The following is a 57671-nucleotide window of genomic DNA, read 5'->3' on the forward strand; positions in this document are numbered from 1 at the left end:
GTTGCCGCCGGGTGCCAGGACTTTCGATGACAGCTGATAGGGACACGGCCAGTTTTAAACTAGGTCTCTTTGTAACGTGGGTGCTTGCAACGAAGGTCATGACACCAGCGACTGGAACAACGCCATACCCATCTCGTTTTCTAGGAGCTCATCATGTCTCCGGAGCATTCCATCGACATATTCCTTGGGTTAGACGTCGGCAAATCTGAACACCACGCCTGCGCCTTAGACCGTGATGGCAACAAGGTCTTCGACAAACCGTTGCCTCAACTCGAATCCGAACTAGCAGGCGTTTTTCACCAGCTTCAGAAGCTTGGCACCGTGCTCGTGATCGTCGACCAACCCAACACCATCGGCGCACTACCGATTGCTGTAGCCCGGGACTGCGGTTGCGAAGTCGGATACCTGCCAGGTCTTGCGATGCGCAAAGCTGCAGATCTCTATCCGGGACGTGCAAAAACAGACAAACGCGACGCATTCATCATCGCCGACACCGCCCGCACAATGCCCCACACGCTACGTGCCGTCGACCGCAATGATGAGGTACTCTCCGCCCTAAAGATGCTGTCCGGCTTCGATGATGACATCGCCCGCGATTGCACTCGCACTGTCAATCGGCTTCGCAGTGTCCTCACCCAGATCTACCCCAGCCTGGAACGAGTTTTTGCTGGTAGCACCCTGACTCGCACGCCGATCCTGGAATTATTGATCCATTACAAGGGACCGCAGGGGCTAAAAAGAGCCGGATACCAACGAGTGTTGAACTGGATGATCAAGCGCACACGTAAAGACCCCACCCCGCTGGTAGACGACATTTTTACAGCGCTGAAAGCTCAAACAGTCACCGTGCCTGGAAGCGATGCCGCCGAGTTAGTAATTCCTCAACTGGCTGCAAACATCCAGGCCCTCAAAGAGCAACGAAACACCATTGCTGAGCAGGTTGAAGAGATGCTCGCTGATTTCCCTCTTTGTGAGGTCTTGATGAGTATGCCCGGAGTCGGCATCAAGACCGCAGCGCAGATCCTTCTTGCGATCGGTGATGGCTCCGACTTCGCTAGTGCTGGCCACTTAGCTGCTTATGCTGGAATAGCACCCGTGACTAGACGATCCGGTTCGTCGATCAGAGGTGAATTCCCGGCACGGTCAGGCAATAAACGACTGAAAAACGCCTTGTTCTACTCCGCATTCGCAGTTATCCGCAGCCACGAACCGTCACGGCGGTATTACGAACGCAAACGCGCTGAAGGAAAACGCCACAACGCAGCAGTCATCTGCCTGGCACGACGCCGATGCAATGTCATCTACGCGATGCTGAAAAACAAGGAGTTCTTCCGCGAAATCCCGCCACGCCCCGTCGCCGCATAAAGCCCCAAAGACGAAGCCGACCAGCACACGCTGGCCGGCTCCTAGGCACGCCTAAGAAACTACTCCCAAGACTGTGCTCGTCAACATCGGTCTGGCACTTGACAAAAACATAGGGACACCCCCCCTGCGGGGTGACGTTCTGCGGCAGCTGCTCGCGGCAGGTGCGGATGACGGATTGGGCAGCAAGCAGGCCGTCCTCGGTCACGCGCTGGGCAAGCTCGCCCTCCAAGCCCGCGAAATCCGGGTGGGTCATCTCCACCTCGGCACCGACTTTGAGCATGAGCGCATGACGGTAAATACCGGCGAGATCCACGAGGGTGATTTCGATTCTGCTTGTACAGGCTGGCGTGGCGCAGCCCTGTTGACAATTCACTTGAGATTTATCAGGGCTGCCGATTTTTGTGAACCACGCCTCCTCCGAAGGGGCGTGTGAGCGCAGGTTGCTTTTAGCATGTTCGGTACACCGCGTGGTATGGCGAAAGACCCCGCGAACTACCAGCCGCGGGTGGCCACTCGGTCCCAGAGTTCGTTGCTTGCTAGCTCACCGACGCCCGCTGGTGAGGTGCCAACGAATACATCTCGTGCGTCAGAATCATCAGCGAGGATGTAGCGGAACCACGCGGTGGCGTAACCGTCCCCGAACTCTAGAACGTCCTTATGATCCGCGCCCAGGCGGCGGGCAATGACTGTCGGTCCACCAGCTGATTGAAAGCTCTTCTCCAGGTCTGACCACGGGCTAACAAGCCAGCGGTCCGAACGGCCATCACTCGCCATCAAGAACAACGGTGCCTCTACGTTCGCGGTGGTGTAGTCCCAGTCATTGGACTTTGCCACTTTGTGGGAGGCCGGGCTCGCCGCATACACGGCTGCTACCTCCGTGTGGGCCGCAGCGTTGATGGCACCCGCACCACCCTGTGAGTGTCCGAAAATGCCGACCCGTGATCGGTCCACACGGGAATCCAGTTCCGGCAAATGCTCGATCAAGTTCACGACATTCTCCCCTGTTCCAGTTTGGGGAGTCTCATCGCCGACAACCACGAAGCCCCAACTAGCCAGGTGTTCCGCCACGGGCAGGTAACTGCTCAGCGGCGTGTTCGTGCCATTAGCCATGACTACCGCCGGAAATGGTCCCGCGCCCGTCGGTGCCACAACGGTCACGTCACCGTCACGACGCACGTCGATTTCGTGCGGTCCCTCGCCCGCAAACGATGCTTCCAACGGACCACCCGTCTCAGCGCTGTATCCGGCAGCCACGCCGTCATCACCGGTCACGCTGTCTGCGTCTACCCACTGCATGAATCCCACAAACCCGACAGACACCACCACAATCACGGCCACCACGGCAATCATGCCAACCACAAGCTTTTTCATTCTCTATATTGTGTTTCCCACGAGAGCGAAAGGCACTAGCGCTAGCACTACTTTTTCCTGTACACAGTGCATGACCTGGCACTACCTATAGAAAGACGATACGGCGAATCAAAGTGCGGGCGCTCCCCGTCCCACGACGGTAGAGTTGTGGCCATTTAGCCCACCTGCCCCACCACTTACTCGGAGCTTTCTCATGTCCAACTTTTCTGCACGCCAGCTCAAGCGCTTCATGGGGTTCTGGCCGCCCTTCTTGGGCACCGGCATAAGGATCAAGGAATTCGCCGATGATGGAACCCGCGTCGTTGTCAGCCACAGGACAAACATGCTGACCAAGAACGCCATGGGCGTTGCCTTCGGTGGCACGCTCTCCGCCATGACGAATCCCTTCTTCATGCTCGCTTCCATGCACCGTTTGGGCAAGGAGTACCGGATCTAGGACGCCGCTGGTGAGATTAAGTACTTGAAACCCGGCCGCGGCACGGTCACCGCTGACATGCGCATCCCCGAGGAGACCTACGCGCTCATCGAAGAAAAGACGGCCAACGGCGAGAAGTACCTACATTGGTTCGACGTGGACATCCTTGATGAGGAGGGGAATGTCGTCGCCCATGTGCGCCGCCAGGTGTACTACCGGCGCAAGCAGAAATAAACAGCGAGTGCGAAGGGCTGTGCGTGATTGCAGACGCTGGCTAGTGCAACTGAATTACCGGTGGTATTTTCCCGAAATTCTTGCGCCGCGTTTACCTGGTATTTTGAAACCATTTTGAGCACACCGGGAAGATTTGTGTTGTAGAAGGCCTCGCGCCCCACTATTCTGGCAGGTACAGCGTCAACCCGAGAAGGATAAAGCTGGGTTCCCGAATGGGAGTAGGGCTTCGGCCTGAGAATTCCTTTGCTCCGAGGGTTGGCGTTTTTACTTTGTTTTCACCTTGGACTGCAAGACATCAATACACGTCCCTGGCTCTTTTTCGAGTTGTGCAACGATAAACTCGATTGCTCGCTGAGAGTATGTCCAGGATGAATTGGGTTCTCCAGCGGTGCTGCGATCGTGTGCGTACCTGTCATCCTCTTTAAATTGGAATACCTTATTGAAGAGATTGAAGTGCCATCGGTTGAATAACTTTTCCTCGCCTCGGAAGTAAATAGTGGTTTTCGACTTTCTTAACCGATTTCGCACCTCTTTTACTGCATTACCAACTGTGTAAGGGTAATAGGAGGCAGCGTCTCGGATGTCTTTAACGATGGTGATGCCGGCTTCCGCGTCTTTGTCGACATACACGTTAAGATCGGCATCCTTCGCTTTCTTGACGATGCGCAGGTTTGTCTCATAGATGACGGCAGCGGCACCCCCTTCCCCGGTTCCTGCCGCGTCGGCGGCTAGCTGACTCATCTTGAGAAGCTTCTCTGCGACATGAGGCTCGTACTTCGTCCGAATCACGTCGGGGTCAATTGCACCGCGGCGCACGGCCAACGTCAAGTGATTCTCCGGTATTAAATCGCTAACGGATTCGCCATGAAGTTCGAGGAGCTTATCTGCATAGTTCATGACAGATTTTTGCAGAAACGGTCCGATGAAAATCTCATATTCATCAGTGATGAAGTGGGTATTGACATTGCGGAAGCGAATGATTTCCGCCATGTTGACGCGCAGTGGGTCCTTATCATTCGTAAAAATCTTCTTGAGACAGTCTGCTAGAGCAATTGTCTTTCCAGATTCGTCCGAGTAATAGATCGACTCGATTCCCCGCTCTCGAATCAGGTAGGCCTTGAGCATTAACTCCCATGCGTTGCAGAGGAAAATTGAACAGGTCTCCGCGTGGTATTTCAACGTTGGCCTGTTGTACAGCTCCACTGCAAGAGCAAAAGCTTCCTTACTCTTCTCTAGGAGCCGCTCAATGATCTCTTCCTGTCCCTTATCCACGAGGAACCATTCTAATTTCTGCTCCCGATCCACCTCTTCGGCGTTCTCAGTCTGTGCCCTGTCTACACTCGGTAATAGCACGGATAGTCTGGGACGACTTAGCCAGTTACGATAGGAAAATACCCCAGCTGGAACACTGTTCTAGCTGGGGCTTAATGGAGCCGCCTGCGAGAATCGAACTCGCGACCTTCTCATTACGAGTGAGACGCTCTACCGACTGAGCTAAGGCGGCACGCACATTGCGCCGAGCTTTCAAGCAAGCAGAAATAACCCTGCACAAAATGTACAAGCGGTAATACTACTGCACTGCACCCATCGCTACCAAAATGGGGCCTGCAGTCCGCTAAATTAGGCGCTTCTGCCGGCTTACCTGCGACCAACCTGCCCTGCGATCTGCAATTTAGCCATTAATTCATCCATCAAGACCGTCAACTTCACTGCAGTCACGAGCATGCCGCGCACCTCGGTGACAGCATCGATGGAGGCCAATATCGCCTCCGGCGGAAGACGTCGGGCTAGCTCTGCGGCTGTCCGACGACGGTCTGGATTTATGAGGTAGACGGAGCCATCCCCAAACTCGGAATCAGCACCGGAATCTGAAACAGAAGCGTCAAAAGCAGACCCAGCACGTTCCGCCCCAAACGCCAGCACCAGGGCGTCACGGTAAAGCCCCATAATGTCGGTCAACGACAGGTCAATCAGATCTGACTCCGCGCGCCTGCGCCGCCGCTTCTGATTATCCTCCAGCTCCTTGATCACGCCCTTAGAGCCGCGCAGCGCCGCCTGCGCCCCCTTGCCAGACGCACCTACACCCAACGAGCGCTCGAGATTCTCCAGCTCCTCAGCCTCTAGTGGCTCCATCCGCCGCTTCACCTCGCCAGCCACTTCGTTGGCTAACTCTCGTGCTGCCAAATACGACTTTGCCGGGTCGAACACGGCCTCTACGAAATCCAGGGCCTTACCCCGCCAGGCACGCGAGCCCTCATCGGAGACAAAGCCACGCGCACGCCCAATGTGACCATTGGACACTGTCGCGGCCCAGATCGCTTGCTCGTCGGTAAGCTCTGGCCGCTCGGCGCGCAGGAGGTTTGTGACGTCGTCGATATGCGGCGTCGGCACATAGACATGGCGGCAGCGCGAACGGAGCGTAACGGAGAAATCCTCCGCGTTCGTCGTTGGTGCGCACATGATGATGACGGTGCGCAGAGGCGGCTCTTCCACCACCTTGAGCAGCGCATTTGAGGCGGATTCGTTGAGCCGGTCGGCGTCTTCGATGATTAGCACGCGGCAATCCGCCGTCGTGGGCATCTTGTAGGCCCAGGGCCGCAGCTCATCCCTCACCGTCGCCACCGAAATGATGGTGCCCTCCGGGCGCACGATCTTGATATCGCCATGCGTTCCCGCCAGCGCCGTCCGGCAGCCCTCGCACTCGCCACAACCGGGGCTGTCATGCCGCGTGCACAGCAGCGCCGCCGCAAACGCCGTCGCCGTCACCGACCGCCCCGACCCCGCAGGTCCCGTGAACAGCCAGGCGTGCGTCATGTCCGAGTCGCGTGGCACATCGCTTAACGACGACCCCGCGTCCCCACCTTCCGGCGAAACCTCCGCCCCATCGCCTGCCAGCGGTTGACCATTGGCAAAGCGATAATGCGCAGCGCGCACAGCAGCCTGCAACCGCTGGCGAACCCCACCGGTTTCGGGCATACGAGAAAACACGCTGCGCTCTGTCATGGGCTCTGTCATGGCCCCAACTCTAGCGCGCCCCACGGGACTCTTGTGAGGTAACTACTCCCTGCAATCCGGGGTTGCCACTAAGGTAGTAATCATGCAACGGCTCTGGCGAAATCTGAAATGGCTAAGCGGGACAATGTGGCCTGCTTATGCCTCATTTATCTTCGTCTGCAACCTTGTCGGAGCCATGATTGTCGGCTTGTTCCTCGGCATGCTGTTGCCACTGAACCAAGAAACTCACCTGCCGCGGTTGGCTAATGGGGTCATCTATGCCCTGGCTGGTTACCTGGTTCTAGCAATTATTGCGGGAATCGGCACTACCTGGATTCTGTTCAAACCGCTGGTGAAATGGCAGCGTCATCCGGATATGCACGATCCGCGGCGGGTGCGATATCTGGTCATGCGCGTGCCTGTCTATCAGGCACTTTTGGGTACCGTCATCTGGTCTCTGGGCGTGATTGTCTTCAGTGGAGTTGCGTTCGCCTATGACAGCAAGATTGGCATGATGGTGCTGCTCACCTCGGTGCTCGGTGGCGCCATGGTGGCACTGTTGACCTATCTAATTGCGGAGCGCATGGTGCGTCCGGTTGCCGTGGAGGCGCTGGCGCGTAGGGCTCCGGATTCTTCGCTGGAGCCGCCGATTGGCCACCGCCTGCGCCAGACGTGGGTGTTGACCAGCGGTGTTCCAGTGGTAGCAATCCTGCTTGTGCTGATAGGTCAGCGCCGTGGCCTATTCACAGATGACGCGGCAGATTTGCTGCCCACCATCACCGCGCTGGCAATTCTGGCTCTGATTACCGGCTATTTCGGCACGATGTTGGCCACCATGTCCATCGTCGACCCGATTCGTGATCTCACGGGCGCGATTAACAAGGTCCGCCAGGGCCAGGTGGATACGCGCGTGCCTATTTACGACGGCTCCGAGATGGGCGTCCTCCAGGCGGGTTTCAATGAAATGATGCGTGGCCTGCAGGAGCGTCAGCGGGTCCGTGACCTCTTCGGCCGCTATGTCGGGTCTGAGGTCGCCCGTAAGGCTCTGGAAGAAAAGCCGACTTTGGGCGGCGAGAATCGCCTCGTCGCGGTGCTGTTTGTGGACGTGATTGGTTCGACCAACTTCGCGGAGAAGAACTCACCAGAAGTCGTTGTCCGTGAGCTCAATGCGTTTTTCGACCACGTTGTTGACTGTGTGCACCGCAATAAGGGCATTATCAACAAGTTCCAGGGTGACGCGGCTCTGGCCGTCTTCGGTGCTCCTCTGCCCCTCGATGACACTGCTGGACACGCCCTCACAGCCGCCCGTGAACTGCGCGAGGAACTGCTCGACCTCCAACTCACCGCAGGTATCGGCGTCTCCGCCGGGCACGTCGTCGCCGGCCACATCGGTGCCCGCGACCGCTTTGAGTACACGGTCATTGGTGACGCGGTTAACCAGGCTGCCCGTCTGACCGAGCTGGCCAAGGACACCCCGGGCCGCGTGCTGGCCACGGCTTCCACTATTCGCCTGGCCAACGAGGACGAGCAGGCTCGCTGGACCACCCTGAAGTCCGTGGAGTTGCGCGGTCGTACGCACATGACGCAGCTTGCGCGCCCGGTGCGCCCGACGCTTGCCGACGAGGCCTAGGGGGCAGCGGACTCGTCGGTCTCGCCAACCTGCGTACCCTCCCGCAAATCCTTTACGTTGGAGGAATGACTGACAGCCGCCCCAGTTCTAGCCCCAACCCCAGACCTCGCATGCTCGTCCCCGACGCTGCGCGCGGGTTCGCTCTCCTCGGCATCGCGATCGCGAACATTGCCACCGCCTGGCTGGTTGCAGATCCCGAACTGCCCGCAGCATTCTTCGGCGGCGTCATAAGCGACAGCATCGCCGACAAGGCCACCGTGCTGTTTACCGCAGTGACCGCGCATAACCGCGGGCTGCCGATGTTCGCAACGCTGCTCGGCTTCGGTGTGGGACTCATCGTCCGCAGTTTGGCCAGGAGGAACTTTCCACGGTCGCGGGCGCGGGTGGTCGTCGTAAAGCGTTATGCGTTCCTGGGGCTGTTCGGCGTTGCGCACATGCTGTTTCTGTTCTTTGGCGACATCATGTTTCTCTATGGCATCTGCGGCATCATCCTCGGGCTACTTATGGGCCTCAGCAACAAGGTGCTGACGATTCTCGCGTGGATTGCGCTGACGATCAACGCTGCACTGAGCCTGCTGTTTTTGGGATTCGTAATTGCGATGCCCGACGCCGAGTTCGTCGGCTCCGACATGAGCCAGTTCGTCAACGGCGGTGCGATTGAAACAAGTTACCTGGATATGCTCGCCGCGAATCTGCAGGTCCTGACAATGAGCATCACTACCCTGCCACTGCAGCTGTTCCTCTACCTGCCGGTGATGATGATTGGCTTCGTGTGGGCTCGCAAGGGCGTGCTTGACGACGTTGACGCGCACCGCCCCCTGCTTATTCGGTGGCTCGTGGTGGCTGTGGTCGTGGCTTTCGGCATCGGCATCCCTATGGGGTTGGCAGCGATTGGTGTTCTTCCAGCCGGACAGCACATGGCCTTCTTGGTAATTAATAACTTTGCCGGAGTGTTCGCCGGTCCTGGCATCCTAGCCGGGCTGGCGTTAGCACTGCAGCCGCTCCAACGACGCCTGAACGAGGGCGCCGCTGTACCTGGTTGGCTGGTGCCGATTGTGGCGCTCGGCAAGCGTTCGATGACGGGCTACCTGATGCAGTCGGTCATCTTCTTTGTGCTGGTATACCCGTTTATGCTGGACATCCCGCGCGACATGGGCGCGTTCGTGCAAACTCTCATTGCTGTGGGCGTCTGGTTGGTGACATTGTTCGCCGCGTGGGCGATGGAGCGTCGCGGCATGCAGGGGCCGTTCGAAAAGGTGCATCGCCGGCTGTCGTACGGGCCGACGATGCGGGCGGAGTTGGCCGGGGTCGGTGGCCCCAAACCGGCTCCGCAGGATGCGCCGGGTGCGCCGGATGCGGCGGGCTCGCCAGGTACGGCGGGCGCTTAAGACCTACTTGCCCTACTTGCCCCGGCGCGTCGCCTTCACCACTCGCTTGGTGGTGCGCTTGACCGCCTTCCTGGTGGTCTTCTTCGCAGCCTTCTTCGTGGTCTTGCGAGTCGACTTCTTCGCCGCCTTCTTTGTGCCACCATCGGCGGCTTCCTTCGCACGACGCTCAGACAGCAGTTCGCAGGCGCGGGCATCGGTCAGTGTCTCAGGTGTATCACCCTTGCGCAGCGAGGCATTGGTAACGCCATCGGTGACGTAGGGCCCAAAGCGGCCATCCTTCACCGACATCGGGCGACCGGAGACATCGTTGTCACCCAACTGCTTCAGCGGTGGCTTCGCAGCAGCGCGACCGCGTCGCTTCGGCTCAGCGTAGATACGACGCGCCTCGTCCAAAGTCACGGTGAAGATCTGCTCTTCGTTGGCCAGTGAACGCGAGTCGGTGCCCTTCTTCAGGTACGGACCGTAACGGCCATTCTGAGCGGTAATAACCTCGTTATCGACCGGATCGACACCGACCTCGCGCGGCAGGCTCATCAGCTTCAGAGCCTCTTCCAGCGTGACAGTCGACGGCTCCATGGAGGAAAACAGCGAGGCCGTCTTCGGCTTCAGAGTTTCCTCGATGATTTCCGCGGTGCGCTTTTCCTTCTGCTTGGCGGCGGTCTTGGTTTCCCAGTTCTTCTTCCGCTTGCCCTCGGCAGCGCGCTGAGCGTCCTCTTCGGCGCGCTCAGCTGCGATAATCTCCTCAGCCTTGGCTACGACACCTTCGCGCTCTTCGTCTGTGACCAGCTCGGTGACGTAGGGGCCGTAGCGGCCATCACGAGCGACAATCATGCGACCATTGGCCGGGTTAATGCCCAGCTCACGTCCGCCCTGCGGCATCGCCAGCAGCTTCTCGGCAGCGGCCAGATCCAGCTCGTCCGGAGTCATGGCCTCCGGGATGTTGGCGCGCTGCACCTCGTCGGCACCGTTTTCACCGGCCCCCGGGCGCGTACGCTCCAGGTACGGCCCATAGCGGCCAACGCGAACGATGATCGGGTTGCCCTCGGCATCGTCGAAAAGGTGGAGCGAATTGACCTTCCGAGCATCAATCGATTCCAAGTTCACATCGATGATGCTCTTCAGACCACCGTGGGTCGCAATAGCGTCGGCTCCCTTGTGGCGGTGATCCTTGTCATCGCCGAAGTAGAAACCGGTCAGCCAGGTCGTGCGATCCTTATTGCCCGCAGCAATGCCGTCGAGCTCATCCTCCAGCTCGGAGGTGAAGTCGTAGTTGACCAGATCGGAGAACGCTTCCTCCATCAGCCCCACCACGGCAAAGGCCACCCACGAGGGCACCAGAGCGTTGCCGCGGGAGTAGACGTAGCCGCGATCCTGAATGGTCTTGATAATCGACGCGTAGGTCGACGGACGCCCAATTCCCAGGTCCTCCATCTTCTTCACCAAGCTGGCTTCAGTGAAGCGCGCAGGCGGGTTGGTGGAGTGACTGTCGGCACTGAAGTCCGTGGCCGTCAGGCCCTGGCCTTCTGTCAACTGTGGCAGACGCTTCTCGGCGTTGTCGGCGACCTTGCGACCGTCGGAAAGCGCGGAGACCTCGACGTATGCCTTGAGGAAGCCCGGGAAACGAATCGTGCGTCCGGTGGAGGCGAACTCGACGGCGTGCGTGTCGGTAGCACCGGCGATGGTGACCTTCATGGACGTGCCGCGTGCGTCGGCCATCTGCGAGGCGACGGTGCGCTGCCAGATTAGTTCGTAGAGTTTGAACTCCTCGGCATCCAGCGAGCCAGCCAGCTGACCTGGCGTTGCGAACGTCTCACCAGCCGGGCGAATTGCCTCGTGCGCTTCCTGCGAGTTCTTCACCTTGCGCGAGTACTGGCGCGGCGCATCGGCGACGTATTCCGAGCCGTAAAGCTCCAACGCCTGCTTACGCGCGGCGTCGATGCCGGCCTTGGACAGCGTCGTGGAGTCGGTACGCATGTAGGTAATGTGACCGTTTTCGTACAGACGCTGCGCCACACGCATCGTGCGCTCAGAGGTGTAATGCAGCTTGCGGCCCGCCTCCTGCTGCAGCGTAGACGTCATGAACGGCGGGTACGGGCGGCGCGTGTACGGCTTCTCCTCCACCGACGCGACCTTGAGCTCAGAGCCCACGAGGTCCGCCGCCAGAGTTTCGGCGAGCTGCTTATCGACGACCCGAATGCCCTCAGACTTCTTCAGCTGGCCACGGTCATCGAAGTCGCGGCCCTGCGCTACGCGCTGACCATCAACGCTGGTCAGGGTTGCGACGAATTCCTTCGGCTGGTTGGCATCGGAGGAAGCCGAACCGGTGTCCAGAGTTGCGGCGACGTCCCAGTACTCAGCGGAGATAAACGCCATGCGCTCGCGCTCACGCTCGACGATGACGCGCGTTGCCACCGACTGCACACGGCCTGCCGACAGGCGCGGCATGACCTTCTTCCACAGCACCGGGGAGACCTCGTAGCCGTAGAGGCGGTCGAGGATACGGCGACCTTCCTGGGCATCAACCAGGTTCTGATCCAGCTCACGAGTGTTGGCCGCGGCCTCCAAGATGGCCTGCTTGGTGATCTCATGGAACACCATGCGGCGCACCGGCACCTTGGGCTTGAGAACCTCCAGCAAGTGCCAGGCAATAGCCTCGCCCTCACGGTCGGGGTCCGTTGCGAGATAGAGTTCGTCGACTTCCTTGAGCTTGGCCTTCAGGTCAGCGACTTTCTTCTTCTTATCAGCGCTGACGACATACAACGGAGCGAATCCGTTGTCGACATTCACGCCCAGACGAGCCCAGGGCTCCTTCTTGTAACGAGCCGGAACGTCGGCTGCGCCACGGGGCAAGTCGCGAATGTGGCCCACCGACGCCTCCACGATGTAATCATCGCCGAGATACGGCTGAATCTTGCGAGCTTTCGTCGCCGACTCGACAATTACAAGGCGCTTGAGGCCGTCTGAATTCGCCATAGAAGTTTTTCTATCCTGCAACGTTGAATGTTTTTGACTGTTTAGATTCTTGTTTTCGTTTAAATCTTGGGGTTCTTGGCCGGACTCTGGCTGGGCTTCAGCTGTGAGAGGCCCGCAATCGGTTCCAACCGGTTCCGATCAGTGCAAATCAGTTCCCGGCCGCGTTCTCCCCGGAAGATTATCTGGAAAGAATATGAAGAATATAAGGAATACCGTACACACAATCTAGTTTGTCGCGTGGATTCCTCAAGTATCGGGCGGATTTTGGGTGTGACTGAAGGGGCTGCTGTGGGGGATCCCCGGTGGCCGGCAGTTGCCGACCCGACGACTGCTGTGCGGCTAGCCATGATTATCCCAGTGGCTGTCAGTGGCTGGCCGCAGCGGGCGCAGCGGGCGCAGCCGCCGCAGCGGCCGCGTGATCGCGGGCTGCAAATGTGAAACTGTATGAGTTTATGACACTTTCAAGCCATTTTTCGGGCCATTTTTGTCATAAACGTAGTCAGTAACTCGGAACGAACCACTGCCCTCCAGAAATACAAAAATCCCACGCAGAAATCACTTTCCACGTGGGAGAATCAAGGCTCACCCCATGAACACAACATGGACCTTGAAAAGCCAAAAATTCCGCGCGCCAAACCAGACAATAACCCAGTTCAACCCGGAAACGGTTGACTTACAGAGGCTTCACGTCCAGAGCCTGCGGACCCTTCTGGCCCTCACCAATCTCAAACTCGACTGCCTGGTTCTCTTCCAGCGTCTTGAAACCAGTGCCCTGGATCTCGGAGTAGTGAACGAACACGTCGTTGCCACCGTCAGCTGGGGCGATAAACCCGAAGCCCTTCTCCGAGTTGAACCACTTCACAGTACCCTGTGCCATTACAAAACTTCCCAACTTCAGGATTCGATAAAACAAGTATTCGCCACGCACATCCGGCCACACACGATGGGGTAAACACGGCCAAAGCACCCTTTCGCCTCGTGCGGGTTTTTCAGGGTGCCCTTTGGCGGGCGATACACTCAAAAAGTCTGCCACGTTTGGGGCGCGAGCGCCGATTAGGAACAGCTTCTTGCCACCCCCGTAAACCCGTGTTCGGAGTCCGGAGAAACTGGGGTGTCGAATAGCGAGAATGTGGCTGATAGGAAGCGTCGTCAAGCATATGAAGTGCGCGTTTACAGGAAAGGGTGGTGTCGGTGGAGTCGTTTGGGCGGGAGCTGCTGGGGCCGGTTATTCGTGCGCATCCGCGGGCGACAGTGACGCACATTGCGGACCTTCCTGCGCGCGCTGGCGTGACTGCGCCTTGGCCTGAGTGGGTGCCAAGTTGGCTAAGAGAAGTGCTGGTAGATCGCGGAATTGAAAACCTGTGGACTCATCAGGCGACAACCGCGAACCTCGCCCGCGAGGGCGTGCACTGCGTCGTCGCGACGGGCACGGCGTCGGGTAAATCGCTCGGCTACCTGCTGCCCGTGCTCACAGAACTGTCCGCCACCCCCGCGGCCACCGCGCTGTACCTCTCTCCGACCAAGGCGCTGGGCGCCGATCAGCTGGACACTGCACGCGCGATGGCACCGGCGTCACTGAGTTCGCTGATTTCGCTTTACGACGGCGACACCCCACAAGACGCCCGGCGCGCCATCCGCGACCACGCCCGTTGGGTGTTTACCAACCCCGATATGCTGCATGTTTCGGTGCTCGGCAACCATGTTCGGTGGACGCGGATGCTGCGCAACCTGCGCTATATCGTCGTCGACGAATGCCATGCCTATCGAGGCGTGTTCGGCGCCAACGTCTCTCAGATTTTGCGTCGCCTCCTGCGGCTATCCCGCGAGTACGGTGCCTCGCCGACCGTGATTTTTGCCTCTGCGACGACCAACGACCCCGCTGACCAGGCTCGTCGCCTCATCGGCGAGCCTGTCGAGGCCATCACCGAAGACGGCGCCCCGGTCGGCGAGCGAACGATCGCCCTGTGGGAACCCGGCCTGCTCCCCGACCTCCAAGGCGAGAACGGCGCACCCGTGCGCCGCCCCGCCCCGACCGAGGCCGCGGATATCATGGCCGACCTGCTTGTCGAGGGCGCCCGCACCCTGACCTTCACCCGTTCGCGAAGCAGTGCTGAGAAGGTAGCGCTCGGCGTGCGCGAGCGCCTGGAGAAGCGCCACCGCAGCGATATCGCCGAGCGCATCGAGTCTTACCGCGCCGGCTACCTGGCCGAAGAGCGCCGCGACATCGAGCGCATGCTCGATGACGGCACCCTGCTAGGTGTGGCCACCACCAATGCATTGGAGCTGGGCATTGACGTCGGTGGCCTCGACGCGGTGGTGCAGGCCGGTTTCCCGGGCACGGTCGCTTCATTCTGGCAGCAGGCCGGCCGCGCGGGTCGTCGTGGTCAGGGCGCACTGGTGGTGTTGGTGGCTCGCGATGACCCCATGGACACGTACTTGGTCCACAACCCGTCCGCACTGCTGGGCAGGCCGGTGGAAAAGACCGTCTTCGATCCCCGCAACCCACATGTGGTGTGGTCACATCTCTACTGCGCGGCTGTGGAGAAACCCGTAACCACCAGTCAGCTTCAAGCGTGGGGAACCATGCCCGTAGCCGAAGACATGGTGTCCGCAGGCTGGTTGCGCAAGCGCACCTGGGAAGGACAAGAGCCCGTCTACTACCCAACCGACCGCGATGAAGGGCCGCGTATTGCCACTGCTCACGATGCCGTGAACGTCCGTGGCGGCGATGGCCAGGAAGTAGCTATCGTCGACCAGACCGATGGCCGACTGCTTGGCACCATCGATCTTGGCCGTGCGATGCAGCAGGTTCACGACGGTGCCGTCTACTTGCACCGCGGCGAGTCCTACCTTGTCGACCAGCTGGACTTCGACAGCCTCGTCGCCCTGGTCCACCCCGAGCAGCCGCGCTATTCCACCAGCTCACGCATGGACACCACCATCCGCATCCTCGATGTTGACGATATGCGCCACTACCAGGGCCTACAGGTCGCTTCCTGCCAGGTCGAGGTCTTTCACCAGGTCACCTCCTATCTTCGTCGCCTGGATACCGGCGAGATTCTCGACAGTGTTGAACTTGACTACCCTCCGCAACGTTTGGTCACGCGCGCCGTGGCCTACACAATGCCCGAGTCCACCCTGCGCTCCTGGGGCGTGGGCTCCGACATCGCGCCGGGGGCTCTTCACGCAGCCGAGCACGCGGCTATCGGCATGCTGCCACTGATTGCCACCTGCGACCGCTGGGACATCGGCGGTGTTTCCACGGTCATGCACGCCGATACCCAGCAGCCCACCGTTTTTGTGTACGACGGGCACCCTGGTGGTGCGGGGTTTGCCGACCGTGGCTACGAGGCCTTCGCTCAGTGGATTCGCGCAACCCGCGATGCCGTCGCCGCCTGCGAGTGCGAATCCGGCTGCCCATCGTGCATCCAGTCGCCCAAGTGCGGCAATGGCAACGATCCGCTGGACAAGGCCGGCGCAATCAAGGTGCTCAGTGGGGTGTCGCGCGCGCTTAACGACGGCCAGTAGCAGCATCCTCCACCGCTACCGGCCCTGCCCTGGACGTGGCTTTTCTCTCCTTTCGTTCGACGCTGACCTGCACGTCCTCCCCATCAATCTCACAGGTCACAAGGAGTGCGTGGTTAGCTTTTGCGATTGACCCCGCAGCTTTGCAGGCATCGTCGCTCTCTTGCGCAGCCACAGCGCCGGCCACCGCGGCCAGATCCGCTGCTACCGCTGCCTGCCGCGCCTGCACCACCCTCACCCCGGCCGTAACTCCGACCAAAGTCAGAACGACGAAAGCGGCGATGAACAGTGCGGCTGCGACTGTGGTGGAACCTTCTTCTTCGCGGAGAAGGCGGGCTGTCACGTTTCTCATGACGATGCCGCTCTCTCCCGCAGTGCAACCGCGCGTGCTTCCAGCGAAAATGGCCCCGCTGAGCGCCGAATGGTCACGCGCACGGTACCGGAGGTTTCCGATATCGCGACCTGCCCATCTGCGTCGGCGCGAAGCTCGGCTGCTGTCTCCGCATCGCCCCGTGCCTCAGCCCGTGCGATGGCTCCGGCTGCGTCGGTAAGCCCTAGGTACATTGCGATGGTGACCAGCCCGGACAGAGCCGTGGCCATGACCGTGACCAGTGCCGCGAGACCGAAAGCGGTTTCTACCGTGGTTTGGCCTTCGTCGCCGACGCACAGGCGATGAAGCGTAGAGCGGATGCGGCTAGACATCGGTGTTGAGCGCCCTTTCGATGATGTCGGTGAGCGCCTGGGTGATATCGCCGCCGGTCACGACGGTGTAGAGCAGGGCTCCGAAAGCTGCGGCCGCAATAGTTCCGAGAGCATATTCCACGGTTGACATGCCGTTTTCCTCAGTTGCCAGAGCGTGCAGACGCTTGTGCAAATACGAGCGCAGCTGGGACTGCGCAGCGGTCAGCGGATTGGTTGAAGAGTTGGTTGGAAGGTTGGTCGGATGGTTGGAGTTTTGAGTGGTCATGAGTGTTTCCCCTGTGTGGATGTCGAGTGACAGGTCAGTTGTGAGGTGTGATGTGCATTGACGCGCGTTGATGCGGGTTGATGCGTGTTGGAATGCGGCGCGGCAGGCGGACCACGCGCACAACCGAAGTCACAGCTGAGAGCGCAACCAGCACTGCATCCGGCGCGTGCCAGCGCGCGGGGCTTGGCGCAGAAGTGTCCACGCTTCATGACGGCATCAGTCCTGCAAACATTTCGTCGGCAAGCCCAGCGATGGTGGGCACCAAACCCAGCACCACAAACGCGGGTAGAAAGCACAACGCCAGCGGCCCGGCAATGAGGACACCAGCCTTTTCGGCGACGGCTTGCGCCGCATCGTGCGCTTGACTGCGGTACGTGGCAGCGGTGTCCTCCAACGCCTGCGCCAGAACGGTGCCGGATTCGCTTGCTCGGCGCCCAGCCGTCGCCAGGGGCACGAGCGCGGGTGTGGCAGCAAGGCTGTCCCAAGCGGAGTGCGCGCCCACGGACAACCTGGCGGAACACTGTCGAAGTGGCTCGGCCAGCTCAGGGTTTGCACCATCGGCAGCTGCTGCCATGGCCTGCGACAACGGCATACCGGAGCTCAAACAAGCACCAATGATGTCGAGGGCCGCTGCGGCATCGAGCAGCACAGCCGGGCTGATGCGCTCACCGCCAATGACAGTTCGCACACGTTCCCGCACCTGTGCGGCAATCTGCGCCACCCGATTGGTCACCTGTCGGCGTACGCTTCCTCGCGCGCGAGCATCCGACTCGGCTACCAATTCGGGCAGTCGGCTGCGGACGGGATTGAACGTCGGCAAGCAGAGGTAGACGGCGATGAGAAGTGCGGCGGCAATCATTGTCCGGCCTCCGCACGATCGATGATGGCGACCGCCCATTCGATGCCCGCGCACACCAGCCCGACACCGATGACCAGCACAATTCCTCCGATGCCGCGACTGAGGAACTCGAATGGGGACGCTCCGAAAGCTTGCCCCATGACCAAACCGAACACCGGCAGTGATGCCAAGATGGCGATCGTCATGCGTGGCCCCGCCAGCGCGGCAGACGTCTGTGAGCGATGCGCCTGACGAGCCTGCAGATCACCCCGCGCGCAGTCCAGCAACCCAGCCAAACTCAGACCGTGTTGCTGCGCCACCGTCCACATACGCCCAATCCGGCGCAGTTGCTCCGAAGATTCTTCGCCCTCCCACGGGTCGGCGAAGTTCGCGCGATGCGCCGCGTGCGCGAGATGATCGGCCAACACAGTCACATCCCCTGACCTGCGCAATTCCGCTGCTGCCGCGTTGAGTGCTCTTGATGCCGCCGCTCCTGCGCGCAGCTGCGCGGTCAAGGTCTCCAGCGCTACCGCAGCGCTGTCCGCTTCCCGACGTTCACAGCGCCTCTCCCTCACAGCGCGCACTACTGCCCCTGCGGTGCGGCCCAGCAACAGCCCGGCTACAACGCCTGGAATCCCGGCGAGCCACAGCAACACAAGTGCCGGGCCTGCAACGATGAGAATCGATAGCCCTGCAGCTCTATTCGCACTGCTAGTGCTTGCGGCGCTCGACCCCGTGGAACCAGCACCAAGTCCAACCATGCGCTGCAACCACTTCAGTCCACGGGACACCTCACGGGCACGGCCTGCCAGCGCTCGCGAGCGCACCGCCGCCGAGCTGTCCGGCCAGATAGCGACTGCCGCAGCTACACCCCCAATGAGTACGGTCATGCTAAATCCCTCCCCCATAGCTGTTAATCTCCCCGTCTAATCCCCTGACTTTGCCCCCGGGTTATTCCACCGGTTATTCCACCGACTGTTCCCTGCCGACCAGCAACTTCTGCAACGTTTCCCACCCCGCCCCCGGCCCGTCCCGAGCAGTCCAGACCTCCACCACCTCCGGTGGGTTACCGCGTAGCAGCCCGATCTGTGCCAGCCGGCGAACATCAGCGCGTTCGACCACCAACACCACCTGCACCGCCGAGACCAACTGCGCATGTAGCCCGGCGCGACCAAGGCCACCGATCAACCCCAGGGCCTCAAAGCGCGCGACGACATCCCCAATCCGGTTGGCGTGAATTGTCCCCGCCCCACCGCGATGCCCCGTATTCAACGCTGCCAGCAGATCCACCACTTCGGCGCCTCGAATCTCACCGACAACAATGCGGTCGGGACGCATGCGCAGCGCCTGCTTCAGCAACTCCTGCTGCCCAATCGCACCGGCACCCTCCAGGTTGGCGGCCCTGGTCACCAGCTTCACCACATGCGGGTGCTGAGGTTGCAACTCCGGAGTGTCCTCGATACACACAATGCGCTGGTCAGGATTAACTTCTGAGAGCATCGCCGCCAATAGCGTGGTCTTTCCCGCACCCGTGCCACCGGCGACAATAAACGACAGCTGTCTCGCCACGATTCCCCGCAACACCGGCAGAATTTCCGGTGGAAATAGCCCGACATCGCATAGCTCCGCAAGTCCGCGACGAGCCGGACGCAACACCCGCAGGCTAATCTGAGTGCCGGTCGCCGACGGTGGTGAAAGCACCGCATGAACTCGCACACCACAGCCGCCGACACCACCAGGAATATGGCCGTCAGCCCAGGGTTGCGCGTCGTCAAGCCTTCGTCCACACCGCGACGCGAGCCGCACCGCATACGCGCGCACCTCGCCCTCGTCCGCGAAGGAAATCTCGGCGCGCTCCAGTCCGTTGCCCGCGTCGACCCAGACCTCGCCCGGCGCGGTTACCAGCACATCGCTGACACCCGGGCGTCGCAACAGCGCATCCAACACACCCGCGCCCACTGTTTCCTCGCGAATCGTGCGTAGAATCTCCAGCACCTTCACATCGGAGACAACCCCCGAGGTCTCTGCGCGAATGATGTCGGCGACCTCGCTATGCGATGCCACCCCAGGCCGCTCCGCAAGCGCCGCCCGCACCGCCGCTAACAGCCTGACGTCATCCATCGCCACCACCGCCGACAAGGGCAAACATCGCTTCCAATCCCCGCGTCAGCTTGCCGACGGTTCCTGCGAGCCCGCCCACATCTATCTCGTGAGCTACCTTCTTGCAGTACTCAATCTCACCAACAATGGGCAGGTCGAGAGCGTATTCCACCTCTTCGACACTGATATCGCGGTGCTGCTGGTACCTCACTGCAAGATTTGGGGTGAACCCCGCCTGTGCACAGATGCTCGCCAAGTGCCCAGCGGCTGCGATGGCTCGAACGGAGGTGGGCAGGACTATGACGGTGTCATCGGCAAGCGCGCCGAGAGTGGTGACGTACTCCACCTGCTTCGGGCAGTCCACGATGACCGTAATTCCGGCATGAATAAGGCAACTAATGGTGCTGGCAATGTGCCGGACATCGTCGGGCCTGTCGGTTCTGTCGGGCCTGTCGGCGCTGTCGAATTTGTTGTTCGCCGAGGTGTGGTTGTAAGCCGCCTCCGGCGTGCGACTGCGAGTCCACGTCAACACTTTCAGAGCGGGTGATCGCGGGCAGGATGGCAGTGCTTCGTAGAGTGCCGCTCCGTCGAGACGGCCATCAGCAGCCGAGAAGTCCTGCCACCTCAGTCCCGGTTCCGTTTCCATCCCGAGCACCAGATCAATGCCTCCTGCCAATGCGTCCGCGTCCACCAAACAGATGGGCCTTTCGCGGGAAAGAACCAATGCACTCGCCGCCGCAACAATGGAAGCCCCGGCACCGCCGACCGCAGGAACCAACATCAGGCACGTTGCCGTGGAGTCGGTTGTAGTCGCCGGCGTGTTCGATACGGGCTCTGTACCCGGTGCCGTAATCACGTCGGTGCTTGCAGGTGACGCTGGGTTCTGATGGTGGTTCAGGAGGCTCGAGCCGTTTTGGTGATTGGTGGGATTCGGAGCATCCGGGCGTACGTCGCCACGGCCGAGCAGCTCGACAATATCGACGTTATCCGCGGGCAAACTAGCACTGTAAACAGGAGCTAAAACCTTCGCTACCTGCGCATCTTCCGCCTCAGTATCACTGCGGACCAGAAAGATTGCTCCCTCACAATGAGGCCGCCCGGCTAATCTTCGGGCTGCCGGTGCATCGACGAACACCGCTGGTGCCCGACGCCACAGGGCCGATGAAACTCCCGCTCCTGTCGATACTGACGATGGGGAAGGCTCTGGGGCTGATGATGATAGTGATGCTGGCGGCGAAGCAAATGTTTGTGCGGCCACTGACGCTGCAGCCACAGGTGGCACGGTCTCCTGCACACAGTCACGACCGGTAGCAGCGACTATGAGCGCAACCTCTTCACGCAGCGCTTCATCATCGACGGCGTTGACTACTGGATTTGTTGGAGCCTCGGTTCGCTGAGCCATGGACAGTTTCTTGATCGCCATGGCCATAGCGTGCACTACAGGGCGGATTCAATGATGCCCACAAGGGGCCAAAACCTCGCTGTCTGTGGATAATTTTCAGACTGTGGATAACTGCAGAACGCCACGTCGCCTTTGCCTTATGCTACTGCGTAGCATGACTACTGCGCGGCCTAGCCAATGCAAGTTAGTGACTGCGTTTATGACAAAAATGGCACGAAAAATGGCTTGAAAGTGTCATAAACTCATTCAGTTTCACATTTGCAGCCCGCAATTTTTACTACATACCCCTCACCATTGGGCCAAAAAGGGGCGACGCCCCGCGCCGGGGGGGGGATTGGCGCGAGGCGTCTTTAACCGGCTCGGGGGGGGGATTGAGCCGGGGCGGCCTCGCAGTCTGTTTCTAAAAAGAACAAGAAGGGGCCAGCCACGTCCAAGTATTACATATCCCGAGGAATCTGCAAATACCTTACAAAGGATTTAATGCCCAATATGTTCGATGTCACGTTTCCTCGATTAATCGCGCCCAGGAAATGCCGCGCCCCAATCGCCGCCAAGCCCCCACGACCGCCACTGCCCCAATCCCCCAGTCCCCCACCCAGCAGTTAAACACTCATAATGCTCTCCCCGTGCCCGACATCCATGGGTAAGCTCGGAGTCTATGAACACCGGCGAGAACAAGGCTTCAACAACGCCGCAGCCGCGCGCTTCTACGGACACGAGCAGCTCTAAAGATGCCCAAATCGCTGCAGGCCTCCACGCCACCGCTGACTCTCGCGTCGCTGCGTTCTTTGACCTGGATAAAACCATTATTGCCAAGAGCTCGGCATATGCGTTCAACAAGCAATTCCTCGAGCGCGGCATCATTTCGCCGACGGACATGCTGCAAATGGCGCTCAGCCATGCCCTGTACATGTCGCAGGGGCACGATGAGGCGCAAATGGAGGCCACCCGCGAGCAGTTTTCCGCCCTTATCGCTGGTCACAGCGCCAGGGAGCTGCGCCAGGTCGCCATCGAAACCCTAGAGCAGAACATCACGCCGTACATCTACGCCGAGGCATTGGAGCTCATTCGTAAACACCGCGCACAGGGGCATCAGGTGTTCATTATCTCGGCATCAGCCCGGCAGATTGTTGAGCCCATTGCGCAGGCGCTCGGTGTCTACAACGTGGTGGCCACCGAGCTGGAGGTCCGCGATGGGCTCTTCACGGGTGAAACGGAGTTCTTCTGCCGAGGCGAAAACAAGGCCGTGCAGATGCGTCGGATAGCGGAAAAGCGCCAGTTCGACCTGGCCGAATGCTTTGCGTACTCGGATTCCATCACTGATGAGCCCATGCTGTCTGCAGTCGGCCATCCCGTTGTGGTCAATCCCGATCGCGCTCTGCGCAAGATTGCGACGGAACGTGAGTGGCCTGTGCGCCAATTTCGGAATCCCGTCCCGCTGTTTCGCGCGCCGTCGAAACGCAATGCTGCAATTCTTGCCGGCGTCACACTGGCGCTTGGCGCGGGTGCGACGCTATTGGCACTGCGCAAAAACGACGACGAGCCAAAGGCCGACTAACCCATCATCCGGCAGCCGGCCCGCCTACACCGCTTCGGCGATACCGCGCGCTTCCACGGCACCGGCCTTCAGCCCCTCCAGGTGCAGGAGAATCCACGCACGCAGGCCATCGGCGCTTCCCGACGCGAACCCCTCTGCGGCCTCGACATACTCCTGGCGGTGGCGGGTCCAGTAGACCTCGGGCACGGCCAAGCCACGCGGATCCAGGCCGGTTGCGACAGTTGTCAGTCGCGAGGCGGCGCGGGCGATGATGCCGTTGTGGTACTCGAAGGGGCGCAGAGTCAGCAGCTCACCGTGCACAATCGCCGAGAGCACGCCAGCATGGATTTGGCTGCGGCCAGTGATGAAGTCACCGAGCACGTGCAGACGCTGCTCCTTCATCGCGGACGAGAGCTTGTCGTCACCAACCGGACGCCCGGCTTTCATCCGCGCCTCGGAACCGTCTTCAGTCTCACCTGCGGGCGATGCGTTCAACGCAAACTTGGCCAGCACCTGCTGCGGAGCGCGCTGCCACACGCGGGTGGTCTCACCAATTGACTCCGGGGAAATGGTGTCGGCAACCCGAAGGGCTGCTGCGAGTACGGGATCGGTGATGTTGCCGTCGTCGGGAAGCGATGGCTCGCCGCCTTCTAGCCACGCCGATGCCCGAGCGCCACGCAGGACCGACTCGGAGCCGGTGACGTTGTGCTTGCGCAGGTTGGCCTTGTGTCTGTGGACGGCCTGGATGGCCTTGGCCGCGACATCAGCCGCGTGTGCAACGCCGTCGAGCTGCCACAGGGGCGCGAGGGGGTCCCTGGGGTCAAGCTGCGGGACAGCAGCGGCGGAAGCGCTGTCAGCACCGCCGGCATCCGGTTCAGATGCCTTCGCCTGCGCTGCCTCACGCTCTGCGCGCTTCTTCGCCGACACGGAGGACACCCCCAGGCTCATGCCAGCTAGGCCGCCTTTTCTGGTGCCGGCACCGTTGCCCACACCGTTGCCAGCACCAGCGCCAATTCCATCGGCTCCACGCACGTTCTCAGGCTGATTGTTCATATCCCACACCCTAATTCTTCACCGCTAAGTAAGTGACAAACTTATATAGAAATGGTCAAAGATGAGAAAAACTTCAACGAGTTCTTGGCTTTTTCGCCCTTGTGGCGCGCTCTACCCACAATGAGAGGTAGTATGGCAGTTTGTAACTGCAGTTTTAAAGTTTCAAACCATCTTTTCCAACCATCTGCGTAGGAGGAAGTACACGTGAGCAACGACGATACGAAGGGTCTCTTTACCGACGGCACCGAACCGCGTGTTACCGCTATCCCGCTGAGCGATGTGGATAGCAACGCTTCGGGCGATGCCAGCATCGGCCAGCTCGTGTCTAATGCTTCTACGCAGGTTTCCGCTCTGGTTCGCTCTGAGATTGAGCTGGCCAAGGCTGAAATTGCTGGCGAGGCTAAGAAGGGTGCAGTTGGCGGTGGCTTCTTCGCGGTTGCCGGCGTCGTCGCGCTGTACTCCTCGTTCTTCTTTTTCTTCTTCCTCGGCTGGCTGCTGGATCTTTGGCTGCCAACCTGGGCTGCATTCCTCATCGTTTTCGTTCTGATGCTGGTCATCGCCGGTGTCGCGGCCCTGCTGGGTCTGAAGAAGGTCAAGTCGATCCGCAAGCCGGAGAAGACCATCGAGTCGATGCAGGAGCTGAAGGGGGTCGTGCCGTCGGGGTCCGCGAAGAAGTCTTCGCAGTCGAACGGTATGTACACCTAAAGGCTTAAAAAGTAATTGGGCGGGACTTGTTGGTCTCGCCCTTTTGTTTTATTCAGTCCGGTTCAAGCCCTTCGGATAAGGTATTTCCCCTCATGACCTCCCTCAGCGATTCTCTTACCGGCCCCTGGCGTCATCGTCTCATTCACGTCCGCGGCCAGCGCCTACACATCGCCGAGTGCGGCCGCCCCTCCGATCCGCTCGTGTTGTTTATTCACGGCTCGACTGGCGGTTGGTTTGAATGGCGCGAGGTTTTGCCAATGCTTAACGACGACTCGGGAGACCCCCTCCCCGTGCACGCTGTGGCTATTTCTATGCGTGGCTACGGTCAGTCCGACCGAACACCGCATGGCTACGATCCGTTTGAGGCGGCCCAGGACATCGCCTCGTCGATTCGCTCGTTGGGGCACTCGACCGCGCTGCTGGTCTGTCAGGGGTTCGGCACGGGGGTGGCATGGACGCTGGCCTCGCGGCAGCCGAATCTTGTTGCCGGAATTATTGGTTGTGGTGCTGCGCATCCGAAGGTGTGGCTCAACCAGTTGAAGAGCCCGTGGTCGGAGGACTTCCGCAATAGCCTTGCCCCGCTGCTGCGCCGTTCGTGGTGGGACTCGCGGCCACGGGTACCGCGGTTGCGTCGCAATAAGTTCAGCACGCAGGCCGCTGAGGCTCGCCAGCAGCGGCTCATTGAGCGCATCGTGCGCGAGTCCATGTCCACCGCCGGGGAGGGGTTCGCCGAGACCTCTGAGGGGAAACAGACCGCGGAACTCATGGCTGACAGCCTGGCCAGTGGTGCACTCCGCCCTGCACTGGCTCACATGAACTGGTGGACGCGACCGGCTCCGGCTGCCTTCCGCAAGTGGTTGGATGCGATGGAGGGTTCTTCGAAAAGCGATGAGCGCACTGTGCTGCTCGTCGGCGAGCAGGACACTCGTACCCCACCTGCGCTGGTGAAGCTCAGCTCCACCCACGTGCGCGTCATCCCGGGCTGTGGGCACTTCCTGCCGGTAGAAAAACCGCAGGCTGTGGTGCAGGCAATCAGGGATCACCTGCACTGGTTGCCGGAGGGATCTTAGGCTCCGGCTCGGCTGAAGCTAGCCAGAACTCTCCTGCGGCTGGGGCTGGGGGCTGCCCTGCCCACAGACACACAACTTGCCGCTTACCCCGCCACGCACTCTTGCGTGCTGATGGCCCCGTAGTTATCCATCGCCTCATCAATGTGTGGCTGGACCTCGGCGTGCGTCAGCGCGTAACCAGTCTGGTCATTATTCACACCGGCACCGAAGACCAAGCCCAGGATCTGCCCCTGTGGCGTAATCAGTGGTCCGCCCGAGTTGCCGTGGCGCACATCCGCCTTCAGAACATAGGACTGACGCTCGTGCCGAGTCGACGAATAAATATCCGGGCCTCGAATAATGATGTTCTCCGTCACGCGCGCAGGTGTGGCCTTAAAGGGCCCGGACTCGGGAAAGCCCAGCACTACCGCGTCATCGCCCGGACGAGCTTCCTGATCTGCCCACTGCATGGGCTCCAGGGGCAGGTCGGTGGTTCGGAGCAGGGCGACGTCGTCAAGCGGATCGTAGTGCACGACATTCGCGTCAGCCATGCCGACCACGGTTTCCAGCCGAACAGTGGTGGCGCCGGCGACCACGTGCGCATTGGTCAGAATCAGATCCGGCGCGATGACAAAGCCCGTGCCCTGCAGCAAGCGCTCACACTGCGGGGCCTCGCCCAAGACGCGGACGATGGACGGTCGAATACTGTCGACGACACCTTGCGAAATCACATTGGGATCGGCGGGTTCATCGGGGACGTTCTGCTTGTAGCCGAATGGCGGAGCGATGGCGGGCATTCCATCATCGCGGAGCTGACGGAGGATGCCACTGAAGCCGTCGCTCCATTCGTCGGGCGCGACCTGGTCAATGAGGTTCATGCCCTTGGACTCACGCACCCAGTCGGCAAACTGCCCAGGCACGGCGGTGGCCAGGGGTACGGCGATCATCCATGTCACTACCAGCGCCGTCACGGACTGCACGATGGCACCGAGGCTCGAATCCAGGCCGACTGCCAACGGCGAGCGAATGGTATTCCGCAGCGACTGCCCTGCCACTGTTCCCACCGCATGACCGATCAGGGCGAACAGAATCACTGTGCCGAGGCCCAGAAGAACCTTCCCCGACTGGTTCTCGACTTGCGCCATAGCTAGCGGCGCCAAGGGCACACCAATAACCAAGCCCAGAACAACGCCCAAAATGGCCATAATCGACGAGACGGCGCCCTGCTGCCAGCCAACGACGAGCGCGAAAATGAAAACCGCCAGCAGCGCAACGTCAAACACAGCGATTGCAGGCATCATCGTCGGCCTCCCTTCAGTACGGACAGATTTTCACCATTAGCGGAACGCGCGAGCACCGGCAAAAGTTTCTGCACGTTGGTGTCGTCCCACGGTTCCGACCAGCCGGCCACGTCTAGCAAGTAGGACAGCACGCCGCCGGTAAAGCCCCAAACGACGAAGTCACCAACCTTAAATGCCGGTCCTGTCCAGCCGTGATAGCCCAGCATCATGCGGTTGTCCGGATTCGTCAGGTGGCTAATTGGCACATTGAGCACCGATTCCGTCTCTGCAGGGTCGACCACACGCAGCGGATGCGGTGCATGCCAATACGCCAACACCGGATTCACCGCGAAGCCAGTCCGCGAAATGTCAATCGAGTCCAGCACCCGCACCGGTGTCACCGTCTCTCGGTTCAGGCCGGTTTCTTCCTCGGCTTCACGCAGCGCGGTATCGATTTCATCCACGTCCTCGGGATCGACACGACCGCCCGGAAAAGCCATCTGGCCTGCATGCTTACGCAGGGTTGTCGCCCTGTGTGTAAGCACCACGCTGGCATCCTCCGGCCGTTGGTGCGCCTCCGCATCACCGCTGATCAGCACCAACACCGCCGACCGCGCCGGATTCCGCAACGGTTTCTCCTGCGTCGAGGAGTCTCGCCGCAACTTCGCAAACGCACGCTTCACGCTTGACGACGAAGCGGAGCGACGGGCCACCTTCTGCTCCGAGTGGTCTGTTGCGTCGTGGCTGGCGCTGCTGGCGTGGCCTGCCGCACCGTAATCAGCGCTGACTAGATGCGGCGGCAAACTATTGGTCAACCACTTCGGCAGATACAGCCCCGAGCTTGCGTCGCGATTCCACGACTGTCCCTTAGTCACTTCAACGCACCTCGCACGAGATCAGTAATCTGCTGCGCATCGGTGAATTCACCGGGATGAATGGTCGCCACTGTGCCATCTGCCTTAAACACCACGGTAATGGGCACAACTCGCGGTAGATTCAACGCTGGTCCGACCACGTCGACCGTGTCCGAGTAGGTCGGTAGCTTCACTCCGATTTCCTGCAGGAAGGCCTGGCCACGCCCCGCCTCACGAGCCGCATGCACCGTCGCCACCTGCACGTCCGGATTGTCCTTGGCCCATTGCTCAATAAGCGGTAGCTCTTGGCGACACGGCGCACAGTTCCACGCCCAGACATTAAGCACTGTCGGCTTGCCCTCGACGACCTGCCCCATGTCCACCAGTTCCACTTGCCCAGCCTCGTTGTCCTGGCCTGCCGAGTCTCCCGACTCCGCCAACAGCGGCAAGCGCACACCGGTCAGTGAGCCACTACCCGCTACCGCCGCGATCTCATCCTTCGACATCGCTGGCGCTGCCGACGCACCATCCACTTCACCATCACTGCCAGCGCCATCACCATTGCCAGCGCCATCCGCACCGACACTCACACCAGATCCGGTCCCACCACCATCGGTCTCGTCATTGCCACTAGTGGTATTCACAATCGCGAAAATCACCAGACCCACAATGCTAACTCCCGCGATGAGCAGCGTAATCAGCGATGCCGAACGGTTAACGTCCGCCTGCCGATCCTCATAGTGGCCACCATTGTGACTATGACCGCCCTGCTCATTCACGAAAAGTGCTCCTCGACTAGTCCTGTGTCGCTGTGGTGTTGCGCGCGCTATCCCCGTCGTCAAGCGCGGAAAGTTTCTCCCCACTGTAGCCGTCATTAAGACCGGCCAGGTAGAGAAGCCATTCCCTGTCGTCTGACTTAATCAACTTCTCCGCCGTCTCCGGCTCCGCCGGACCCGCGACACCATACGACGGGCAATCCGCCGCCAAGAAGCACGCCCCGCACGCCGCCCGGCGCGAATGGCACACCCGGCGACCGTGGAAAATCAGGCGATGCGAAAACCACGTCCACTCCGCGCGCGGTAGCACCTCCATCATCTCGTGCTCAACGCGCACCGGATCTTCCTGCTCTGTGAGCCCCATGCGCCGCACCAGACGCCCAAAATGCGTATCGACCGTCAAACCCGGCACCCCAAAAGCATTCCCCAGCACCACGTTTGCCGTCTTTCGCCCCACGCCCGGCAGCTTCACCAGCTCCTCCAACGTGCCCGGGACCTCGCCGCCGTGCTGCTCCATCACCCCCTGCGCAAAGCCGATAATGTTCGCAGCCTTATTCCTATAGAAACCCGTCGGCCGAACGAGCTCCTCGACCTCCTCCTGATTCGCAACCGCCAAATCGGCAGGGCTGGGGTACCTAGCGAACAGCGCCGGCGTGGTCATATTCACCCGCACGTCCGTACACTGCGCCGACAGAATCGTCGCCACCGCGAGCTCATACGGATTACGAAAGTCCAGCTCACAGTGAGCATTCGGGTATGCCACCGCCAGCGTGCGGTTAATCCGCCGCGCGCGCCGCACCATACCCAGGCGCGTCTCCTTCCCTCGCGCCGCCGGATGCGCCCCCACCGCCCGACGCTTCTTCGACGTCAGGGATCCCTGCGGGTGCGTGGGCTGGGGTTTGTTTATCTGGTGCGTGCTTAACGACGATGCCTTGCCAGTCGTATCCATGGTCGTAGTGTATCGGCTACCCCGGATTGCAATTCGCGTGCGCACCTTTCGCGGGCCGAATCTTTAGATTCGTCCGGGATGCGGATGGAACCGGTAGCGGCTCGGGCATATTCGGTCAAAAACCAAAGAAGTCATGCCCCACCACATCTTGGAACACCGTTAGCGAATTATTAGTTATAAATACACAGTTCAGCGGCTTTTCACCAGAATTCCCCACAGGCGCAGTGGCTCGTTTGCTACAGTGGTGCTTATCACATCTTGGTGACGGCGTAGTTTTGGGATGCATCTGTAGAGGCGATTTGTCGTGAAATTCGCCCAGGGATGAACCTGCCTTGAAGGCTGGCAGCGGCGTTACCGGGAAAGACCGAAAGTAGTGGGACTAGTGGGACGGGGTAGTTTCTCTTCCTGTTTGGCCACTGCAATCTGTAGTCGAGTGCTAATTTGGCGGCTGCTGGCCTGTATTTACGGTGGTTAGTGGCCCAAGACAGGAGAATTTTACCGTGGATGACGTCAAGGAGATTCTCTCCCGGGCCGGTGTATTTCAGGGAGTCGACCAGGAGGCTGTGCAGGCCTTGCTCGGCGAGCTCGAGACGGTTCGCTTCCCGCGTGGAACCACCATCTTCAATGAGGGAGAGCCGGGCGATCGGCTTTACATCATTATTGATGGCAAGGTGAAGCTGGCTCGTCGCTCAGCCGACGGTCGTGAAAACCTGTTGACCATCATGGGCCCATCCGACATGTTCGGCGAGCTCTCCATCTTCGACCCGGGCCCGCGCACCTCTTCGGCGGTCTGCGTCACCGAAGTTTCCGCCGCGTCCATGAGTGCCGATCAGCTGCAGGAATGGGTTGGTTCACACCCTGATGTTCCAGCTCAGCTGCTGCGCATGCTGGCCCGCCGTCTGCGCCGCACCAACAATTCACTGGCTGACCTCATCTTCACCGACGTCCCTGGTCGCGTTGCTAAGTCCCTGCTTCAGCTGGCTAATCGCTTCGGTGTTCAGGAAGGTTCTGCTCTCCGCGTGAACCACGACCTGACTCAGGAGGAAATCGCACAGCTCGTCGGCGCCTCCCGAGAGACCGTTAACAAGGCTCTGGCAGAGTTCGCCCACCGCGGCTGGATTCGCCTTGAGGGCAAGTCCGTGCTCATCTCCGATACGGAGCGTTTGGCCCGCCGCGCACGTTAGCTTGTTGCGCTTGTAGCGCTTGTTGCGCACGTTAGCTTGTGGCGCTTGTTGCGCTGCCCAAACGACTCACATCCCGCAGCCTCTGCTTTTGGTTCCTCGGTTCCCGTAGGAGCACATGAAACGCATGAGACTCGCGGGATTTTTGTTGTCTTCCCCGCTGGCCTGGCATGCTGACCTGGCATGCCGGCCTGCCATGCCGGCCAAGTTTGGCGCACTTATCGACGCTTTTCTGCCACTTATCGATGCTTTCCCGGCACCTATCGATGCACCATTCACCGATTTCTCCTTGCATCAATCACTTATCGATGCGCTGTTCACTTATGCGCGCGCTATAGCTCATCGACAAGTGGATACCTCATCGATAAGTGATTGAGCTGGCCCCGACGAGGCCAACCCACCCAACCGGCACTAGCCCACCCCAACCAGCACTACCCCAAACAAAAAGCGCGCAACCCGCAAAATTGCAGGTCACACGCTCTTTTCATGCGGTGAGTCAAGCTCAGCTTCACTCAAGCTCGGCTTCAGCCCAGTCTCAATTAAGCCCAGCCCAGACCAGCCCAGCAACCGGCCGAAGCCAAAGCCGAAGCCCAGCAATTACTCCCCGTGATCGCGCAGGTAGCGCAGGGTCACACGAGTCGACTGCTCAGCAGCATGACGCAGCACCGGATCGACATCCGTGTAAATCTCATCCACAATCTGGTCGACCGTAGCTTCGTCGCCCAGCTTGGCAACGGCATCCTTCACCTGCTGAAGGCGCAGCTTACGACGCTCAATGTACTTCTGCGTCATTACAGTGATGTCCGGCAGGTCAGCACCATGACCAGGCAGCAGACGAACACCCTTGCCGCGCGAATCCAGCATTTTCAGGGTTTCCATGTACTTACCCAGGTCGCCGTCGGTCTCCGAGATCATAGTGGTGTGGCGGCCAGCGATCGTGTCACCGGTAACGATGCCTTCAACATCGTCCTCGCCATCACCAGTGTGGATGAAGAAGCAGACGGAATCAGCGGTGTGACCAGGGGTTGCCACGACCTCAATCTGCGGAGTCACTCCGTCGAGGACGATACGTTCGCCGTCGACAAGCGGATCCTGACCTCCCGCGCAGTACTGAGACTCCAGCTCACGAATCGGCGCGCCGGTGAGCTGACGGAAACGTGCGGCGCCATCAGCATGGTCGCCATGACGGTGCGTCAGCAGAATCAACGCAACGTCGCCGGCATAGCGCTGGAGGACGTTCAGGTGTCCCTCGTCCTCCGGACCCGGATCGATGACAATGCTGCGGCTATCCCCCTCAGCCTTAATAACGTAGGAGTTCGTACCCTCCAGCGAAGAGTAGCTGGGGTTCGGGCACAGAACGACGCCCACAGACTGAGAAATCTGACGCAGTTGGCTATACGCAGGATGCTCCATGTCCTCTATCCTACGTGGTTGCGCAATCCGGGGAGCGCGCTACGCCCTCCAATTCGGCTCATTTGGGTGTAAGCACGCTTTACGACGACCCGGAGAACGCAACATCCCCACTGGTCACGACAGCAAATACAGCATCTACTGGGTTACTTCAACGATGATTTCAACTTCCACGGGTGCGTCCAGCGGAAGCTGATTCACACCCACTGCCGAGCGAGCGTGCTGGCCGCGTTCGCCGAAGACGTCGCCGAAGAGTTCCGAGGCTCCATTGATAACGCCTGGCTGACCGGTAAACTCAGCGGCGGAGTTGACGAAGCCGACGACCTTCACGATGCGGGTGACATTGTCGAGACCGACCTCGGCATCGACTGCGGCCAAAGCGTTGAGAGCGCAGGTGCGGGCGGCCTCCTTGGCCTCCTCAGCAGTGACCTCTGCGCCGACGTGGCCGACGTGGGTGAGCTCGCCGTTAACGAATGGGAGCTGACCGGAAGTGAAAACAAGGTTGCCCGTGCGCGTTGCGGGTACGTAGGCCGCAACTGGCGCGGCAACGGCAGGCAAGGTAAGCCCCAGGTCCTCGAGGGCCTGGGAAGGAGTGCGAGATTCAGAGTTGCTCATTTAAGTTAAGCCTTTCCACGGCGGCTAGGGGTCCGGCGAATAAAGCCGGCCAAAGAAAGATGGCAGCCAACCGTGAGTCAGCTGCCAATCGAAAGCACAACCGCCGTTGTTAGTTAGGTACTAGACACCGAGGTAATTAGTCAGTCTTCGGGCGCTTGAAGTAACCAACGTGGTTTTCGCCGGTCGGGCCCGGGAGAACGGTGACGAGTTCCCAGCCGTCCTCACCAAAGTTGTCCAGGATGGCCTTGGTGTTGTGAATGAGCAGCGGTGCGGTGAAGTATTCCCATTTAGTAGTCATGGAAGCTACTTTATCTGTCCCCCAGCCTCGCGCGCTGGGGGTTTAGTTTTACTTCGGTCTAAGTTCGGTTTTTACTTAGCCAGCTTTGCCTTGCGCTGAGCTGCGTACTGCTCAGCGTAGAAGTCGGCCCACGAAGTAATTTCCGGGTGCTCGCGCAGCATTGCGCGGCGCTGACGCTCGGTCAGGCCACCCCAGACGCCGAACTCGACGCGGTTATCCAGAGCGTCGGCACGGCACTGCAGAACCACTGGACAGTGGCGGCAGATAACTGCGGCTTCGCGCTGTGCGGCGCCGCGAACGAACAACTTATCCGGGTCAATATCGCGGCACTTAGCGCGCGGGACCCACTCCTGACGATCGCGGAAGCTCTCTACACCGAGCTCGTAGTCTGGCGTAGTAGCAGTGCGGTTGCGATCGGGAATCGTGGCGGTCATTGTAGCCTCCTCGTGCCTGCGATTTTCGTTATTTCGAAATAGTTTCAACTAAATAGTGCTGAAATTTTGTTGTAAGTCTATTCACACCAACCAAATAATGTCGATTGGGTCACACTGGGAGGGTGGGCGTGGCGCAGCTCTAAATACAACGATGCAGGTGGGGCAACTTTTTCCAACAAAAGCACGGGGGTGATTTACGTCACTATGAAAATCTTTTTCCAGAAACCACCACACGATGAGTTGCCCGGTATTGTAAGGGCGCTCGTAGCACTCCTCCCCCGCTCGCCAGGCGTTTTTCTGGGCTCGCCGGGCATGTCTCTAGGCGGATTTTCGAAAACTCACTTCGGCTCAATCCGCCCTACCTTGTAGTGTGATTGCTGTGAATAAAGGTTCGACGCTGTTCAAGCTCTCCGTTGCCACTGTGTTGGCTGCGTTGATTGTGGCCAGCGCCCTCTTTCCTCTTGTGGGCGGCTCGGCCTACCTCGTCGCGCGCACGGCTGATGAATTCGCGTCGGCGTCGCGGTCGGTGATTTCTAAGGACGCACCGGGGGTCACCACTATTACGGATCGTAATGATCAGCCAATTGCGTGGCTCTATGATCAGCGGCGGTTTAATGTGCCGTCGGAACGTATCTCGCCAGCTATGAAGGATGCGCTGGTCAGCGTGGAAGATAGGCGCTTTTATGAGCACTCTGGTGTGGACTGGAAGGGTACTGCTCGTGCGGCGGTAAAGAACTTCATGTCCCAGTCGGTGCAGGAAGGCGCCTCCACAATTGAGCAGCAGTTGATTAAGAACCACACGCTGCTGGTGGACGCAGAGTCGGAGTCGGAGCGCCGCGCTGCTACTGCCACGGATTATGGTCGCAAGATCCGCGAGATTCGCATCGCGTTGGATCTGGAAGATGAGCTGACGAAAGACGAGATTCTGACTAAGTACCTGAACTTGGTCCCCTTCGGCAATGGCGCGTTCGGCGTGGAAGCTGCAGCTCAGACATACTTTGGCATTCCCGCGTCCGATCTGAATGTCCCGCAGGCCGCTCTGCTCGCGGGCATGGTTCAGCAGTCCTCCGGGCTCGATCCGTATACAAATCCGGAAGGTGCGCATGCACGGCGTAACGACGTGCTTGCGGCTATGGAATCCACGGGGGCAATTGGCCCGCAGGAGGCTCAGGACGCCAAGGCAGCTGATCTCGGTATTCTTCCGGAGCCTCAGCGCCTGCCGCAGGGTTGCATCGCGGCGGGCGATCGCGGTTTCTTCTGTGACTATGTGGTCTCCTACTTGGAGAACCACGGTATTGAGACCGAGAAGCTCAAGCGCGGTGGCTTCCATGTGAAGACCACACTGGACCCGCGTGTGCAGGACAGCGTGCAGGAGTCTCTGCGTCAGCAGGCCTCACCGACTGCGGATGGCGCAGCCGAGGTTATGAGTTTGCTTGAGCCTGGGGATGACTCCAGGAAGTTGCTCGCGATGGCGTCGTCACGCGTATACGGCCTCGATGCGGAACAAATGCAGACCGTGCAGCCGCAGCCATTTACGCCGGTGGGCAATGGCGCGGGCTCGATTTTTAAGATTTTCGCGGCGACGTCGGCAGTGGAAAAGGGGCTGGGTATTGACACCCACTTCCCGGTGCCACGTCGTTATGAGGCCTCCGGGCTGGGCACCGGTGGCGCAGAGGGCTGCCCGCCGGGCCTGTACTGCGTGGAGAACGTGGGTAGTTTCCCGCCGTCGATGTCGCTGCGTGAGACGCTCGCACGGTCGCCGAATACTCCTTTTATTCAGATTTCGGAGCTGGTCGGCGTCGATGGCGTGATGGACATGGCGGTACGCCTGGGCATGCGCTCATACACGGAGCCGGGCAGTTTTGATGGTGAGTCCTCGGTGGCGGACTATGTCTCGGAGCATAAGCTCGGCTCATTCGTGCTGGGTCCGACGGCGGTGAATAACCTTGAGCTGTCCAATGTCGCTGCCACCCTGGCCAGCAATGGCCGCTGGTGCGAGCCCTCTCCAATTGAGTCGATCACGGACTCCAAGGGCAATGCGGTCAAGCTGAATGTGCCACCGTGCGAGCAGGCAGTGGAGCCGGGTGTCGCGCACGCGATCGCTAATGCGCTCAGCAATGACGCCACCGATGGCACCGCGAAGGATGCCGCGAAAGAGCTGAATTGGGAAGGCCCAGTCGCGGCTAAGACCGGTACCACCGAGTCGAACCAGTCCGCGGCATTCCTGGGCTTCACCGGCGGTCTGGCCGGATCGGTGTACGTCTACAACGACACCCCGACGGTCACGGAGCTGTGCACGTCGCCGCTGCGCCAGTGCCCAAGCGGCAACCTCTTTGGTGGTCGCGAGCCCGCGCGGACATGGTTCGGCGCAGTCGGCCCGGTCATCGAGGACTATGGCGGAAAGAACCTCCCACCACTGGATTCGGACTACGGACTGGGTACCTCTATCACCCAAATGCCGAATGTGGTGGGCATGCAGAAGGCCGAGGCCCGGGAGACCCTTAAGAAGGCCGGCTACAAGGTAGAGGAACGCACAGTCTCCCTCACCGGCGAGTCGCGCGGAATCGTGGTCGGGTTGGATCAGCCGCCGCTACTACTCAAGGGTGGCACCGTCACAATCCGCGTGGCCGATGGCACCCGCCGTCCGACCCCGCCACCAGCGCCGTCGCCGCGACCGGAGTCGACGACGCCCCGGCCGGATCCACTACCGCAGTTCCCTCGGCCAAACACTCCACCGGCGCCGAGCTTGCGGGATCTGATTCCGCTGCTGCCGTTCTAGAAGCTGCCGGTTTAAAAAAATGGCCGCGGCAACTTGCTAAAAGTCACCGCGGCACTGGAAAGAACCCCGAAATTTCGCGCTAGCCCTGCAGGGCAGCCTTAACAGCCTCGGAGAGCCGCTTGCCATCGACCTGGCCAGCGGCCTTTTCCTTTGCCACCTTCATAACCTGACCCATAATCTTCATGCTCGGCGCATCATCGCCAGCAACTTCGGCCACGGATTCTGCGACGAGATTCTTCACGGCGTCGTCGTCAAGCTGTTCCGGCTGGTAGCGGGCGAAAACCTCTGCCTCGGCGAGCTCGGCGTCGGCAAGTTCCTGGCGGCCGTTCTCGGCGTACATCTCAGCGGACTCGCGACGCTTCTTGACCTCCCGCTCAATCACACGCAGCACCTCTTCATCGGTGAGCTCGTGCTTGGAGCCGGAGACCTCCTCGGTCTGGATGGCGGCCTTCAGCATGCGCAGCGCCGCAACGGTTTTCTTGTCGCGGGCCTTCATTGCGGCGGTCATATCGGAGACAATTGTGTTCTTCAGTTCACTCATACGCCCTAGATTACCGCTGTAGTTGATAGTGTCTCTGTCATGACATCGCGCGCTTTTTCCAACCGAATTCTGCGGTCTGCCGCAGCTCTCGCCACGCTTGGCTTGACGACGTTCATCTACGCGAACCAAATCGAATTGCGCGCATTTAAACTCCACCGTGTGCAAGTTCCCGTGCTGGCACCCGGCACGCTCGCCCGGGCGGGAAAGCGCGAGGATGAGCCTTTCCAGATTCTGCATGTCTCCGACTTCCACATGCTCCCCGACCAGAAGTTGAAGCAGAAGTGGGTTGCCAGCCTCGATGCTCTGAACCCTGACCTGGTGATTAATACTGGCGACAACTTGGGCAGCGACAAGGCCGTTCCCAGTGTCCTCGCAGCGCTCGGCCCCCTGCTGAACCGTCCGGGTGCCTTCGTGTTCGGCACGAATGACTACTTCGCGCCGCGGCCTGTCAACCCGTTGAAGTACCTGACGGGCAAGAAGCGCAAGCCCTCGCGCGTAGAGCTGCCGTGGCGCGGCATGCGCGCTGCGTTTATCGAGCACGGTTGGCAGGATGCCACCCATGCCCGGCTGGAGTTTGTGGCGGGTGGCGTGAAGGTGGCGCTGTCCGGTGTGGATGACCCTCATCACGAGTTGGAGGATTATTCGCAGATCGCTGGTGCCCCGAACGCGGATGCCGACATCGCTATCGGCCTGTCGCACTCGCCGGAGCCCCACGTGTTGGATGCTTTTGCGGAAGATGGCTACGACCTGGTGATTTCTGGTCATACCCACGGTGGCCAGGTGTGCCTACCCGGAGGGAAGGCCATTGTGACCAACTGCGGTATCGACCGCTCGCGGGCCTCGGGGTTGTCGCGCTGGACCGAGAAGACGTGGCTGCACGTCTCCAATGGCCTTGGCACTTCCCCTTACGCCCCGGTGCGCTTGTTCTGCCGCCCATCCGCGACCTTGATTGAGGTTGTGGAGCGGGATTCGTAGTTTCCAGTTCGTAGTTCGTAGTCCGTTGGGTGCGACAGAGACCGACGCTTGGCCCCGCAGCCCGTTAAGCAGGCGTTTTGCATTCTGGCTCAGCGTCGGGCTAAAGTAAGTCCTCGCAAGCACAGCACTGAGACATATGTTCCCAGTTTGTGTCTGTGGCCTCGGGGTATGGCGCAGCTTGGTAGCGCGCTTCGTTCGGGACGAAGAGGCCGTGGGTTCAAATCCCGCTACCCCGACCAAGTAAAAACCCTCTCCCACCTGGATTTATCCAAGTGAGCGAGGGTTTTGCCATTGGCTACTTTCCGCCGCCGTTCAGGGACGCTAGACAAAAAGCGTGCCTGGTTCTCAAGGTAGTGACTGGCCAGCCCCCCACTGCGGCAGCACCACAGCCCGGGATTACGTGGCAAAACTGGCAGCCCGAAAAATTGCGGGCTGCAAATGTGAAACTGTGTGAGTTTATGACACTTTCAGGCCATTTTTCGGGCCATTTTTGACATAAACGCAGTCAGTAACTCGGATTGCCCCCAGCGCCACCTGACATAAACGTAGTCAGTAACTCGGATCGCCCCAACGCCACCTGACATAAACGCAGTCAGTAACTCGAATTGGGGATAAGTAGCGAAGGTGCCCACCCGCCGACGCCCCGTTCATCACTCGTACCTATGTATTTTCACTACTGGATCCGCAGAGCCTTTCCCCGCTCCCCCAAATGCCCCTTTCACCCCGCGTGGAGCATTTTCGTGGCTGTTAGTCTGTAGAAGTACGAACCTTTTTAACAGCAATGTGAAAGTAGCCCCCAAGTGACGCACCTGGCAGCAGCTCTGGCATCAGCCAGCTCCTTTACAGCCAGTCCGCCGTCGGCGACCGCACCACCAGACCAGACATTGGCTTCTGAGTTTGCGTCCGGCGGCGTATCGGCAACATTGAATTCTTTAGATTCCGTTCTTTCTGCCCCGGCAACGATTACCGCCCAAGCAAGCAGCTCCGCAGAGCACGCAACAACGCTCGCAGCTCAAGCAGCCCAAGCAGCCCAAGCTGCCCAAACCTCCACCAACAGCCTGACCCTCCTTTCGGTCCCGCTGTTGGTCGCGGTTGCCCTGGCGCTGACCCCGCTGTTTGTGAAGCTCCTTGGTCGTCACGCAGGCTGGCCCATCGTCGCGTTTTTTCTCGCGTCGGTGGTCCAGCTTTCGCGTGTAACGGGCGATATTCTCGACGGCACCACCTTCACCTGGTCCCGCGTCTGGTCCCCGGAACTGAACGCGGCGTTTGCGCTGAAGCTCGATCCCCTCTCCATGGTGTTCAGCTTCTTGGCGCTGTTGGTGGGCTCGATAGTCTTCATCTACTCCACCGCGTATTTGCCGCCGAAGAAATCCGCGATGAGCTTCTACGTCCTGATGACGGCGTTCATGCTGGCGGTTTTGCTCCTCGTGCTTGCCGACGACATCATGCTCCTCTTCATCGGGTGGGAACTGGTCTCGATGGCGTCGTTCCTGCTCATTGCGAGGTCGGGCTCGTCGGGCGAGCTGGGCTCGTTGCGCACACTCCTGCTGACCTTCACCGGTGGCCTGCTGCTTCTGGCCGCCCTCGGCGGTGCGGTGTGGCTAACCGGTTCCACGAATCTCACCGAGGTTTTGGCTTCGCCTGAGTGGGAGGCCAACCCGGCAGCGCGCAGCCTCATTGCCGCGCTGGTGGCCCTGGGCGCTTTCACGAAGGCAGCTCAGTTCCCCTTCCACGCCTGGCTTCCAGAGGCCATGGCGGCGGCAACTCCCGTCTCGGCTTTCTTGCACGCTGCGGCCGTCGTCAAGGCAGGCGTTTACCTGCTGATGCGTTTTTCCACGGTCTTCGCGGACGTGCGCGTGTGGCAGTTGCTGCTGATCGTCATGGGTATGTGGACGGCTGTTGCCACGGCCTACTTTGCGCTGCAGCAGACTGACCTGAAGAAGCTGATTGCGTACTCGACGGTCTCGCAGTTGGGTTGGATTGTCGCCACGATTGGTGTGGGCACGAAGTTCGCGATTATGGCTGCGGTTGTGCACACCATTGCGCACGCGATGTTTAAGTCTTCGCTGTTCATGATGGCTGGTGTGGTTGATCACCAGGCAGGCACGCGCGATATTCGTCGCCTCGGTCCGCTGTGGAAGCAGATGCCGTGGAGCTTTGGCTCGATGATTTTCGGTGCGGCATCGATGGCGGCAATTCCGCCGTTCTTCGGCTTCATGTCGAAGGAAGGCATGCTGACCGCATTCGAAGGTGCGCCGCTCAGCAACACCGGTGTCGTCATTCTGCTGACGGTGGCGGCGATTGGTGCGATTGGTACTTTCGCGTACTCGGCACGTTTGGTGTTCGGTGCGTTTGTGGATGGTCCGCGCAACGTGGACCACATCACTGAGGCTCCAATTTCGCTGTGGCTCCCGGCTGCCATCCCTGGCGTGCTTAGCCTTCCAGCCGCCTTCGCTGCCGGTGCGATTCTTAACCGCCCGCTGGACCGCGTGGCCGATACGGTCGGTCAGCTTCCGGCTGGCACGACTCAGGAATCGCACTTGAGCCTGTGGCACGGCGTGAATGTGCCGCTGATTATCTCTGTGATTGTGCTGGCTGTCGGCGTGGGCTTCATCTTCACTCGTGCCCGCGTAGGCGCCGTCATGGCAGACCGCAAGCTCTTCCCGTTCACTGGTGTGGAGGCAATCAACGCGTCGCTGAGCGTCTCGCAGCGTGTGGGGCGCGCGATGGGCAAGGTGGCGCGTTCGCATCAGCCATCGCGTCACCTGTTGCCGCTGCTTGGTTTGCTCGCGGTGTACGCCCTGGTTATTGCGATCGCTCCGGGTGTCGGGGGCGCTCCGGTGCTGCCGAAGATCGACGGCATCGATCACCTGACCGATCTGATTCCGCTGGTTGTTGTCGTGATTGGTGTGTGGGCCACGCTTCGGGCGAAGAACCGTTTGCAGGCGGCTGTGCTGCTCGGCGTCACCGGTGTTGGTGTCACGCTGCAGATTCTCCTGCTGGGCGCACCGGATGTGGCATTGACGCAGTTCATGGTGGAAATCCTGACTGTCGTGCTGATGATGCTGGTGCTGCGCTTCCAGCCGCGTGCGTTCTCTGAGACCTCGAAGAACCGCCGTGCCTCGGCGGCGGTTGTGGCAGTTGCCGTGGGCTTGGCTACGTTCGGCGCGGTGTGGTTCCTCACTGGCCGTCGTCAGATGCCTGAGGTCGCGCAGTGGTACATCGATAACACTGAGAAGGTCACGGGCGAGACCAACATTGTCAATGTGATCCTGGTTGAGTTCCGTGCTTTCGATACCATGGGTGAGCTGGCGGTTCTCGGTATGGCGGGTGTCGCGATGGCGGCGGTTGTCACGTCTATGCCTCGCTTCCCGCACCTGCTCGATCAGCCTTCCCCGCTTGCGGAGCCCGCTCTGAACTCCATCATGATGCGTTGGCTGGTCCGCTGGTTGGCTCCGCTTCTGTTCGCCCTGTCCGCTGTGGTTCTCTACCGCGGCGGTACCGCTCCGGGCGGCGGCTTCAACGCGGCGCTGATTGGCGCCGCTGCCGTCATGCTGATTTACCTGTCCAAGGACCGCGACGAGCTGGTCTTTGGCGAGAAGATCCCGGCAGTGCTCAGCGCTGCGGGTGTCATCACGGCTATCGGCACGGGCTTCATCGGTTTCGCCAAGGGGTCGTTCTTGGCACCGCTGTACGGCGAGTTCCTGGGTCAGCACCTCACCACGGCATTGCTTTTCGACGTCGGCGTGTACCTGGCCGTCATCGGCATTGTGGCAACCGCGCTGAATCTCCTGGGCGGCCCGAACCGTCCTGGTGTGACCGGGTCGGACGATGTGATGCAGGATCTCTACTCAGACCGCTCAAGCTTGCGGGTGCCGCCGGAGATGGGCGTGTTCGCCTCAGAAGCGGAGAGCGCTCCAGCCCCCGCCCCAGCTCATGCCACCGTTGAGGAGGCCAAGAAGTGATTATCGCCATCATGGCTGCCGTCCTCGCAGGCGGTGGCACGTACCTGGTGCTACAGCGCGGCATGCTGCGCACCATCATCGGTATGACTCTGATTTCCCATGCCGCCAACCTGATTATTTTGTCCACGGGTGTCGGCGCCTGGCGCGGCGAACCGCTGCTGGGCAACGAGACCACTGCGGGCGCTGGCGCTGCCGAGCAGATGGCTGACCCGCTGCCGCAGGCATTCGTGCTGACGGCCATCGTGATTACCATGGCCGTCACCGCGTTCATGCTGGCTCTGTCTGGTTTGGGCCGCGATGACGACACTCGTATCCATGAGGACCGCGAGGCTATGCGACAGCTGTCGACGGCTGGTCGTCGTGCGGGTAAGCACATTCCGTCGGACTCGGATTCCACGGTCACCGGCACCCCAGGGGTCTTTTCGGCTCCGAATAAGTTCCCGCGCGAGACCACATTCGGCGGTGACGAGAAATGGTAGAAGCCTCTGCAATGACCTCTGCAATGTCCCCTTCAACTCTGTCTTCGCTACTGCCGCTGTTTGCGGCACTGCCGCTGATTCTGTCGGCGGTCGCAGCCATTCTGCCGAAGCTGTGGATGCGCGCGACGATGGGCATCGCCGTTCCGGCACTGTCGTCGCTGGCTGCGTTTTGGGTGATGTTCTACGTCGCTGACAACGGCCCGGTCGGCCACGGTGTGGGCGCGTTCCCCGGTGGTATCTCGATTCCTTTCTTGGCGGACACGTTCTCCATGCTGATGCTGGGTGTGGCCGCGGCTGTGGTTGCCATCGGTAACTGGTTCGCCCACGTCGCGGGCGAAAACACTTCGCGGTTCTTCCCCTCCCTGACGCTGATGATGTTGTCCGGTATGTCGGGCGCTTTCCTGACTGCCGATTTGTTCAACTTCTTCGTGTTCATGGAGGTCATGCTGCTGCCGTCCTATGGCCTGATCGCGGTAACCGGTACCTGGCACCGCCTGGCTGCTGGCCGTAACTTCGTGCTGGTCAACCTCTTGACCTCCACGGTGCTGCTGATTGGTGTCGCGCTGATTTACGGCTCGGCGGGTAATGTGAACATCGCAATGCTGGCCAACATGGCCAGCGAGGGCGGCCCCGGCGGCACGGGTGTGGTCGCGCTGGGCATTGTCATCATTGCGCTGTGTGTGAAGGCGGGTTTGGTTCCGGCGCACACATGGCTGCCGAGGACGTACCCGTCGACAAGCCCTGCGGTGATGGCACTGTTCTCTGCGGTGCATACGAAGGTTGCGGTGTACATGCTCTTCCGCATTTACGTCGTGATTGTGGGCATGAATCCCTCCTGGCACTGGCCGATCATTATCATCATGGCGATCTCGATGCTGGTCGGCGCGTTTGCTGGGCTTGCGGAGAACACCATGCGTGAGGTGCTGGCCTACCAGATGGTCACGGGTATGCCGTTCATTCTGATTGTGCTGGCGTTCACGGATGCTAACGACGGGGGCGGCGCCAAGGCTGCCCTGGCTGCGGGTATTTTCTACGCAATCCACCACATGGTGACTGTCGGCGCCCTCATTCTGGGCTCCGGCGCGGTGGAAGAGACCTACGGTACGGGTACGCTCTCTAGGCTTTCGGGGCTTGCTCGCCGCGACCAGGCGGTTGCCTGGGTGATGGCGGCAATGAGTTTCTCCATTGTGGGCTTCCCACCGTTTTCCGGCGTGTGGGGCAAGGTGGGCATTGTCTTTGCCTCTGCCGCTACTGGCGATGCCCGCTCGATTGTTGCGATTACCGCAATCATCGTTGCCTCGCTGGGCTCGCTGCTGGCCATGATTCGCCTGTGGCGCGCGGTCTTCTGGGGCCGACCGATGCAGGGCGTGGATGATTCTGTTCGAGTTCCGGGAACGCTGGTTGCGCCGTCCGCCATGCTGGCAATTGTTTCTGTGGCCATGTTCGTCGCGGTCGGCGCCGTCACTTGGGCGACCACCGGCGCGGCTGATGCGCTGCTGAATATTGATGGCTACCGCGAGGCGACTCTCGGCGGAGTTGAAAACGCCATCGGAGGTATTTACTGATGAAGTTTCTGCATGTTATCCGCTATTCCCTATGGCTGGTCTGGCAGGTTGTTGTGGCTGCGACGGACGTGGTGCTCGATACTCTGCGCCCGAACCAGAAGCAGCAGCCGGTGCTCATTGGGCTGCCACTGCGTGTGAAGTCTGACCTTGAGGTCACTCTCTTTGCCGAGTCCATCACCATGACCCCGGGCACGCTGGTCTGTGGTGCCCGCGAGACCGATGCGGGGCGGTTGTTCATCATCCACGCGATCTTCGGTGCCGACCTGGACGCGCTGTACGACTCCCTCTACGACATGGAGGAGCACCTCGTCCCCAGCCTCCGCGATGTCCCCCGCCCGAAGGCTTTCGTCTTCGAGGAATACAACGCAGACCAGTTCATTGACCCGGATGCCGTCGTCGGTGTTGCCGCTGAGGTCGACCATGGTCTGCCACTGCCGGATGGCATTGCCTCCAATGGCGAAGACAAAGGAGCACGCTCATGAATGACACATTGATCGATCCCACCGCAGTACAGGTAATTAGCGGCATTGGCATTGCTCTGTGTTCAGTGGCGCTGCTTGTGGGCGTGGTGCTGATCTTCCGGGTCAAGGGCAATGTCTCACGCGCAGTGCTTTCCGACGCCGCCTTCTACCCCATGGTGGGAGTGTTCCTCACAACTGCCATGCTGCGGACTACGGCCATTACTTTCGATATTGCAATGCTGGCGGGCTTACTTGGCATTTTGTCGACCGTGGGCCTAGCCCGAGTTATTTCCCGTGGCCGCCGCTAAGACCGATTAAGGACGAATCGCAATATGAGTATCGCTTCAATCCTTGTAACTATCTTGTTTGCCGTGCTGGTCATTGGCGGATCTTTGTACCTGCTTCTGGCGGGTGTGGCCATGTGGCGCTCTAAAGATGCCCTGAGCCGGTTGAACCAGCTTTCGGCCGGAATCATGGTGGGCATCCCCGCGCTGGTGATTGCCAACTTGGTCTTAGAGGCCGACCAGGGCGATCTGACGTGGGGCAAAACCCTCACCGCCATTCTGGCCATTGTTGCTGTCCTGGTCGTCGCTACCGTCGCCTCCGAAGTACTTGGACGCGCGGTCCTGGGTGCCCGTGACGGCTCCGCTGAGGACTACGCCCCGGAGCGGTAGCTAGCGGCGCGGAAAACGTCCTGAACACACCGTTAGCGGCCAGTTTCACAGCGACCCCTCAGCGCGCTCCGGCACCCCCTTTAGGCCACCCGACCTACCCAAAAGGGGGTATATTTCCCCACACTTTTGGCCTCCCACAATGTGATGTACCTCTCATAGGCTATGACCCGCTCGTTAACTCCGTTTATGCCCCTAAATTGAGTGGCAGTTTTTGCCATTTACTAACGTTTGGTTACCCTTACTTAGGGAACCCTTAATCATCATTTTTGATGAATTTGCCGTTTGCCTGCACCTTTGTGACACCAAGAACAAAACAATCAATGCAATCCCGGTAAATTTTAAGAAAACAACGCTTTTGTCATCCGATATTCAGGCAGAGGCCGGAGTCGTCACAGACACCACCAAACCGCCCTCTTTCCAATATTTTTAGGCGAATTTGAGCGAGCTTTGAGGGACGCAACCGACCGGAAGCGGATCGAGGCACTTATTTTTTCATTGCAGCCCCTTGCCCCATCGGTTAACTTAATTTCTGTGAGTTCGCCAAGAGCGACTCAAAATCTTTACCCCCGAGAACCTAAGGATTTTCTCATGTCCTGCTCCGCAGAAGATATCGCAACCATCCTCGAAGCCCTTCCGGCCGTCACCGTCGAGAGCCCGCTGCCGGCTTTCGAGCAGCTGGCTGGCAACGACGTCAACTTCGCTAACGTTGGCGGCGACCTGAACCTGCCGTTCGGTAACGACTTCCTGGACATCTCCGTCACCGACGACCACTCCACCACCGACTCCCACGACGTCGAGGTTTCCGACTTCCTGAACCCGGAGACCACCGTCGACAAGTCCGACCAGCGTAAGTTCGACTTCCTGAACCCGAGCATCTCTGGCATCGGCGCCAAGTAAGCTCCTGGGCTTCATGGCAGGACAATAGCTCCGCCAATCCTTGACACAATAAACCGCCAGTCTCTAAAAAAAGACTGCGGTTTATTGTTCAGTTAAAACCGATATTCTTCATTTCGTTACTGTCTAAAAGGAACACCAAAAATGGACGTCACTCCTATCGTTGAGGTTCTGGAAGCAATGCCTTCCGGCCCGACCGTCAACGTCACCTTCGAGATTAACCCGACCATCGATGGTGATCTGACCCTCCTGGAAACCGGTGACTGGAACGCTCCGTTCGGCCGCGACTTCATGGACATCAACATCACGAACGATCAGTCCACTCACAATGACAACTCCACCCACGTCTCCGGCGTTGAGGCTGATAGTGTCTCCGACGCTGCCGAACAGGGCCGAGAGGTGTCCGAGTCCGCCGAAGAGGCTGACGAGGCCGCAGCTGCTCCGAAGTCGCTTTTCAACGGCTCCCCGAGCATGCCGGGCATCGGTGCCTAAAACAGCTCACACTTAGGGTTGTTCCTTAGCCGCCCCAAACCGGGCCGGCGTGCAGGCAACCACAAAGCCGTGGCTGTCATGCACAGACAGAAGTTTTAAATAAAGCGTTAGCCCTGCAGATGGTTCAACCATCTGCAGGGCTAACGCTTTTCTATTTACTTTGACCTACCGCATGACTGTGCAACTTTACTCTGCGGTTTTACTGCACAGCCCTACGCGGTTGCTTTACTTCGTTGCCTTGAAGCGCTTTTCCACCTCGGCACCGAGCCAGGAATCAACGTTGGTCCAGTACTGGTAGACACGCTGCTCCACCTCTGGAGAAACACCCTGCATGGCACCGACGATGTTGTTTGCCAAGCGATCGCGCTCGGCATCGTCCATCACGTTGCGAACAAGGTCGCCTGGCTGCGAGAAGTCATCATCCTCAGGGTGCTGCACGTAGGCGCCAGCGTAGAACTCTTCGCCCACGCTCTCCCACTGACCAAAGGCACCAGCATCGACCTGGCCGGCGTGACCGGAGCGCACTGGGCAGCCAGCAGCCTTAGCCGCAGCCGCGGTATCGGCCTCCGGACCGCGAGCAGTGGCGTTGGAGCCGTGAACCGGCAACTTCGGATCCGAGTAGTAGTACGTGGCCGCACCATCCTGCGAGAAGGAATTCACTGGGCAGCGAGACTGGTTCACCGGCAGCTGATCGCTGTTGACGCCAAGACGGTAGCGGTGCGCATCAGCGTAGGAGAACACACGTGCCAGCAGCATCTTGTCCGGCGAGAAGCCGACACCCGGGACCGTATTCGACGGTGCGAAAGCGGCCTGCTCAACCTCAGCAAAGAAGTTGCCCGGATTGCGGTTCAGAGTGAAGTGGCCGACCGGAATCAGCGGGTAGTCCTTCTGAGACCAGGTCTTGGTCAGGTCGAACGGGTTCACCTTGTAGCTGGCGGCCTCGTCGTAAGGCATGATCTGCACCTTGACGTCCCAGGTTGGGTAGTCGCCGCGCTCAATTGCCTCGAAGAGATCCTGGCGAGCATGGTCGGTGTTTTCGCCTACCAGCTCAGCGGCCTCATCATCCGTCAGGAAGTCCCAGCCCTGGCGAGTCTTAAAGTGGTACTTAACCCAGAAACGCTCACCTTCAGCGTTAATCCACTGGTAGGTGTGGGAACCGAAGCCGTCCATATGACGGAAGTCCTTCGGAATACCACGGTCACCCATCAAGTAGGTGACCTGGTGAGCGGACTCCGGAGAGGCAGTCCAGAAATCCCACTGCATATTGGCATCGCGCAGACCCGTATCCGGCAGGCGCTTCTGAGAGTGGATGAAGTCCGGGAACTTAATGCCATCGCGGATAAAGAACACTGGAGTGTTGTTGCCCACGATGTCGAGGTTGCCCTCTTCGGTATAGAACTTCAGCGAAAAGCCACGCACGTCACGCCAACCATCCGGGGAGCCCTGCTCACCAGCGACAGTGGAGAATCGCGCCAGCATCGGAGTGACAGTGTTCGGCTGGAAGACGGCAGCCTTGGTGTACTTGGAGACGTCCTCGGTGACGGTCAGCTCACCGAAAGCACCTGCACCCTTAGCGTGAACAACGCGCTCCGGAATGCGCTCACGGTTGAAGTGCGCGAGTTTTTCCAGCAGGTGGACGTCGTGGAGGTTAATACCTCCCTGTAGGCCATTGGTTTGCGAGTGCTGCTCTGTAGGAACCGGCGCACCGTTGAGACGAGTGGTCGGACCATTGGAGCCTTCATAGAGATTCGACATGGGGGCGTTTCCTCCTAAAGACAAGGGCTAGATGACAGTCACAACATGCCCTGACGTTTTCCACCCTACACGAAGTTTCACCTTTTTCCTATTAGTTGCCCGCGATTGATATGTGGACTTAATTATTAGTCCGATTAGGTTCGCTGTATCGGCGACAAACAACCGACCCCAAAAAGGACAGATTTCCCCAAGGAAAACCACACACAATGACCGTCGAAAAGCACTTACTGCGCTTTCAAGCAATACCTATCAGCAGTGAATAAAAGGTATAGCCAGCACTACCACTGCCCGCAGGCGTTGAGGGTAGGATTTTTCGCGTACCACGCTGTCAATTTGGATTTTGATCGGATACTTCTGCAGACATGAAAAAACAAGGGAGGGGCGCAAAAGCGCTCACAATCTTCAAGTACACGCTGGCGTTGCTGGCGACCATTGCGCTTCTCAAGATCGCATTCTTCCCCGCTAACGACGAGGACTATGCGCAAGCAACCGGTGATTTCTCCCAACCCACCACGGAGCTATCCCCTCAGCGGATCAATAACACGCAGAAGCTGTCTGCCACCATCGTCCCGGATGAGCCCACGGTGATCCGCGCCAACGCGTCTGGTGAAATCACTGACGCCTTTGTCAACAGCGGTGGCAACGCCGTAGAGGGGCAAAACCTGCTCCAAGTGAAGAAGACCTCGGTGTCCGAGACTGCCAGCACCTCCGGCGGCGCGGATTCCGATGATGAAAGCGCCGCAGCCGCTGTGCCCGAAACCACCGTAACCTGGGGCAACATCACCGCTAAGGCTTCTGGCACTGTGCAGTGGGATATCGTCATTGGCCAGACGGTCGAGATTGGCCAGGAAATTGGCACCATTTCGCCGAATAGCTTCCACGCCGTAGCACCTATCAAGCCGAGCCAGCTGTACACGCTGGGAGACTCGATTAACAATGGCCGCCTCGCTATCACCGATGGCCCGGCACCGTTTTTGTGTGATTCGGTGAAGACGGTCACGGGAAGTGGCGCGGGCTCGCAGAACACTGGCGCCGGAGAGGGTGCTGGCATGGGGGCCGCCGCTGCTGGGAATTCCTCGGGCGGTCCACAGCTGCGCTGCGATATTCCCGCAGATCAGACCGTCTACGAAGGTGTTCCTGCCACGCTGATTCTTGGCAGTGGCACCACCTCGGAGGTCCCGGCACTACCGGTGACCGCAGTGGAGGGACGCTTCCGCGAAGGTGTCGTCTACGCTCCAGCTAAGGATGGCGGCAAGCCCACAAAGATCAAGGTTGAGCTGGGCGCCAACGATGGCACTTTCATCGAGATTAAGCGCGGTCTGAAGGAAGGCCAACAGGTTTTGGAGTACGTGCCTTCCTACAAGGATGAGTCCGCCGGCGACGGCACTGACACCGGCACTGGCGCTGGTGATGGCAGCGACACCGGCTTCGATGAGTCCGGCGATGACGCTGGCTCTGAAAAGTAGGCCCGCGCCATGCTTAGTTTGACCGCAGTCACTCGAACAGTGACGCTCCCCAACGGCGAGGAGCTGCCTATTTTGAAAGGCATCGACCTCGAAGTGCCACGCGGTGAGCACCTCAGCATTGTCGGCCAGTCCGGTTCGGGTAAGTCAACGCTGCTGAACATCATTGGCATGCTCGATTTGCCAGATTCCGGCACGTACACGTTTGACGGCACTGATATTTCCACCTTGTCGGACAGGAAACGCGCTGCACTTCGTGGCGATAATTTGGGATTCGTCTTCCAGCAGTTCAACCTCTTCCCCTCCCGCACCACGCTGGAAAACGTCGAGGTTCCGCTGATGTACGACCGGGGCGAGAAGTTTTGGAATCGCACCGAGCTCGCCGCCGCGATGCTGGAGCGCGTCGGCCTGGGCGATCGCCTAGAGGCCACGCCTTCGCAGCTCTCCGGCGGTGAACAGCAGCGTGTGGCTATTGCCCGCGCGCTCGTGCGCCAACCGCAGCTCATTCTTGCCGATGAGCCCACCGGTGCGCTCGATGTCGACACCGGGAAAATCGTTATGGATCTGCTCGAAGAAGTCGCGGCGGAAAACAACGCTGCACTGATTCTGATCACACACGATTTAGAGGTCGCCGAGCGCGGCGATCGAGTGCTTGAGCTTCGCGACGGTCAGTTGCACACCGACTCCGTCCTGCTATCTGCTGCCAACGCCATGCACGAATTGGAGGAGGTTGGTAATGACGACGAATAAAGAAACCGAATCGAAGTCACGGCCTTCCTTCTTCTACGCAGCAACGCCTTATCTCGGCGCCCTGCTGGAGGCGTGGCATGAGCTGCGCATTAACCGTGGCCGTATCATGCTGTCGCTGGTCAGTGTGGCTGCCGCAGTGTGGGCGATGACCACGGTTATTGCACTTGGCAATATTCTCACCAGCTCTCAGGATGCGGTCACCGCACAGAGCACGGGTGTCGCCGGCACGGTCACGTTGACTGCCGGAGCGAGTAGTTCCGGTTCTGAGGATGGTGGCGACTTCGGCGACGGAGGCTTCGGTGACGGCAGCGCCGGCACAATGGCCGATAGCTTCGGCGACTTCGGCGGCGAGGGCAACGGCGGAAACGGCCCGGACGATTTGAGCGTCATCAACCCAGACGGGTCTATCAATGACGCCTTTTCCACTGCTGCTCACCGCCTGGTGGAGACCACTCACGCCAACTTGTGGTCGCGGGTTCGCATGCAGCCAGCGACACCCGAGCACAATATGGATGACTGCGCTCCGGATGATTACGAGTGTTTTTCGCCAGGTACTCCCGAGCTGATTGCCGCTGACCCGGGCTGGTTCGATATCTACGCCCGCACCATCGTGCAGGGACGCCGCTTGGAAGATGCCGATGGCCAGCGCTTGATGAACCCCGTCGTGGTCAACGACCAGTTCTACGAGAGCCTGGGAAACCCAGCGCTAGCCGACCACCCAACCTTCACCTTGAAGGAAACCGGCAACACCACTTTCACCGTGGTGGGAGTGTATAAGTCCCTCGGATCGTGGGACGCCCCGAGCATTGTCACGCACTACGATTCCTTCCTCAATGCCGGCTACGAGGGACAGGTGGGTGAGCCGCAACTTCTCGTCGCAACGCCTGAAGAATCCGCGAAGGAGAACCAGAAGGCGCTGCACAACATTTTCCAGGCGGAGCTCGGCCCCAGCTGGAAGGTGAATACCTCCCTGTCGGAGAAGGACACGCAGATTTCCCAGGAGATGAATAACACCATCACCACTGCGCTCGGCATTATCGGCGGCATTGTGATTGCGCTTGGTGCATTGGGGCTGCTCACGGTCTCGATTGTCACCATTGGCCACCGCGTCCGTGAGATTGGTATTCGTCGCGCAATGGGCGCGTCGGCAGGCAGGATCTTTATCTCTGTGTTCCTGGAGTCGATTGTCGCCACGACGGTGGCGGGTGTGGTTGGCGTGATTGCCTCGATCATCACGGTCAAGCAGCTGCCGCTGGATAAGATGCTGGCGTTGCCGCTGGAGACCGGTGCCGTGGCCTACCCCGTCACGGCCGCTGTGATTGGCGTGCTGGTCGCAACATTAGTGGGTGCCTTGGCGGGCATCATCCCCGCCACTATTGCCGTCCGCGTCAAGCCCATCGACGCCATCCGCTTCTAGCATTTCAGCCCCTAGTTCGCCTGGCTGCGTCGCCTCCTGCTTTTGCAGGTGAGGCCACGTGCAGCCAGGCGAATTATCTTTAGGTTTTAAGTTGCTAAGCTATTGCCATGACTCCCGCACGCCTCGTCTCTAATGACGAATACATCACGCAGCTGGCGCTGAAAGCCGGTCGCGGTGATCAGGCTGCGCTGACGGAGTTCGTGCGGCTGACGCAGAAGGACGTGTGGCGTTTGGTCGCACATCTGGGCGGCGTTGATGCTGCGGATGATTTAACGCAGGAGACGTATCTGCGTGTCATGGGGGCACTTCCCCGTTTTGCGGCGCGTTCTTCTGCCCGCACCTGGCTGTTGTCGCTGGCCCGGCGCGTGTGGGTGGATTCGGTCCGCCATGATTCGGCGCGCCCGAAGAAGTCTGCGGTGGAAGTGGAAAATGCTGCCGAGCAGTTTACGACCGGCGAGTCGTGGTCAGAGCTCGCTGACGCCCGCGTGCTGCTGGAGCAGCTGCCGGAGGAACGCCGCGAGGCACTCATTCTGACGCAGGTGCTGGGTTACTCCTACGCGGAAGCCGCGGAAATCGCAGGTTGTCGCGTGGGCACTATTCGCTCCCGTGTCGCCCGTGCGCGCCGCGATTTGGTTGCTGCGCTTGACGACGGCGACAGTGCCAGCGGCGACTCTGCAGCTGTTTAGACTCGCTCCGGCCAGGGGACGTAGCTAGCCGTTGTAGGTTGTCTCTCCCGCGAGGCTAACTAACGGTCCAGTTCGATTTTGTAGGTCGAGGCGATATCCGCATGGCCGAGGGCATCACGCATTTCACGCTCCGCGTTTTTCAGGGCAGCTACAACAGCGGGGAGGCTCGCCTGCGGTGGCATTGCCACAGTCACTTCCAAGGTGGGTATTCCATTATCCCGGTAGACCCGTGAATCCGCCTGGTTGATGTGGGCGTTGCGCTCTAGATCGGTGCACACCGCATCGGCAACATCGGCGACCGGCAGCGAAATCTCTCCTAACTTTTCCTGTGATTCCGATGCGGCGACCGTGCTGAACCGGTGTGATCGCAGATTAGCGACCACCAAGCTGCAGCCGACCACCGCTAGAATCGCTGTAATTACACCGAGGACGGGAACATACCAGCTTTGCTCAGGTATTTTTCCCCAGGATTCCATCCGCCCGGTGTCATGAAGCCACTGTGCAGGAGCGACATCGAAGTAGCTAGCAATCGCCCATGTTGCTACCAGTAGTAACAGCGCTGAGAAGAGGAACAACACAATTCGGTCGAATACGCTTACTGATGTTTTCACTTGTCATCACCTTCGTATCCGCCGTGAGTTCCGGAAGCAAGTGCCGTGCCATTCTGGATTTCTTGGTAGTCAGACTCATGCATCCACACTGGCAGGTTGCCATCGTCATCGACGCGTACATACCGGCGCGGGGCGGGAAGAAACACCGCGATGAGCTGTCCCAGCCCATAGATTGCAGCGAGGATTCCGACGAGGAGCAACACCCATGACGCGGCTGAGCCCTGTGGGTTGCTGAACCAGTCGAATACCGGTTGTAACCATGAGGTGTCACCTGAGCTATTGGCGCTAATGATTGCTTCTCTACCTGCGACTATGGCCGCTGCAATCATCAACAGTCCGGCGAAAACTCCCAGCCCGCGGACCTTTGGTGATTGACGCGGGTCACGTCCCTGGCGAGTTTCGACTGACCCGTCCGAGACCACCGCGGCCGATGACCTCTCAGTCGGCGTCATAGGGTGTCACCTCAATCTTTTTCAGTGGGCGCGGCTCTGGCGTGCTTACCACCACGGTACGTGGTTGTGGCACGGATACCGGGCGCAGCTGCTCCTGTCGTGGTGCGCGAACCTGTTTCAACCGGGTTGGACGCGGCACTTTAACCGGCCGTAGTAGTGCTGGTCGTGGCGTCTTAACGTTAATTGTGCGTGGCGACGGCACTCGTACCGGACGCAGCTTTGGTTGCCGGGGGACACTCACCTGTACCAAGGACTTCGGCTTTGGTGCTGCGACTTTTCGCAGCTGTATTGGCCGTGGAGTTGGTGTGCGACGCACCTGTACCGGCTTCGGCGCCGAGGTGCGAGTCACTGGCAGCGGCGGTGGTGCAACAATGCGACGGGCCGGTTGCGGCTTTGGTGCCTTAATAGCCACAGCTGGTTGCGGCTTCGGCGGCGTGATGAAGCGCATCGGTTGTGGAGCAGGTGCTGGGACACTGCGTACTCGTTCTGGACGCGGCGGAGTAATGCTGCGTACCGGCTGCGGTGTCACCGGCTGAATGCTACGCACTAACTGTGGCTGCGGTACTGAAATACTGCGCACCGGCTGCGGCGTCGGCACGGCGATGGACCGCACTTCTGGGACCCGCCGCACCTTTGGGGCGGTCACTACCTGCTGGTTCACCCGGACAGGTGTCAACTGCGGGTGATCTGAAAAGTACGCTAAGTCCTGCCGGGTGACACGCACGTGCCCGGGTTCGACGCTGTCGATGTCAACATCGACGGTGACATTTTCAAGACCGGCCATATCAGCGAGCCAGGCGGCGACGCTTGAACGAATGCGCACTGCAATTTCCGCTGTCGGTGCCGGCCATGATGCAACGGCGCGAACTGCGACTCGAACTGCACTAACGGCATTGGTCGTGGCAGAACTAGGAGCAATCTCACTGTCGATAGAGACAATTGGATAGTCGCGCCCTAGCACACGGGATTGGTCGAGGGTGCCGGGAACCGCGCGCACGGCCATCTCTACGATGCGGCGGATCGCCTTTTCGCTTACGACGGTAGTGCCACGCGTTGCTGGAACGTGGATAGTCACCGTCGGCGGCCTCCTCGGTTGAACTTACGGTTGAGCTCTGGCGCATCGATTTTGCCATCGAGTACCGCACCGGCTGCACCGGCCAGACCTCCGAAGGCAATAACCGCAAGAAAGCCCGTGAAACCACCAATCATTGCGGCGAAGCACAGGACAACGGCAATCGTCGCGAAAGTCTTTGTGTAATTATCGAACATGAAATTCCCCTTTATACGGGCTTAACTGCCCATCCTGCCCTGCTTCGACGCGCAATAGTTGTTAACTACTGGACGCGTGGCTGCTCCTTGGGCTCGTTAGCAGCTGCGATGGCCTTGCGCTGCTCTTCGCGCTGCTTAGCGGCCTCTTCTTCGCGCTCCTGCGGGGTCTGGTAGTCGGTGTGAACATCGGATACGTCGACATTGACTTCAGTGACCTCGAGGCCGGTCATACGCTCAACGGAGCTAATGACGTTCTGGCGGATAGCCTCTGCCAGCTCGTGGATGGCAACGCCGTACTCAGCGATGATGGTGACGTCGACTGCAGCCTGGCGCTCGCCGACCTCAACGGCAATTCCCTGGGACACGTTGGCGCTGCCGCCGGAGACAAACTCACGGACGGAGCCAGCGAAGCGATCCATGCCACCACCAAGGTCATAGACACCGGAGACCTCGCGGGTAGCGATGCCTGCAATCTTGGAGACGACGCTGTCGTCGATAGAAGTGTGGCCGTGACCGGTTCCCTTATTCGCGGAGTCCGAGCCAGCCTGAGTTGCCGGGGTGTTCTTAGCAGTGTTCTTTGCGTTGTCAGCCATGATGTGCCGTTCCTGTTCTCAGTGTTGTAGACGAAATGTCTGGACAATGCCGATGCTATAGCCGCCACAGGCAATCTGCAGTGCGACTAGGAGTACATAGCTGCGTGAGACCCCCTCTAGTAGGGCTTTCGTTATAAAAAATTCTTAGATAACCGGATCGCAGATTTGATTTGTTTTTGCCCACAGCCTTCCGGGTATTTTTGTATTTTTGGATTACTCCTGCGTGACGGCAGTTTTTACCTGCCATTCACGGTTCTGATGTTACGAGCGGCCCCCACTTGCCTGCAGAATGCTAACAAATTCAACAACTTTGTATAACAAGGTGCAATTTGCGGCACTATTCCATATTTCGACGTTGGATTAGTACCGGCCCTGGTTGGAACTCGTGCGCGCCACGATTTGGTTGCCGCGCTTGACGACGGCGACAGTGCCAGCGGCGACTCTGCTGCTGGTTAGTGCAGCTGTTTAGCCATGCTCCCCCGATAGGCGTTGCCCTTTTTGCCACCCCATTTTTGGAGCGCTATCGCACATGATTGCTCAGTTGAGCGTAGGTTCTGCCTTAACTGATAGTTTTATACATTTCCTTATATTCGCGATACGAAACGGGTATATAAACTGCCCGGCACGCTTAAGTTCCATCTTTTTCGACGAGATTAGCTTCGTTTTTGCGCATCTTTAGGATGATTGGACGCTTACCATGCGCGTTCGTATTCGCCCTCTAGGAAAACCAACCAGAGGAAATGCTTTTCAATGTGCGACCTGGAAGCGCCAGAACCAGTTTTTGGGCCGCCACCGACCAACTCACTGAGGAGCAGATTTCCCCATGAATAGACCTTCATGGATTTTCACTGTCACTGCCATCATCACGGCTACAACCGGACTACCGGCCTACGCTGCCACTATCAACCAAGGTGATCCAGTTGTTATCGTTCACGCTAATGGGCCACAAGCCAGTGTCTGTACAGCTGGCTACGTCGACAAAAGTAACTCTCAGATCTACACAGCAGGTCATTGTGGGCAAGAAGGAGACACGGTGACGGATGGGACCTTTCAGAAAATTGGAGTATTCCAACCGTCTCCCACCTATGACCATTCACTAGATACGGGAAACGATATCGGAGTTGTTTCGCTTGATGACCCCGCTATTGCCGGTGAGAATTCCTATTCGGGTGACTCAATAATATCCCCAACAGATGTTCAAACTGGTGAGACAGTCTGCATATACGGCAACACTACGGGGAAAGTGACCTGCGGTTTAGCCGCTGACCGAGAGGCATACCAAACCGAGGACAGTGCTCTACAGGTTCAAAATGTGCACGCTCAACGCGGCGACTCCGGTGGCCCAGTATGGGTCCCGGAAAGAGGCGCTGTCGGTGTTGTATCGACTACCTGGAACATCATCGATGGGAACGGGCAGCAGCTTGGCTCATACATCACTGCTAACTCACCCTGGTAAGAGGGTTTGGTGATGTAGGGTTTCCTGATGGGTGGGAAGCCAGCCTAGTTCTTTTACTGCCAAATGGGTTCTGTGCAGGCAACTGCACAGATCCCATTATTTGTTATTAGGCCTGCTGGCGGCGAGTCCAGAACCAACCGCAAGCTGCGATTACCGCACCGAACAGCGTCCAGAGCAGGACTCCGTTTCCACCGGTCTTTGGTAGCGTTCCGGTCTTGGTGTCGGTCACCTGCATGATCATGAGCTCGCCGGAGCCTTCGGCCTTAATCAGCGGGCTACTGCCACCCACCACCGAGATGGTGTACTCCTTAGTCTCCTGGTCAACTGAGATTTCAAAAGCTACTGGCTCTGGCAGCAGGCTAAGCCCTGCCGGCGACTTAGTCTCTACCAGGTAGAAAGTACCAGTTTCGTTAATCTCAATTGACTTCTGATCTGGGGTGATGGTGTAGACCGGTCCTCCGCTGAAATCCGGCTGACCACCTGCCGAGGGGTAGATATCGAAAGTCGCACCACCAAGCCCCGGTAGAACCTTGACTCCTTCGCCATCGACATATTCCGCCTTTTCCAAGGTCAGCTTGCCTGGCTTGGTGTCCGGCGCTTCGTAGTTATCGACTACACAGGAAATGGAAGACAGGACCTTATTGGATTCCGACATCTTCACCCGGAAGCCGAACTCGCCGACGTTTTCGACCTTCAGTGGTGAGGTCTTCCCGCCTCGGGTTTGAGTACACACCGCGTTGAAATCACCGGTGGAATCTAACGTGTCACCGCGACGGAACAGGGTGTAGCCCTGCTTCTGCGTTTCGGTGAGAACCAGCGATTGCTCACGTTCGCTTTCAATGTTCCACGATGCAGTACCCTTGTCGGATTCGGATCCGGAGGTCACCTTCATCGACTGATGGACCAGCGGACCGGACCCGGTGCCGATGACATTGTCATTTGCGGCAAGGGTAAATTCCCAGCCAGGGGCACCGTCTTCGAGAACCTTGCCGTTTTCATCGACAATGCGCTTCTTGACCTTCACAACTCCGTTACAGCGAGAAGCAAGTTG

Annotated in this window: 54 protein-coding genes, 2 tRNA genes and 2 pseudogenes (1 of these 58 running past the window's edge); 26 read left to right on the plus strand and 32 right to left on the minus strand. The window is 59.6% G+C overall.

The window, feature by feature from the left end; all coding sequences use genetic code 11:
- Positions 1–153: 153 nt before the first annotated feature.
- Positions 154–1365 (plus strand): IS110 family transposase, encoded by a 1212-nt coding sequence (locus tag ADB08_RS03980; protein WP_011273191.1) that lies wholly within the window; start codon positions 154–156, stop codon positions 1363–1365.
- Between the two features lie 124 nt (positions 1366–1489).
- Here ADB08_RS03980 and ADB08_RS11745 read toward each other — a convergent pair.
- Both ADB08_RS11745 and ADB08_RS03990 read right to left on the minus strand, forming a co-directional pair.
- Positions 1490–1687 (minus strand): annotated as a pseudogene (locus ADB08_RS11745) (DNA polymerase III subunit delta'); the annotation flags it as partial.
- Between the two features lie 170 nt (positions 1688–1857).
- The gene (locus ADB08_RS03990) at positions 1858–2736 is read right to left on the minus strand and encodes an acetylxylan esterase (protein WP_049171041.1); all 879 of its coding nucleotides are present in this window, start codon (positions 2734–2736) and stop codon (positions 1858–1860) included.
- 193 nt (positions 2737–2929) lie between these two features.
- Here ADB08_RS03990 and ADB08_RS03995 point away from each other — a divergent pair.
- Positions 2930–3385: pseudogene (locus tag ADB08_RS03995) on the plus strand (DUF4442 domain-containing protein).
- Positions 3386–3649: 264 nt separating this feature from the next.
- Here the strand turns inward: ADB08_RS03995 and ADB08_RS04000 are convergent.
- From ADB08_RS04000 to ADB08_RS04010, 3 genes are all read right to left on the minus strand, one after another.
- On the minus strand, positions 3650–4657 hold the full coding sequence (locus ADB08_RS04000) for a DUF3644 domain-containing protein (RefSeq protein WP_049171196.1): 1008 nt from the start codon (positions 4655–4657) through the stop codon (positions 3650–3652).
- Positions 4658–4813: 156 nt separating this feature from the next.
- Positions 4814–4889, minus strand: a tRNA-Thr gene (locus ADB08_RS04005).
- A 134-nt stretch (positions 4890–5023) separates the two neighbouring features.
- On the minus strand, positions 5024–6400 hold the full coding sequence (locus ADB08_RS04010) for a DNA polymerase III subunit delta' (protein ID WP_049171043.1): 1377 nt from the start codon (positions 6398–6400) through the stop codon (positions 5024–5026).
- A gap of 82 nt (positions 6401–6482) precedes the next feature.
- Here ADB08_RS04010 and ADB08_RS04015 point away from each other — a divergent pair, with 82 nt between their 5' ends.
- Positions 6483–8009, plus strand: coding sequence for an adenylate/guanylate cyclase domain-containing protein (locus ADB08_RS04015; protein WP_187271229.1), 1527 nt, complete (start codon positions 6483–6485; stop codon positions 8007–8009).
- Between the two features lie 65 nt (positions 8010–8074).
- Positions 8075–9397 carry a DUF418 domain-containing protein gene (locus ADB08_RS04020; protein ID WP_343217403.1) on the plus strand — a complete coding sequence of 441 codons (1323 nt, stop codon included), beginning with the start codon at positions 8075–8077 and terminating at the stop codon, positions 9395–9397.
- 12 nt (positions 9398–9409) lie between these two features.
- On the opposite strand, the gene topA is transcribed toward ADB08_RS04020, so the two are convergent.
- Entirely contained in the window at positions 9410–12370 is a 2961-nt protein-coding gene (topA, locus tag ADB08_RS04025) for a type I DNA topoisomerase (protein WP_016421939.1), read from the minus strand.
- Between the two features lie 673 nt (positions 12371–13043).
- Positions 13044–13247 (minus strand): cold-shock protein, encoded by a 204-nt coding sequence (locus ADB08_RS04030; RefSeq protein WP_005511370.1) that lies wholly within the window; start codon positions 13245–13247, stop codon positions 13044–13046.
- A gap of 314 nt (positions 13248–13561) precedes the next feature.
- On the opposite strand from ADB08_RS04030, the gene ADB08_RS04035 reads away from it, so the two are divergent.
- Positions 13562–15898, plus strand: coding sequence for a DEAD/DEAH box helicase (locus ADB08_RS04035; RefSeq protein ID WP_049171199.1), 2337 nt, complete (start codon positions 13562–13564; stop codon positions 15896–15898).
- Here the strand turns inward: ADB08_RS04035 and ADB08_RS04040 are convergent.
- The 8 genes from ADB08_RS04040 to ADB08_RS04070 form a co-directional block, all read right to left on the minus strand.
- Positions 15882–16247, minus strand: a complete 366-nt coding sequence (locus ADB08_RS04040; protein WP_049171052.1) for an Rv3654c family TadE-like protein — start codon at positions 16245–16247, stop codon at positions 15882–15884. The two genes, ADB08_RS04035 and ADB08_RS04040, sit on opposite strands and share 17 nt — an antisense overlap.
- Positions 16244–16597, minus strand: coding sequence for a TadE family type IV pilus minor pilin (locus tag ADB08_RS11150; protein ID WP_053087307.1), 354 nt, complete (start codon positions 16595–16597; stop codon positions 16244–16246). Before ADB08_RS11150 ends, ADB08_RS04040 begins: the two co-directional genes overlap by 4 nt.
- Positions 16590–16862: a DUF4244 domain-containing protein gene (locus ADB08_RS04050; protein ID WP_016421935.1), complete on the minus strand. Its 273-nt coding sequence runs from the start codon at positions 16860–16862 to the stop codon at positions 16590–16592. The genes ADB08_RS11150 and ADB08_RS04050 overlap by 8 nt, the downstream gene beginning before the upstream one ends.
- Positions 16863–16896: 34 nt before the next feature.
- Positions 16897–17064 (minus strand): hypothetical protein, encoded by a 168-nt coding sequence (locus tag ADB08_RS11565; protein WP_155877871.1) that lies wholly within the window; start codon positions 17062–17064, stop codon positions 16897–16899.
- A gap of 3 nt (positions 17065–17067) precedes the next feature.
- Positions 17068–17721, minus strand: coding sequence for a type II secretion system F family protein (locus ADB08_RS04055; protein WP_049171054.1), 654 nt, complete (start codon positions 17719–17721; stop codon positions 17068–17070).
- Positions 17718–18590 carry a type II secretion system F family protein gene (locus tag ADB08_RS04060; protein WP_239660014.1) on the minus strand — a complete coding sequence of 291 codons (873 nt, stop codon included), beginning with the start codon at positions 18588–18590 and terminating at the stop codon, positions 17718–17720. Before ADB08_RS04060 ends, ADB08_RS04055 begins: the two co-directional genes overlap by 4 nt.
- 73 nt (positions 18591–18663) lie before the next feature.
- Entirely contained in the window at positions 18664–19821 is a 1158-nt protein-coding gene (locus tag ADB08_RS04065; protein ID WP_080971478.1) for a TadA family conjugal transfer-associated ATPase, read from the minus strand.
- Positions 19814–21223, minus strand: a complete 1410-nt coding sequence (locus ADB08_RS04070) for a hypothetical protein (RefSeq protein WP_239660015.1) — start codon at positions 21221–21223, stop codon at positions 19814–19816. The genes ADB08_RS04065 and ADB08_RS04070 overlap by 8 nt, the downstream gene beginning before the upstream one ends.
- Positions 21224–21860: 637 nt before the next feature.
- Between ADB08_RS04070 and ADB08_RS04075 the strand changes: the two genes are divergently transcribed.
- Positions 21861–22760 (plus strand): HAD family hydrolase, encoded by a 900-nt coding sequence (locus ADB08_RS04075; RefSeq protein ID WP_049171071.1) that lies wholly within the window; start codon positions 21861–21863, stop codon positions 22758–22760.
- A gap of 24 nt (positions 22761–22784) precedes the next feature.
- Here the strand turns inward: ADB08_RS04075 and ADB08_RS04080 are convergent, their stop codons facing one another.
- Positions 22785–23792 (minus strand): hypothetical protein, encoded by a 1008-nt coding sequence (locus ADB08_RS04080; protein ID WP_080971479.1) that lies wholly within the window; start codon positions 23790–23792, stop codon positions 22785–22787.
- Between the two features lie 204 nt (positions 23793–23996).
- Here ADB08_RS04080 and ADB08_RS04085 point away from each other — a divergent pair, with 204 nt between their 5' ends.
- Both ADB08_RS04085 and ADB08_RS04090 read left to right on the plus strand, forming a co-directional pair.
- Positions 23997–24497 (plus strand): phage holin family protein, encoded by a 501-nt coding sequence (locus tag ADB08_RS04085; protein ID WP_049171075.1) that lies wholly within the window; start codon positions 23997–23999, stop codon positions 24495–24497.
- A 92-nt stretch (positions 24498–24589) separates the two neighbouring features.
- The gene (locus tag ADB08_RS04090; RefSeq protein ID WP_049171077.1) at positions 24590–25567 is read left to right on the plus strand and encodes an alpha/beta fold hydrolase; all 978 of its coding nucleotides are present in this window, start codon (positions 24590–24592) and stop codon (positions 25565–25567) included.
- Between the two features lie 83 nt (positions 25568–25650).
- On the opposite strand, the gene ADB08_RS04095 is transcribed toward ADB08_RS04090, so the two are convergent.
- The 4 genes from ADB08_RS04095 to nth are packed head-to-tail and all read right to left on the minus strand — an operon-like array spanning position 25651 to position 29405.
- Positions 25651–26847: a MarP family serine protease gene (locus ADB08_RS04095; protein WP_049171080.1), complete on the minus strand. Its 1197-nt coding sequence runs from the start codon at positions 26845–26847 to the stop codon at positions 25651–25653.
- Positions 26844–27701, minus strand: coding sequence for an NUDIX hydrolase (locus ADB08_RS04100; RefSeq protein WP_049171082.1), 858 nt, complete (start codon positions 27699–27701; stop codon positions 26844–26846). Before ADB08_RS04100 ends, ADB08_RS04095 begins: the two co-directional genes overlap by 4 nt.
- Positions 27698–28459 (minus strand): TlpA family protein disulfide reductase, encoded by a 762-nt coding sequence (locus ADB08_RS04105; RefSeq protein ID WP_049171085.1) that lies wholly within the window; start codon positions 28457–28459, stop codon positions 27698–27700. The genes ADB08_RS04100 and ADB08_RS04105 overlap by 4 nt, the downstream gene beginning before the upstream one ends.
- A gap of 16 nt (positions 28460–28475) precedes the next feature.
- Positions 28476–29405 (minus strand): endonuclease III, encoded by a 930-nt coding sequence (gene nth / locus ADB08_RS04110; protein ID WP_395893763.1) that lies wholly within the window; start codon positions 29403–29405, stop codon positions 28476–28478.
- A 500-nt stretch (positions 29406–29905) separates the two neighbouring features.
- Between nth and glxR the strand changes: the two genes are divergently transcribed.
- Together glxR and ADB08_RS04120 are read left to right on the plus strand one after the other, a co-directional pair.
- Positions 29906–30589: a CRP-like cAMP-activated global transcriptional regulator GlxR gene (glxR, locus tag ADB08_RS04115; RefSeq protein WP_005511668.1), complete on the plus strand. Its 684-nt coding sequence runs from the start codon at positions 29906–29908 to the stop codon at positions 30587–30589.
- A gap of 115 nt (positions 30590–30704) precedes the next feature.
- Positions 30705–30962, plus strand: coding sequence for a hypothetical protein (locus tag ADB08_RS04120; protein ID WP_049171090.1), 258 nt, complete (start codon positions 30705–30707; stop codon positions 30960–30962).
- 221 nt (positions 30963–31183) lie between these two features.
- Here ADB08_RS04120 and ADB08_RS04125 read toward each other — a convergent pair whose 3' ends face one another.
- The 4 genes from ADB08_RS04125 to ADB08_RS04135 all read right to left on the minus strand — a co-directional run bounded on the left by ADB08_RS04125 (position 31184) and on the right by ADB08_RS04135 (position 33343).
- On the minus strand, positions 31184–31999 hold the full coding sequence (locus ADB08_RS04125; RefSeq protein WP_005511689.1) for an MBL fold metallo-hydrolase: 816 nt from the start codon (positions 31997–31999) through the stop codon (positions 31184–31186).
- A gap of 135 nt (positions 32000–32134) precedes the next feature.
- On the minus strand, positions 32135–32611 hold the full coding sequence (locus ADB08_RS04130; RefSeq protein WP_049171093.1) for a RidA family protein: 477 nt from the start codon (positions 32609–32611) through the stop codon (positions 32135–32137).
- Between the two features lie 136 nt (positions 32612–32747).
- Positions 32748–32909 (minus strand): hypothetical protein, encoded by a 162-nt coding sequence (locus ADB08_RS11650; protein ID WP_141744780.1) that lies wholly within the window; start codon positions 32907–32909, stop codon positions 32748–32750.
- Positions 32910–32980: 71 nt separating this feature from the next.
- Positions 32981–33343: a WhiB family transcriptional regulator gene (locus ADB08_RS04135; protein WP_005511664.1), complete on the minus strand. Its 363-nt coding sequence runs from the start codon at positions 33341–33343 to the stop codon at positions 32981–32983.
- A 370-nt stretch (positions 33344–33713) separates the two neighbouring features.
- Here ADB08_RS04135 and ADB08_RS04140 point away from each other — a divergent pair, with 370 nt between their 5' ends.
- The gene (locus tag ADB08_RS04140; protein ID WP_049171096.1) at positions 33714–36122 is read left to right on the plus strand and encodes a transglycosylase domain-containing protein; all 2409 of its coding nucleotides are present in this window, start codon (positions 33714–33716) and stop codon (positions 36120–36122) included.
- A gap of 79 nt (positions 36123–36201) precedes the next feature.
- Here the strand turns inward: ADB08_RS04140 and ADB08_RS04145 are convergent, their stop codons facing one another.
- Positions 36202–36663 (minus strand): GatB/YqeY domain-containing protein, encoded by a 462-nt coding sequence (locus ADB08_RS04145; RefSeq protein WP_049171099.1) that lies wholly within the window; start codon positions 36661–36663, stop codon positions 36202–36204.
- A gap of 39 nt (positions 36664–36702) precedes the next feature.
- Here ADB08_RS04145 and ADB08_RS04150 point away from each other — a divergent pair, with 39 nt between their 5' ends.
- The 10 genes from ADB08_RS04150 to ADB08_RS04195 all read left to right on the plus strand — a co-directional run bounded on the left by ADB08_RS04150 (position 36703) and on the right by ADB08_RS04195 (position 46168).
- Entirely contained in the window at positions 36703–37638 is a 936-nt protein-coding gene (locus ADB08_RS04150; RefSeq protein ID WP_049171100.1) for a metallophosphoesterase, read from the plus strand.
- Positions 37639–37800: 162 nt separating this feature from the next.
- Positions 37801–37877 (plus strand) — tRNA-Pro (locus tag ADB08_RS04155).
- An 819-nt stretch (positions 37878–38696) separates the two neighbouring features.
- Complete coding sequence (locus ADB08_RS04160; RefSeq protein WP_049171208.1) at positions 38697–41603, plus strand: DUF4040 family protein; 2907 nt, start codon at positions 38697–38699, stop codon at positions 41601–41603.
- Positions 41600–42082: a sodium:proton antiporter gene (locus tag ADB08_RS04165; protein ID WP_049171103.1), complete on the plus strand. Its 483-nt coding sequence runs from the start codon at positions 41600–41602 to the stop codon at positions 42080–42082. Before ADB08_RS04160 ends, ADB08_RS04165 begins: the two co-directional genes overlap by 4 nt.
- A 23-nt stretch (positions 42083–42105) precedes the next feature.
- Positions 42106–43647 carry a monovalent cation/H+ antiporter subunit D family protein gene (locus ADB08_RS04170; protein ID WP_239660017.1) on the plus strand — a complete coding sequence of 514 codons (1542 nt, stop codon included), beginning with the start codon at positions 42106–42108 and terminating at the stop codon, positions 43645–43647.
- A complete protein-coding gene (locus ADB08_RS04175; RefSeq protein WP_049171106.1) occupies positions 43647–44129 on the plus strand; it encodes a Na+/H+ antiporter subunit E in 483 nt (160 codons plus the stop codon). The genes ADB08_RS04170 and ADB08_RS04175 overlap by 1 nt, the downstream gene beginning before the upstream one ends.
- Positions 44126–44416, plus strand: coding sequence for a monovalent cation/H+ antiporter complex subunit F (locus ADB08_RS04180; RefSeq protein WP_005511667.1), 291 nt, complete (start codon positions 44126–44128; stop codon positions 44414–44416). Before ADB08_RS04175 ends, ADB08_RS04180 begins: the two co-directional genes overlap by 4 nt.
- Before the next feature lie 24 nt (positions 44417–44440).
- On the plus strand, positions 44441–44782 hold the full coding sequence (locus tag ADB08_RS04185) for a monovalent cation/H(+) antiporter subunit G (RefSeq protein WP_048731421.1): 342 nt from the start codon (positions 44441–44443) through the stop codon (positions 44780–44782).
- 588 nt (positions 44783–45370) lie between these two features.
- The gene (locus tag ADB08_RS04190; RefSeq protein ID WP_049171109.1) at positions 45371–45679 is read left to right on the plus strand and encodes a hypothetical protein; all 309 of its coding nucleotides are present in this window, start codon (positions 45371–45373) and stop codon (positions 45677–45679) included.
- A 141-nt stretch (positions 45680–45820) separates the two neighbouring features.
- Positions 45821–46168: a hypothetical protein gene (locus tag ADB08_RS04195; protein WP_049171112.1), complete on the plus strand. Its 348-nt coding sequence runs from the start codon at positions 45821–45823 to the stop codon at positions 46166–46168.
- 225 nt (positions 46169–46393) lie between these two features.
- Here ADB08_RS04195 and ADB08_RS04200 read toward each other — a convergent pair whose 3' ends face one another.
- The gene (locus ADB08_RS04200) at positions 46394–47923 is read right to left on the minus strand and encodes a catalase (RefSeq protein WP_049171115.1); all 1530 of its coding nucleotides are present in this window, start codon (positions 47921–47923) and stop codon (positions 46394–46396) included.
- A 362-nt stretch (positions 47924–48285) separates the two neighbouring features.
- On the opposite strand from ADB08_RS04200, the gene ADB08_RS04205 reads away from it, so the two are divergent.
- The 4 genes from ADB08_RS04205 (at position 48286) to ADB08_RS04220 (ending at position 52239) form a co-directional block, all read left to right on the plus strand.
- Positions 48286–49389 (plus strand): hypothetical protein, encoded by a 1104-nt coding sequence (locus ADB08_RS04205; protein WP_049171117.1) that lies wholly within the window; start codon positions 48286–48288, stop codon positions 49387–49389.
- Between the two features lie 9 nt (positions 49390–49398).
- Positions 49399–50136, plus strand: a complete 738-nt coding sequence (locus tag ADB08_RS04210) for an ABC transporter ATP-binding protein (protein ID WP_049171119.1) — start codon at positions 49399–49401, stop codon at positions 50134–50136.
- A complete protein-coding gene (locus ADB08_RS04215) occupies positions 50123–51553 on the plus strand; it encodes an ABC transporter permease (RefSeq protein ID WP_049171122.1) in 1431 nt (476 codons plus the stop codon). The genes ADB08_RS04210 and ADB08_RS04215 overlap by 14 nt, the downstream gene beginning before the upstream one ends.
- A gap of 107 nt (positions 51554–51660) precedes the next feature.
- Positions 51661–52239, plus strand: a complete 579-nt coding sequence (locus ADB08_RS04220) for an RNA polymerase sigma factor (protein ID WP_048759123.1) — start codon at positions 51661–51663, stop codon at positions 52237–52239.
- Positions 52240–52298: 59 nt separating this feature from the next.
- On the opposite strand, the gene ADB08_RS04225 is transcribed toward ADB08_RS04220, so the two are convergent.
- The 5 genes from ADB08_RS04225 to ADB08_RS04245 form a co-directional block, all read right to left on the minus strand.
- Complete coding sequence (locus tag ADB08_RS04225) at positions 52299–52850, minus strand: hypothetical protein (RefSeq protein WP_049171128.1); 552 nt, start codon at positions 52848–52850, stop codon at positions 52299–52301.
- Positions 52847–53302 (minus strand): hypothetical protein, encoded by a 456-nt coding sequence (locus ADB08_RS04230; RefSeq protein WP_049171130.1) that lies wholly within the window; start codon positions 53300–53302, stop codon positions 52847–52849. The genes ADB08_RS04225 and ADB08_RS04230 overlap by 4 nt, the downstream gene beginning before the upstream one ends.
- The gene (locus ADB08_RS04235; RefSeq protein WP_049171133.1) at positions 53289–54377 is read right to left on the minus strand and encodes an Asp23/Gls24 family envelope stress response protein; all 1089 of its coding nucleotides are present in this window, start codon (positions 54375–54377) and stop codon (positions 53289–53291) included. Before ADB08_RS04235 ends, ADB08_RS04230 begins: the two co-directional genes overlap by 14 nt.
- The gene (locus ADB08_RS04240; RefSeq protein ID WP_005511694.1) at positions 54374–54571 is read right to left on the minus strand and encodes a hypothetical protein; all 198 of its coding nucleotides are present in this window, start codon (positions 54569–54571) and stop codon (positions 54374–54376) included. The genes ADB08_RS04235 and ADB08_RS04240 overlap by 4 nt, the downstream gene beginning before the upstream one ends.
- Positions 54572–54636: 65 nt before the next feature.
- On the minus strand, positions 54637–55164 hold the full coding sequence (locus ADB08_RS04245) for an Asp23/Gls24 family envelope stress response protein (RefSeq protein ID WP_016421902.1): 528 nt from the start codon (positions 55162–55164) through the stop codon (positions 54637–54639).
- An 823-nt stretch (positions 55165–55987) separates the two neighbouring features.
- Here ADB08_RS04245 and ADB08_RS11290 point away from each other — a divergent pair.
- Complete coding sequence (locus tag ADB08_RS11290) at positions 55988–56620, plus strand: trypsin-like serine protease (protein WP_070827622.1); 633 nt, start codon at positions 55988–55990, stop codon at positions 56618–56620.
- A gap of 106 nt (positions 56621–56726) precedes the next feature.
- Here ADB08_RS11290 and ADB08_RS04250 read toward each other — a convergent pair whose 3' ends face one another.
- On the minus strand, positions 56727–57671 hold the final stretch of the coding sequence (locus tag ADB08_RS04250) for a SpaA isopeptide-forming pilin-related protein (RefSeq protein ID WP_152682206.1). Its footprint extends 2274 nt past the window's final position; 945 of the gene's 3219 nt are visible here — the last part of the coding sequence; its start codon lies beyond the right edge, outside the window — the gene reads right to left on this strand; it ends in the stop codon at positions 56727–56729.

The sequence above is a fragment of the Corynebacterium sp. 239_CJEI genome (assembly GCF_001055995.1).
GTDB lineage: Bacteria > Actinomycetota > Actinomycetes > Mycobacteriales > Mycobacteriaceae > Corynebacterium > Corynebacterium jeikeium_D.

Coding starts and splice junctions, on each gene's coding strand:
- ADB08_RS04245 (WP_016421902.1), bottom strand. CDS start 55,164: ATGGCTGACAACGCAAAGAACACTGCTAAGAACACCCCGGCAACTCAG.
- ADB08_RS04180 (WP_005511667.1), top strand. CDS start 44,126: ATGAATGACACATTGATCGATCCCACCGCAGTACAGGTAATTAGCGGC.
- ADB08_RS04020 (WP_343217403.1), top strand. CDS start 8,075: ATGACTGACAGCCGCCCCAGTTCTAGCCCCAACCCCAGACCTCGCATG.
- ADB08_RS04195 (WP_049171112.1), top strand. CDS start 45,821: ATGGACGTCACTCCTATCGTTGAGGTTCTGGAAGCAATGCCTTCCGGC.
- ADB08_RS04210 (WP_049171119.1), top strand. CDS start 49,399: ATGCTTAGTTTGACCGCAGTCACTCGAACAGTGACGCTCCCCAACGGC.
- ADB08_RS04175 (WP_049171106.1), top strand. CDS start 43,647: ATGAAGTTTCTGCATGTTATCCGCTATTCCCTATGGCTGGTCTGGCAG.
- ADB08_RS04090 (WP_049171077.1), top strand. CDS start 24,590: ATGACCTCCCTCAGCGATTCTCTTACCGGCCCCTGGCGTCATCGTCTC.
- ADB08_RS04095 (WP_049171080.1), bottom strand. CDS start 26,847: ATGATGCCTGCAATCGCTGTGTTTGACGTTGCGCTGCTGGCGGTTTTC.
- ADB08_RS04150 (WP_049171100.1), top strand. CDS start 36,703: ATGACATCGCGCGCTTTTTCCAACCGAATTCTGCGGTCTGCCGCAGCT.
- ADB08_RS04050 (WP_016421935.1), bottom strand. CDS start 16,862: ATGACCACTCAAAACTCCAACCATCCGACCAACCTTCCAACCAACTCT.
- ADB08_RS04080 (WP_080971479.1), bottom strand. CDS start 23,792: ATGAACAATCAGCCTGAGAACGTGCGTGGAGCCGATGGAATTGGCGCT.
- ADB08_RS03990 (WP_049171041.1), bottom strand. CDS start 2,736: ATGAAAAAGCTTGTGGTTGGCATGATTGCCGTGGTGGCCGTGATTGTG.
- ADB08_RS04230 (WP_049171130.1), bottom strand. CDS start 53,302: ATGACGCCGACTGAGAGGTCATCGGCCGCGGTGGTCTCGGACGGGTCA.
- ADB08_RS04125 (WP_005511689.1), bottom strand. CDS start 31,999: ATGGAGCATCCTGCGTATAGCCAACTGCGTCAGATTTCTCAGTCTGTG.
- ADB08_RS04200 (WP_049171115.1), bottom strand. CDS start 47,923: ATGTCGAATCTCTATGAAGGCTCCAATGGTCCGACCACTCGTCTCAAC.
- ADB08_RS11150 (WP_053087307.1), bottom strand. CDS start 16,597: ATGTCTAGCCGCATCCGCTCTACGCTTCATCGCCTGTGCGTCGGCGAC.
- ADB08_RS04120 (WP_049171090.1), top strand. CDS start 30,705: ATGAAACGCATGAGACTCGCGGGATTTTTGTTGTCTTCCCCGCTGGCC.
- ADB08_RS04170 (WP_239660017.1), top strand. CDS start 42,106: ATGTCCCCTTCAACTCTGTCTTCGCTACTGCCGCTGTTTGCGGCACTG.
- ADB08_RS11290 (WP_070827622.1), top strand. CDS start 55,988: ATGAATAGACCTTCATGGATTTTCACTGTCACTGCCATCATCACGGCT.
- ADB08_RS04010 (WP_049171043.1), bottom strand. CDS start 6,400: ATGACAGAGCCCATGACAGAGCGCAGCGTGTTTTCTCGTATGCCCGAA.
- ADB08_RS04220 (WP_048759123.1), top strand. CDS start 51,661: ATGACTCCCGCACGCCTCGTCTCTAATGACGAATACATCACGCAGCTG.
- topA (WP_016421939.1), bottom strand. CDS start 12,370: ATGGCGAATTCAGACGGCCTCAAGCGCCTTGTAATTGTCGAGTCGGCG.
- ADB08_RS04015 (WP_187271229.1), top strand. CDS start 6,483: ATGCAACGGCTCTGGCGAAATCTGAAATGGCTAAGCGGGACAATGTGG.
- ADB08_RS04030 (WP_005511370.1), bottom strand. CDS start 13,247: ATGGCACAGGGTACTGTGAAGTGGTTCAACTCGGAGAAGGGCTTCGGG.
- ADB08_RS04040 (WP_049171052.1), bottom strand. CDS start 16,247: ATGAGAAACGTGACAGCCCGCCTTCTCCGCGAAGAAGAAGGTTCCACC.
- ADB08_RS04185 (WP_048731421.1), top strand. CDS start 44,441: ATGAGTATCGCTTCAATCCTTGTAACTATCTTGTTTGCCGTGCTGGTC.
- ADB08_RS04075 (WP_049171071.1), top strand. CDS start 21,861: ATGAACACCGGCGAGAACAAGGCTTCAACAACGCCGCAGCCGCGCGCT.
- ADB08_RS04065 (WP_080971478.1), bottom strand. CDS start 19,821: ATGGATGACGTCAGGCTGTTAGCGGCGGTGCGGGCGGCGCTTGCGGAG.
- ADB08_RS04240 (WP_005511694.1), bottom strand. CDS start 54,571: ATGTTCGATAATTACACAAAGACTTTCGCGACGATTGCCGTTGTCCTG.
- ADB08_RS11650 (WP_141744780.1), bottom strand. CDS start 32,909: ATGACTACTAAATGGGAATACTTCACCGCACCGCTGCTCATTCACAAC.
- ADB08_RS04190 (WP_049171109.1), top strand. CDS start 45,371: ATGTCCTGCTCCGCAGAAGATATCGCAACCATCCTCGAAGCCCTTCCG.
- ADB08_RS04135 (WP_005511664.1), bottom strand. CDS start 33,343: ATGACCGCCACGATTCCCGATCGCAACCGCACTGCTACTACGCCAGAC.
- ADB08_RS03980 (WP_011273191.1), top strand. CDS start 154: ATGTCTCCGGAGCATTCCATCGACATATTCCTTGGGTTAGACGTCGGC.
- nth (WP_395893763.1), bottom strand. CDS start 29,405: ATGGATACGACTGGCAAGGCATCGTCGTTAAGCACGCACCAGATAAAC.
- ADB08_RS04215 (WP_049171122.1), top strand. CDS start 50,123: ATGACGACGAATAAAGAAACCGAATCGAAGTCACGGCCTTCCTTCTTC.
- ADB08_RS04070 (WP_239660015.1), bottom strand. CDS start 21,223: ATGGCGATCAAGAAACTGTCCATGGCTCAGCGAACCGAGGCTCCAACA.
- ADB08_RS04060 (WP_239660014.1), bottom strand. CDS start 18,590: ATGACCGTACTCATTGGGGGTGTAGCTGCGGCAGTCGCTATCTGGCCG.
- ADB08_RS04130 (WP_049171093.1), bottom strand. CDS start 32,611: ATGAGCAACTCTGAATCTCGCACTCCTTCCCAGGCCCTCGAGGACCTG.
- ADB08_RS04055 (WP_049171054.1), bottom strand. CDS start 17,721: ATGATTGCCGCCGCACTTCTCATCGCCGTCTACCTCTGCTTGCCGACG.
- ADB08_RS04145 (WP_049171099.1), bottom strand. CDS start 36,663: ATGAGTGAACTGAAGAACACAATTGTCTCCGATATGACCGCCGCAATG.
- ADB08_RS04205 (WP_049171117.1), top strand. CDS start 48,286: ATGAAAAAACAAGGGAGGGGCGCAAAAGCGCTCACAATCTTCAAGTAC.